Origin of the sequence: Nocardia tenerifensis NBRC 101015 (genome assembly GCF_000308715.1) — a bacterium.
GTDB lineage: Bacteria > Actinomycetota > Actinomycetes > Mycobacteriales > Mycobacteriaceae > Nocardia > Nocardia tenerifensis.
Map to the genome: position 1 here is coordinate 1 of NZ_BAGH01000309.1, position 57,671 is coordinate 57,671.

Below are 57,671 nucleotides of genomic sequence, written 5' to 3' on the forward strand. Positions count from 1 at the left end.
GCGTGGGCGCCGCAGCCGGTGCGGCCATCGGCGCCGGTATCGGCGCCGCGGCCGGTGCCGTGAACGGCCAGCAGCCTTCGGACGCACCCCAGCCCACGGACGCACCCCAGCCCACGGACGCACCCGAGTCCACGGACGCGACCCTCGGCATGGACGTGCCGCAGTCCTGAACGGTGGCCGGTATCCCCGGCGTACACACCCCGGCCCGCAGTAGCGGGCCGGGGTTTCGCCGTACCTGAACCCCGTCGTGGTGATCTCGCGGGAGCGGATTGCCGAGACTCAACCGAGGAATAACCGCAGTATGGCCGAGAATTTTCTAGCGGCGGCGCTGGTGGTGATCACCGCGGTGACCCTCGCCCGGACGTCGCTGTGGCGGTCGGAGCCGCAGACCCGGCTGCTGACCGTCGTCCTGGCGTTGTTCGCGGTGTCGGGCGCGGCGACGCATCCGTGGGTGCGCGATGCCGTCGATACCCACTTGAGACTGCCCGGCTGGGTCGGCATGGCCGACGACGTCGTGCTGCTGACCGCGGTCTGCCTGATGTGCGCCTACCTGGCGCGCATATGGGGCTTCGACACAGTCGCGCGGATCGCGGTCGCCGCCGCGCCCGCGCTCGCGTTGTCGCTCGCGGTCGCCTACACCTTGACGACGGACTCCGACCGGCGTCACCACTACATCGGCGAGTTGAGCGGCCCGGCGACGGTGTCCGGGTTGATCGTGTCGATCGGACTGTTGATCGCGACGCTGGCGATGTTCGCGACCGTTTTGGTGGCGCGACCCCTGAGCCTTACCCATTTATGGTTCGGCGTAGCCGCGGCGGCAGGCCTGGCGCTCGCCGCTCTGCGCGCCGCCGCCACCATCGACCCGGGGCGTTTCGCCGATCCGTACTGGAGCGTCCGATACACCCTGGCCACGCTCTTTCTGCTGGCGGTCTCCGCCGCCGGAATCACCAACCTGCGCAACAAGCGACGATCACGCGTGCGGAGTCGATGACCCGGGCGACGCGGAGCTGGCAGGATGGCGCGCAAAGTACGCGCCTCGAAAGGCCCTCTCGATGTCCGTCCGCTACCAGCTGGTGATCGACTGCGCCGACCCCGACGGACAGGCCCGCTTCTGGGCTGCCGCGCTGGGCTATGAATTCGCGCCGCCGCCAACGGGTTTCACCAGTTGGGACGACTACTATCGCGACCTGGGACTACCGGAGGAAGCGCTGACCGGCCGCGTGGACCGGATCAGCGACCCGAGGGGCGGTGGACCGGACATCTGGTTCCAGGTGGTCGGGGACGCGAAAATCGTGAAGAACCGGCTGCACATCGACGTCCACGCGAGCGGCGACCGGACCGACCCGATTCAGACGCGAAAAATGCGAGTGGACACCGAAGCCGAACGTCTGGTGGGCTTGGGCGCCACTCGCATCTGCGTCATGTACGAGGAAGGAATCGACCACTACGCGGTCGGGATGAAGGACCCGGAAGGGAATGAGTTCGATATCAACTGAGGGTCTACGGTGCTATCGGAGCGCGCCGATGTACTCGACGACGTCCTCCGCGCTGGTGAGTCGATCAGCGTCCTGGTCCGGGATATAGATGTCGAATTCTTCCTCGACATCGCAGAGAAAACCCGCGACGTCGTACTCGTTCATGTCGAGTTCTCGGAAATCGCCGGTAATCGGTTCGTCGCCGACGAGTTGGGCGAGAACCTCCAGGACGCGCACGCGAATTTGATCGAAGCGCGGCAGCACCGACAGTTCAGGGGCCTGTGCGGGCATTCCATCGAACCACGCCGGTGTATTCCGGAAATGCTTCTCGGATACGCCCGTCGTAGCGGCCGTGTCGGTGGTCTGCGGCTCCGCCAAGGCGGTGGAACCGATATCGGAGAAGGCGATTCCCGCGGCCGCGGCCGCGGCGCCCAGGGCATGACGAGTACGCACGATAATCAGCTCGATTCTCGTTGTCTGTGGGGGTGTTTCGCGAAGGGCTACGGTCAGTCGTGGTACGGCTCGACGGTGAAGGCGACCTCACCGGACTCCGGGAAATGCGCCGGCCCGATCGAGACCGTGCCGACGAACCGGCCGAAGCCCGGGTAGAAGATGTGCGACCGGCCGGGTGTCATCCACATGCCGGGACCGTTGGCGGTCTGGGTGAACGCACCGGTCTCGCCCGTGTCGATGTTGCGCCAGTTCAAGGTGACGTCGAGATGGCAGGCGTCGACGCCGAGCATGGTGGTTTCCACGGTGAATCCGGCGGCATTCGGGTAGGCCGGGCTGTGTACAGAAGACCGGACCTGTGCGGCGCAGGGACCGTCGGTGAGCGAGTAGATGGTCGCGAAGTTTCCGCCCGTGTCGGCGGTGGCCGGCGCGGCGCTCGCGAATATCGCGCCGACGGCGACGACGGGAGCGGCGAGCAGTATTTTGGTCGGGTACATTACGAACCTCCTGTTAGGTGTAATGACGCGCGTAGTCGAAATCTACGCGAGCCTCGTCACTTTTCTTTCCTTGCGGACAAAACCCAGATGGCCGACGCCGTAATAACCACGGCGGCCACGCTGACGATCGTGGCGATATGCATGCCGCTGACGAAAGCGTTTCGAGCCGAATCGATGGTGGTCGGGTCGCCGTGCGCCCCGGCGACGGTGTCCTCCAATGTGGAGGCGAAGTGGCCGCCCGAGCGAAATAGCGTCATGGTCAACGATCCGAGCAGGGAAATGCCGAGCCCGCTCCCGAGTTCGAGGCTCGTCTCCGAAATGCCGGCCGCCGCGCCCGTCTCCGCCGCCGGGACGGCCGACACCGCCGCGTCCGAGGCGAACGTGAACAAGACTCCGTAGCCCAGACCCGCTGTGGTCGAACCTGCCACATACCAGGGCAGCCCCGCCTGCGCGCCCACCGCGACCAACACCAGGTTTCCCGCCGCCGCCGCGCCGAGCGCGAGCAGGATCGTGCGCGCCGCGCCCCACCGCGAGCCGATGCGGACACCGACCACGGCGGCGGCGAAAACCGCTGCGGCCATGGGTATTCCGAGCAGCGCGGCGTCGAGCACGTCACACTCGAGCACCGACTGGCGGTAGATGCAGGTCAGGTAGGTCATGCCCGCCCACGACACGGCCCCGATCGAGGCCGCGGCGATCGCCATCGCGAACGCCGGACGGCGCAGCAGCGACAGATCCAACAGCGGCGCGGCCAACCGCCGCTGCCGATCGACGAACCACAGCAGCACGCCCAGTCCCACCAGCGCGGTGCCCGCGACGACCGGGTCCAGACCCTGCACGGCCGCGCGCTTGACCGCGTACACCAGCGGCAACACCGCGCCCGCGAAAAGCCCGACGCTCAGCACATCCAGGGGACCGCGATAGGCCTCGCGATACTCGGGCAGCACCAGCGGAGCCGCGACCAGCACGATCAAGACCACCGGCAGATTGATGAGAAAGACCGAGCCCCACCAGAATTCGTACAGCAGGGTCCCGCCGATCACCGAGCCCGCGGCCGCGCCGCCCGCGAAGAACGCCGTCCAGATGCCGACCGCGGCGCTGCGCGCCCGCCCACCGGCGGGGAACACGTTCGAGACGAGCGCGAGGCTCGCGGGGAGCAGCATGGCGCCGCCGATACCGAGCAACGCCCGCGCCGCGATCAGCACCCCGACGCTCGACGAGAACGCCGCCAACGCCGAGGCCGCGCCGAAGACCAGCGCGCCGAGCATGAGAATTCGGCGACGGCCGATGCGGTCGCCGATATTGCCCATGGTCACCAGCAACGCGGCGAGGCTGAAGCCGTAGATATCGATGATCCACATGTCCGCGGTCGCCGACGGGTGCAGCTCCATGGCCACACTCGGCATGCCGAGGTGCAGAACCGACATATCGAGCGCGACCAACAGCGCGGACAGCACCAGGACCGCCAAGCCGAGCCATGCTCGGAACGGGGCGTTCGCTGCGTCCGTGGTCGAGTCGGTCATCGATGCTCTCCGGGTCGAATGGTCGATGTAGGTGGGGGCCGAGGCTCCGCGCTGGTCGATCGGGGCGCGGATGCGTGCCGGTGCTCGCGGCTCGGCGGCGAGATGGAAGGTTCCGCACCTCGAGGCGGTCGCCACCACGTGGGCGATCAACAAGCCGCGTGGTCAGGGCTGAGGATCCGAAGGTGGACTGCGATCCTCACGCTGACTGTTTCGATTACGACTCATACTGTGTCAGTTTTGAGTCAATGCCGCAAGGTCATCTTGTCGCGATACTTCGGCGACTTCGTGAAGATTCCGACGGAAACAGACGCACTACCAGCGCCTTTTGGCAAAAGAGAGTTGTGGCTCACATTTTGTGAGAGTCGACCCAATATCGGTACAACACCAAGGTTAGAGATGGCTGCGAATCAGTTCGTCTCAGGGTCGCGGACGAGACACGATGGCACCGATCCGGTGCGTGCGCGTTCGAGAAACACTCGAAGAGGTTGGGAGACCGGCGGATTCAGCTGTTCAATGCCGCCTTGGATCGCCGCTTGCGCAGCAGATTGTCGATTCCGGCGGCGGATACCGCCAGCAGGACCACGGTGTCGAGCGGGTAGCGCAGGTCCCAGAAGGCATCGGAGAAGCGTCCCGGGTCGATGATCGCGCTGATCCGCAGGGTCGCGACGATCAGACCCGCCAGGGCGGCCAGGCCGAACCACAACTGCGTGCGCGTCGGCGGCCGCGCGGCGACGACCGTGGCGGCCATGACCACGTTCGCCAGCAGCAGCGCTCCCGACACGAGCAGCCCGTGCACGGTCGCGGTCGAGCTGAGTTCCTCGCCGATGTAATGGCGGTGTTGACCATTGTGCTCGGCGAGCGCGTAGGTGATGGTCAGCAGCGCGGCGAGGGCGGGCGCGGCGAGTTCGGCGGCCCTGGCCAGGCGCGTGTGGCCCCAGATCTGGGCGAGGTAGGCGCACAGCAGGCAGACCGCGGTGAGCAGCAGCACGTCGTACCCGATGCCGGACCAGCCGGGATCATCGAAGTACGCGTCGAGCCGGTCGCTGATCTGGGTCTGCGCGAACGCCGCGGAGGCGGCCAGGAGCGCGAGCACCGCGGTGAGCAGGCGGGTCTGCGGCGCGGTGCGCCAGACGGAGAGGCGGGCGACGGCCGTGAGGGCCGCCACCACGATCGCGAAGCCGAAAAGGGCGTCGGTCATTCCTCGCGTAGTCCTTTGCTGAGCCGCTCGCGGCGGCTCCGGGGTGGTGTGTTCGGTGTGGTCTCGGCGACGAGGCGCCGCCCGACCTCCTCGGCGAGTTCGGCGCCGGTGGCCTCCTGCAGCGCCTCACGGACCGCGGCCCGCTGAACCTCGGCTCGAGTGAGAAACCCGGCCGCGATCAAGCCCTCCACCGGGCTGACGCCATACGTGCGGCTGAACGCGATGACGGTCTCCGCGACGGGCGTATCGCTGAGGTGGCGCGCCACGCGCATCTGGTTGGTGCCCATCCGCGCGGCGATGGCACGGTCGCTGTCGCCGTGCGAAACGGCCTGTTTCCAATCCCGGAAGCCCACACCCCCGAGTGTGTCCCGTAATTGTGTCATTGTGCAAGACACTCTATCGGGTGCGTGACAGGGACGACCCCGACTCGCCGCAACGCATCGAGGCGGCTCCGGTGGCGGACCTTCGTCCGTTCAACTCCGCGGCGCGGTGACCGAGCCGACGGCCGTGGCGCTCTCGAGTTCGGCGAGGGACTTCTCCAGGTAATCGACGATCAGGTCCAGGTCGGGCACGCTGTCCCGGCAGGCGACGATGCCGAAGTCTATGGCGTCGATATTGCTGGAGATGGTGAAGTTCAGTGCCAGTCCGTCCAGCACGATGGACATCGGATAGTTCGCCGCGAGCTTCGCGCCTTCCCAGTACAGCGCTCGGGCGGGCCCTGGCACGTTGGAGATGACGATGTTCACCGGCGCGGTCGAGACCGCCGGCGCCGAGATGGGCAGCACCGTCAAGGCCAGCGGGCTGAGCATCAGCGCGGAGAAGGTCATCGACTGTGTCGCCGTCAGCGCCGAGTGAAGTTCCTTGGCGCGCCGCATCGATGCCGCGATTCCCGCCAGCCGTTCGGCCGGATCCGCCACGTCGGTGCCGATACCGCACAGTGCCGCCGCCACCCGGTTGCCGCCCGTGTCGGTGCCTTTTCTGTCTCGAAGCGAGATGGGGACCATGGCGATCAACGGGCGGTCCGGCAGGGCATCACGGCCGATCAGGTAGTGATGGAGCGCCCCGCCGATCATGGCGACCAAGATGTCGTTCACGGTGCAGCCGGTCGCCTGCCGGATCGGTGTCATGCGCGCCAACGGCCACGAGCGGGCGGCACACTGGCGCGCGCCGTGCACCGGCACGTTGAACATGGTGTGCGGAGCCGAGAACGGCAGCGGCGTCGTATTCTTCCACAGTGCCTCGGCGACGACGGCGGTCAGTGACGGCGCGAATTGTAATGCGGCGGAAAGCTTTTGGCGCAGTGAGGCGGAGGTTCTGCCGGCCGAGGCGGTCTTCCCTCGTCGCTCGTCGCGCGGGTGCCACCAACCATGCACGTCCGGGCAGGCCGGATCCGGGCTGAGCGTTCGCGTAATGCTGCGCTGCGCGGAGATTCCGTCGAAGGCGGCATGGTGCCACTTGGTGTATACCGCGAAGCGGCCGTCGTCGAGCCCGTCGATCAGGTACATCCGCCACAGCGGCCGAGACCTGTCGAGCAGTACGCTCTGGAGGTCAGAGACCAATTCGAGCAGTTCGTAGTTGTCGCCGGGCCCGGACAGGGTGCGGCGGCGTACGTGGTAGGCCAGCTCGATCTCCGCGGCCGTGACCCAACCGACCTTGTCGGCGAGGAACGCGTGCACTGGGTGTCTCCGGAACGTCCGGTGAATCTCGGTGTCGTCGAGCAGCTTTCGATGCAGTCGCGTCACGAAATCCGGACCGGCGTCTCTCGGCGGCTCGAACAGTTCGAGCGTGGCGAAATGCATGGGCCTCGTGTTCGCCTCGCCGAGCAGGAATATCGAATCGATCGGTGACATGAGTTCCATAGGCTGACAACCTTTGATCGCAGGCGGTTCAGGACTGTTTCGGGTATTCGCACAGCGTGAGATAGCAGGGCCGGCGAGGGTGAATCTGGATCGTCTGGGTTCCGAGGCTCCGTCGCATACCGAGAGGCAAGGCGTGGCGTGGGAAACTCGCGCATTGGATGGAGAGCCGCAGCCGGTCGCCGGTGTCGATGACCGCTTCGGTGGCGTTGAGTCCGATGTCGATTCGGTGTATCTCGCCGGGACGGACCTCCTGCAAAGACTCCGCGGTGAGCGGGTGTTGCGGTTCGATGAGTTCACCGTCGGCGTACCGGCTGTTCGCCTCGTCGAGCTCCCGTAATGCGGACCGCAGTGTGCCGCGTGCCATGGCGATCGAGGTGCCGTCGCGAGCGACGCGCGACAGCGTCACCACCCACACGGCTTCGTGCCCGGTCGTTTCGACGAACAGGTGAACGTTCATGGGGCCCGAGAGCACGGTGTCGGTCGCGAAAGGGATGGTGGTGAAGGTTGCCGCGGACTTTTCGGCACGGCGTTCGTCGGCGTTGTACCTGCCGAACAGGGTGCTCAGTCCTCCTGTGGCGATAGCCGTGTTGTCGGACGACAGTTGCACTCCGCTGTGCGGGAGGGCGATCGATTGGTCCGCGGGCGGACTGGACAGGGCCAGCGTGCCGTCGTAACCGGCGTGGCCTGCACTGCCGCTGTTGTCGGCGGACAGGTAAAGACGAACCGGCTGCGCCGCCGGATGCGGGAACTCCGTGCGTGCTACCCACGGCCCGTTGAGTTGGTGGAGAACGATCGGGCCGTAGCCGTCTATCCCGTTGCTTTCATTGTTGACCCAGCGGTTGAGCCAGGCGCACTGCAGCTCGTCGAGTGCGGGCGGGTTTCCGTTCGTGCCGAAGCCGAAGCCCGGCGTGAAATGAAAAGAATTGTCGACCAGAACTTGCTTACGCCCGGGCGGCACATCGATTTGCTCGTATATCCGCAGCGGCGAGCGGTTGAAGATGTCGCGCCATCCGCCGACCAGAAACGTGGGCACCTCGATCGATTCGAGTCGCGGTCTTCGTTCCTCCCATTTCTCGTTCCGATACAGGTCGGGGTCGTCTCTGCTCAAATACATGGAGATCGTCCGATCGAACCAGGGCAGCGGAGCGGCGAGACGATCACGTACGTACGAGATCAGCGTGGAGTCGCGCAACAGCGTGTGCACCGGCGGAATGAATTTGACCGCATTGACGGCGGCCGACCACGCGATGACGAATGGCGACAAGAGACCGCCGGTGAACGCGATCTCGCGATCGGCGCTCTCCGCTCCCTCGATCGCGAACACCGCCTTCAGGCCCTCCGGGCGAAGCCCGGCGGCGGCCAGTGCGGCCATGGCGTGATAGGAGATGCCCGCGAGCGCGAACTCGCCGCGGCACCATGACTGATCGCGGAGCCAGCCGAACACCTCCAGATAGTCCCGTCGCTCCTGCGTTCCGATGAAATTCCAACCCCCCAGCGACGACCCCGTACCGCGCGAGTCGACCAGCACATACACGTACCCGCGACGTATCAGCGTCTCATTGGGGGAGATCGCGTCCGGCGCGCCGTGTGCCAGCGTTTGGAGAAATACCGACACTCCGAGAACGTCCGCGGTGTCGACGGGGCGGCGACTCATCCATCGGGCCGCTCGGCTGACCGCACGAACCCCGCGTGAACCGGCGAGCTGTATCAGCCGCTTGTTGTACGCGGTGAAGGTGACCACGACAGGCAACGGCTCACCGACCGGCCCGGCGCCGTCCCCGGGGCGACCGATATCCGCATAGAGCACCGTGCCGTCGCTCATCCGGATAGGGATGTCCCGGTATCGGTGAATATGCGAGTACCGCTCGTCGCCGATATCGAATCTGGTGCCGGGCGGCAAGGTGCCTACACCGTCGCCGTGCTCTCGTACGTCATCGGTATCGTCGGCCACGGTCTTCTCCTGAAGAATATCGGTCGAGTCGCCGAGTCCGGCCGACACAGGCCCGGGTCGGCGGCGCACCCACTCAATTCAGGTGACACAAGCGGCCGAGTCCTGACCGGGAAATCGATTTACACCGAGCCCGAGCAGGAAAGGCAACGAGTAGAGATTTCAGAGCCGCAATGCCAGCCTGCAAATCTTATCTAGATATACTCATCGTACGGGCAACACTTCCACTCGGCAACAATAAGATCGCCGATCTCGGTCTTTGCAAGAACGTCAACAATGAGCAATTTCCGCGCGGTCGGTTTTTTATCCGAAATATCGGACCGTTGCGCTTGTCCCCTTCGACGCCGCGCGGCCGCAGGACCGGTGAGCCGAGCGATACACCGAGGACGGCGTTCCCTGTGTTGCGACAAATTCAGTGAAACTGAATTACGCCCTGCCGTATGCGTTTTCGGTGAACACGTCGAGAGAATACGACCGGTCGGACTGCGTCACCCGGCGTCGCCGGGGGCAGGTGAGGAGGGGGACGGCTCGAGCAACTCGGCCAGCACGATGGTGTCGCGCAGATAGCGCTCATACGGAAAATCAGCCGCGAGCAGGGCGGTGCGCAACTCGTCGACGAGCGGTTTACCGGTGGCGTGGAAAGCGTCGCGGCCCGCCTCGGTCGTGCGGACCAGTCGTCGCCGTTTGTGCTCCGGATCGGTCTCGATCCGCACGAGTCCGGCTTCTTCCAGCGGACGTAGCGCCCGGCTGATGGCCGGATCGGAGACCGCCAGCGCTTGCGCCAGCTGATGCTGGGTCACCGGCTCGATGTCCTCCAGCGTTCCCAGCAGGCGTATCTGGCTGTAGCTCAGCCCACGAGAGTTGTCCACCCGCCGCCGCGCCGCCTCGCCGAGCAGGAACACCACGCGATGCAGCAAGTCTCCGAGTCCATCGTCCACACGTCGAGCATAGTCCAGTCTTACCCGGTTAAGATTAATCGTCGCCCTCCTGCCGAACGGCGCGGACCCGGTTGATCAAGCGACCGCCGAAGGTGGCGACGAGCGGAGCGAACAGCCACACCACCCATACATAAGGGGTGAGCCAGGCCAGTACGGCGGTGACCGCGAAAACCGTTGCCACGGCATAGGATCCACCGGCATTCGAGCGGAGCGCGGCGGGCGAGACCCGCTCGGCCAGCACGGATCGCCGGGACGCGATCTCCTTGACCACCGCCTCACTGGCGAAAAGCGCCGCGGCCACCCCCGCGAACAAGCAGACGGCGAGCGAGTTGCCGAACGCATTGCCGAACAGCGCGGTGACGAACGGCAATACCGCGGCGAACAACAGCATCGGCGCGTGGGCGGCCAGCGTGTACCGATCCACCAGCTCCACCTGATAGATCAGCACATGGTGGCGCCGCCACACCGACCACAGCAGGAAGAACGCGAGCACCAGCGCCACGAACGACGACCGTTCGTGCCAGAGGAATTCGGCCAGTGCGCGAGCATCGGCCGCGTCCTCGCCCTTGGGCCGTTCCAGCTCGATAACCAAAAGCGTTATCGCGATGGCCAAGACGGCATCGACGAAGGCGCCGATCCGATGCGGCGGCCACCCGTCCGCGATAACTGTGTCATTGCGCGTTTCCATGATCGCCTCCGTTCGGCCGCCGAGAATCGGCGGCCACGTCTTCGATACCCACTTGCTGAGATCAATCGCCTCGGCACAGACCGGGCGAACCTCACCTGGCCGCGTGCGGTGCGACGACCATTCCGCTGGGCACACGCTGCTCGGTACCGGCCAACCGCTGCGAGCGCAGCGCGAGAACGATCATGACGGCGGGGAACAGCAGGTCGCACACCAGGACTCCGCCGGTGTTACCGGGCGAGTGGTCGCCGTTGGCGAACCACTGGTAGACGTGGCCGATCAACGCGCCCCACAGAAACATGCCGGCCCCGAGCCCGACGGTGACGCGCTCCCGGACCGTGGCCGAAGAAGAAGCGGCACGAAACGCCATCACGGCGAGCGCGAGATTCGCGAACGCGATCTCGAACTGGAACGGACTCCGGGCAAAGCCGATCACCGTGGCCATCTCGTCCGGAACCGTGAGAAACGCGACCGTCATCCACAGGCTGCCGCAGCCGAGCGCGACCACGGCCCACCACCGCTGCCAGGTCTCCAGCGCGGCTTGCCGAGACGGGCTGCGCCGGGTGCGGACCAGTGCGCCGACGACCGCGATGAGCGGCCAGATCAGGGGGAAGGAGGTCTGAGCGAGGAAGGAAGCTGTGTTCATACGTTGAGTGTTGCATGGTTAATATTAACTGCGCAAGACTTGATTGGAACTGACGGCACGACGAGCCGACCGCCGGCCTGATGGAGGATCGCCCCATGGCGGGCCCCCGTCCGTTGGTTGTCAGACCCGGGAATGGCAGGCGGGGGCGGTTGCGGCAGAGTGTCGGTGTGAGCGAATCGCGTTCGAACTACACCCCGCGGCCCATGTCCAGCAAGACCACCTACGCGTTGGGCGCCGTCGCCGTCGTGTTGATCGCGGTGATCGTTGTCCTGGCGACCCGCGGGGGACACGAGGAGGCGAGCGCCCGCAACGACGGTTACGGGTCCGCGCACGACCCCGGTGTGCACGTGGTGCTGGAACCGGACGGTTCGATCCTGCTCGGTAAGCCGGACGCACCGAAGACGATCGACATTTTCGAGGATCCGATCTGCCCCGGCTGCGGCAATATGGAGCGCATTTACGGTCAGGAGATCGCGCAGAAAATCGACGAGGGCAAGCTGACCGTCCGCTACCGTCTGGTCAACTTCCTCGACGCCCGTTCGCGCAGCAAGGACTATTCGTCCCGCGCGGTCGCGGCGAATCAGTGTGTCGCAGAGGGTGGTTCGGGCCCGGTGTACTCGAAGTTCCATACCGAACTGTTCACCACCAAGCGCCCGAGCGAAGGCGGCGCCGATCTGGACAACAGCGAGCTCGCCGCGCTCGCCAGGGCCGCCGATGCGCCGGAGTCGGTGCTCCAGTGCATCTCCTCCGGTGCGAAAATCGATGCGGCCAAAGCCAGTGCCACTGCCATGACGGATGCGCTCGACGCGGCGCTGAACGGCTCCGCGGCAACCCCCGCCGTGTTCGACGGCAAGACCAAAATCGATGTGAACAAGCAGGACTGGGTGGACGTCCTCACCCGCTGATGCCGACTTGGCACTGATCGAGCAAATGTGCCGCGCGACATCGACTTGCGTGTCTACGCTTTTCACAGACGGTCAAGTGTCCGAGTTTGCGCGTATTAGGGATGAACGATGACGAATTCCGAGTCGGCGCCAGTCGAGTTCGACGTATCCAAGCCGAGTATCTCGCGAGTCTACGATGCGCTGCTCGGCGGCAAGGACTATTACCCGTCCGACGAACACGTGCTGGAGCATCTGCGTGAGACCATGCCAGAGGTCGATGAGCTGGCCAAACTGAACCGGGCCGTCCTCGGCCGCGGCGTGCGTTACCTAGCGGGCGTAGCGGGACTCAAGCAGTACCTCGACCTCGGCGCCGGGCTCCCCACGATGGAGAACACGCATCAGGTCGCACAGTCGTATCAACCGGACGCACAGGTCGTCTATGTCGACAACGATCCGATCGTGCTGGCCCACGGACGAGCGCTACTCGGTGAGAACGGACTGACCCGCGTCATCACCGCGGACCTGCGCGATCCCGCCGCGGTGCTCGCGCATCCCGACGTGCAGAAGATGATCGACTTCTCCCAGCCCGTGGCCATCATGCTCGTCGGCATGCTGCATCACCTGCACGATGACGAGGATCCCGAGGGCGTCGTCGACGGCTACCTGGATGCCGTGCCCGTCGGCAGTCATCTGTTCATCACCCATTTCCTGCATACCGGCGACGAATCGCGCGCGTTGGAGAGGTCGTTCCTCGACTTCCTCGGCACCGGCCGGTTCCGGACGCGCGAGGAGATCCTGCGCCTGTTCCGCGGCTGCGAGCTCGTCGAGCCCGGCCTGGTGCCGCTGTCGCATTGGCGGCCGGACGGCATCGTGCGCGACAAGCTGACCCTGGTCGAGGAGATCATCGTCGGCGGGATCGCCGTCAAGTCCTGAGTTCGGGTGGGGCCGGGCCGGACGCACCACCTGGTCGCGGCCCGGCCCCGCTCGACGGTGCGATCCGACTCCAGGAGTTCCCCGGGACCGCCGGCGCCGAGCATTCGGTTGGCTCAGGCCCTGTGTCGAAGTCCGGCCGGATGAAACTTCGACACGGAGCCTGGGGGCCGAGCCAGCGAACTCGTCGGCGACTCGGCCCACTCGGCGGGGCGGCCGGCGTCCCCAGTCAGCCGGTCCGCCGCCCGCCGAGCATTCGGTTGGTCGGAGGGCCGGGCCGCCGCATCCACCACCCGACGGCCCGGCCCGTTTCGACGGCGCGGCCGATATACCCCCTGACCGCGGCGCGTCGAGTCTGTTGGTTCGTCGGGCCGAGCCGCCGACTCCACCTGTCGGCGGCTCGGCCCGGTTCGACGGCGCGGTCCCGCTTCCCCAGTTGGCCGGTGCCGCTGCTCGTCGCGTTTTCAGTTGGTCGGTGAGAGGCGGGCATTCACTGCGGCGCAGAAGCTCTTGCGTCATAGGGTATTTCGTTGTCCGGCGCGATTCGGCACAGTTGGCGGTGGACCATGACGTGGCCGCGTAGTGGGTAGGCGATGTCGTCGGGCAGATCGCGCGGCACATCCGGTCGCGACGGGCCGTCTTCGGGCTTGGTCGGCACGTCGATGTCCTTGTGCGGGAATAGGTATCGGGCACCTTCGCGGGAAGTTGCGTGCACCTCGCCGGTCGGTGTCGTCCACTGCAACCGATCCGGGTCGGCCAGCCAGGTTTCCCAGGGCACTTTTCTGTTGTCCGCCAACGTTTTCAAGCGAAGGTGTCGCGCGCACAGTGTGATCGAGTCATCCAGTTCGGATTCGGCGGCCGGCATCGTGCATCCCGGAAACCGGCACATCCCGTCCAGCGCACGCACTTCCCGTTCCGTGTGCGTAACCTGTTCTGCGGCAAGCTCATCGGCGGATCGTTCCGGAATTACCTGGAACCGAGCATGTTCCGCGCGATCAGCCGGGCCAGCGCGGCGTCGATCGGCCCGTACCCGGCTAGAAACGCGGGCGCATCCCGCATCCCGAGCAACGTGTCAGCCGGAATTCCGATCTGAATCAGCGGCCGCCGCGGCGTCTCGCCCCCCGCACCTCCCTTCGGACATCGCACGCGCCCACACCCGCACCGCAACCGCCCGGACCCGTCGGCCAGCGCCACCAGCGCGTCGGCCCGCCGCTGCGGCATCGTCCGCGGATCCGACGCGCACACCTGCAGACTCATCTCCCGCAACCGCATCGCCACCGTCTGCGCTCCCGCGGCGGGCAGCAGTCCGTCGAACACCGCCATGCTGTCCTGCATCGCCCGAATCCGGACGTCCCGATCCTCCTGACGCCGCTCCCGCCGCCGCTGCGCCCCAACGGGATCCAGCCGCGCCACCCATCGCCGCGCCGCCTGCCGCAGCCGCACCGGCGTCGTCCGCGCCGCGGTCGCCAGCAGGCGCGGCTCCAACTCGTCGAGCACCTCCCGCGCCACCGCACGCGTGTTGTCGATGATCACCCGCACCCTCGCCAGATCGATCCGCCCCGCCGCGAACTCACCCGCCCGCACCTCCCCCACCTCCGCACTCGACGCAAGACGCCGGCGATACAACTCCCGCACCGCGAACACCTCCGCCGCCTGCGCCATCGCCGAAGCCCCATGCGCAGTCCGAAGGGCGTCCCTCAGCCCCTCATCGCTCATGGCCTGAAAATCCAGCACCGAGAGATCGCATCCTTCGAACATGCGTTCGATTCTACGACCGTCCGCCCCTCCCCGCTACCCCCGTTTCAAGCCGATTTGGTCGCCGCCACACCCGTGGTGTAACTTCGTTCAGGCAGTCAGGGAAACCTGAAAGCAACCCACTCGGGGCTATGGCGCAGCTGGTAGCGCACCACACTGGCAGTGTGGGGGTCAGGGGTTCGAGTCCCCTTAGCTCCACTTTCTAATCAGGTCAGGCCCGGCAATGCCGGGCCTGACCTGTTTTGTGGAATCGGACGATCCCCATTCTTCGATCCCCATTCGCCTATAGCGAAAGTTTGTGCAGGCCAATGGCTTACTTGGTCACCGTAGCAAGATCACGACAGGTGTCGTGTACCTGATCGCGGATTGCGTCCTCAACATCCGGGCGAACATCGGCCGTTGCTGGGTCGGCGCGACTGCGGAACGCACTCCGAGGGTGTCATCGTGAAAGGGCTGTCAGAGTCGAGGGTTCGAGTACACAGTGCCCCTTCGGAAGCAGCCGAGCGGATTCCCGTTTTGATGACGGGTCCTGGCCGTGGACCATGTTCAACTGCCGAAGCTGCTTCGGCCAGTCGCCCATAAAACGATGAGAGCGAGCACAAGTCGAACTGCTTGTGCTGCCCCGCTATTCGAATTTCGAGACATCGTTCAGCCGCAGCGGGCCGTGGTGGCGGGTTCGGTTTCGTAGGCGTGGGCGATGAGAGCGGACTGCAGATGCCATAGGCCGTCGGAGCGGGAGGGGTCCAGGCCGGTGTATTTGGCGATGCGTCGCAGTCGGTAGTCGAGGGTGTTGGCGTGGATATGCAGGGTGGCGGCGGTGCGGTGACGGTGATGGTTGTTGGCTATGTACAGCGCCAGGGTGTGCAGCAGTTCGGGCTGGGACCGCAGCGGGTCCAGCAGTGCGCTCAGGCGTTGACGGGCTGGGCCGGGGCGGGTGATCTGGTATTCCAGGGCCAGATCCGTGAATCGGTAGAGACCAGGGGGCCGATTCAGGCGCTGGACGAGGTCGAGCAGTTCGTGCGCGCGGTGCGCGGCGTCGGGGATTTCGTGGCGTGGGGAGTGGACCATGGCGGCCAGTAGCGGGGCACGGGCGGCGCTTCGCAGGCACTCGAACAACTCCACGGCGGCGGAATCGTCGAGTCGCTCCTCGGGAATCAGTACGGTGCCACCGGATTCGCTGAGTAGGCCCAGTGGCGCGTCCGGGTGGATGGCGAGCTCGGTGCGCAAACGGCGCAAACGACGGCGAGCTTCCAGGCGATCCGGCGAGGGTCCGGCGGGCTGCTCCGGCGAGCCGGGGACGGCGAGAGCGAGCACGAGGTAACCGGTCGCGTCCGGAAAGCCGCTCTCGCGTGCCATCGCGGCGGTGCTCGATCCCGCGATCAACGCGGCGGCCATGATCTCGGCGGCGGCGTGCCGCTGGGTGGCGTCGGCCCGGATCTCGCGCAGGTAGGCGCGGGTGAATGTGGTGATGACGCGGTCGAGGACCTCGGCGAGGCGTTGGCTGGCCACTACCATCGCCCGGCTGTCGGCGCTGGTGGCGCGCCGGGACAGCAGATCGAGCACGAACCGGAACCCGAGATGGGTGGCGTGCTGCACGGTCTCCAGCGCCACACCCTCCGCGGCCCAGTCCTCCATCTTTGTGCGCAGCGTCGATGGGATCTCGCCCGGCGGTCGGCCCTGCAAGGCTTGCGCGACCAGACCCAGACATCCCGCCACCACTTCAGCGGCTTCCCGCCGTACCACTCCGCACGGCAACTTTGGCGACGGGGCCACATCGTCGGCAACACCGGTCACATGGTCGAGTAACCGATGGGACAGCCGCGGATAGCGGCGCAGATGCAAGACCGCCGCGATCCCGGCGATCTCGAGTTCCTGGATTACACCAGGGGCGCTTGTCGACATTGACTTCAACCTCCGGACCACAACACTGATCGGAATCCGTGCGCCGACTCTTCCGGCACAGCTCGATCATGTCAGTGGACACTGTAACCGTAGGTGACACTTAACACAAACAGTGTCCAGTTTTCCCCGGCTCGCTCTTCTACTTGATCTTTACGGCCTGTCTCGACCAGCATCTGCTGAGACAGTTGAGTTACGATTCAGGAAATCACCGCGGCCGGGCGAGCGGGAGAAGGATGCGATGACGGGACTCACCCAGGAGTACCGGGTGGCGGAACTGGCCGAAGCGGCCGGTGTGGGGGTCCGCACGGTGCGCTACTACCAGGAGCGAGGTCTGCTCGCCCCACCACGCCGGCAGGGCCGCCACGCCCTCTACAACCACACCCATCTCGAGCGGTTGACCCTGATCGCGGATCTGCTGGGCCGCGGCCACAGCCTCGAAGGCATCGCCGACCTGCTGACCAGCGCCGAGCAAGGTGGCGGCGTCTCGGAACTGCTCGGCTTCGAAACCGTGGCCTCGGTGGCGTGGGGCGATGAAGAAGTCACCATCGACCTCGAGGAAATGCTGACCCGATTCGGTGAACAGGCCACCCCACAGGCCATCGCCGAAGCGGTCGAACTGGGATTCCTGCGGATCGAGGACGACCACTTCGTCTACTCCAGCGGCCGCCTGCTCGAGGCCGCCACCGCTTTCGTCGCCGCGGGTATCCCGTTGCGCACCGTGCTCGCGCTGAGCTGGGAACTGCAAGCATCCTTCGATCGGATGGCCTTCGCCTTCGTCCAGGAATTCCGGACCCACCTACTCGGACGCGTCCTCGAACACCCCTCGCCCGAGCAACTGCATCAACTCGCGACATCGCTCGCCGAACTTCGCCCGGTCGTGCACCAAGTCGCCGACGAACTGTTCGCCCGCGCGATGGACCGCCGCATCCACGCGGACCTACCCGAAGTATCCGAACAACTCAGCCGAGCAACCAACGCCAACCCGACCACAGGCCTCGAGAGCAGACCACCTAAGACATCCACAACCAACCACAGCCAACCAACCTTTACTGAACCTCCAAGTGGATAGACCCGTATGAACAACAAGATGATTCGTTGTCCATCTGCCCCGGCAAGAGCAGCGAGACCGGACGCCGCAGGATCATCCGCAATTGCCGCATACCGCGTGTTCGACAACTTTGCCCGAACGTCTTCGTAATCCCCGGATAATGGTCTGTTCTCCGGGGTAACCCCCGCAGTGGTGCCACGGGGATGCGCTGCGGCGCAACACGAACCGGCCCCGTTCTCCGGGGCAAGCCAGGCGAAGGCAGGGGCGTGGCGGCGAAGGTGACCCGGCTACCCACCCCGCCGGCGCGAACTCTGCGCTGCGCGGCCGAGCGTTCTGCGACACCATCGGATCGCCCAACACCCGCCGCGCCTACGGCATCGCGATCGTCAAGACCGTCGACGCCCTCGACCGGCCCGGACGGGCTGATCGGACGCTCGCGCGCCCTGGACTCGGTCACCGACGCCGAGATCGGCGCGGCGCTGGAATCACTGTGGGGCGCTTCGGCGGTGATCACCTGGAACTCCCGCCGCGCCGCAGTCGGCAAATGGCTGCACTGGTGCGCCGAACAGGGTTGGGACGCACCGAAACTGCCCGCCTCGGCCGCACGGTCGACCCCGCCGGACTCCGCGCTCGCGCACCGCGATCGACCGCCTCATCTGCCACCGCGAAGATCCACGTCCGGGAGAAGACGTTCTGGCGCATGCTCTACGAAACATACGCTCGCGCAGAAGAACTGCTCCAACTCAACATCGAGAACCTGGACCAGACGGTCCGATGCGCCCGAGTGAAGTCCAAGGGCACCAAACCCCGCCCGCCGGAGCCAGCCTGCTCGAACTCATGGCGAAATCCCGGCATCGCAAGGCCGAGAATCAGCTACTGACATTCATATGCGATGGAAGCAGTGGGCGCCGAGTGTGACATGACTCGGGCACAGCGCTGGGTTTCGAGACGAATACGATCACAGAAGGTGGTCGGCGTCCTGGCGCACTGATCAACGTGGCTGAACCTGGGAACCGCTGGCGTACAATATGTCCGGACACGGTGCTGCTGATCATTGTTGGCGCACAGCCGGTTTCAGATCGGCAATCGGTGGAGCAACTTTTGGGAACACGAAACACCGTCTGACACAAAATGTTTGGCGACGATCACTACGAATCCCAAGCGGCCTGGAGACGGCGGAATCGACACCTCGGTGCAGGCCTGGTGCTTATCATCAAGGGATCAGAGCGCCCGTCGCGGCGGCTCGCGGATTTCCGTCGTAAGGGGTTCGAGGGTGAGCGAAAACGTATTTCAATGTACCGAGAAGACTCTTGTCCTTTTGGAGGGATTCACCTCCCACGCCGGGACGCCGGTGGGAGTGGTCGAGTTGTCGCGAGAAGTCGGCTTGGCGAAGTCGACCACACATCGCATATTGAAGGTACTCGAGCGGTTCGAGTTGGTTGAACCGTGGAACGGGAAGTACGCCTTGTCCTCCCGGCTCGCCGTGCTCGGGGATTTCGCGTGTGCGCGAAAACCGGCGTCCCTCCGGACACACCTGCAGCCGTGGCTGCAGGATCTGCACACCGCCACGAATCTCATCGCCAGGGCAAGCGTGCTCTACGGGAGCGATGTCGTATGCATCGCCACCTCGCATGATCACCGCTCGCTCGATATGGCGCTCGGCCTCGACGACCGCGCTCGCTCCGACACCACGGCGGCGGGGCGGGTTCTGCTCGCCTATTCCTCCACGCGCTTGCAGGACCGGATCGCGCGGACCGTCCATAAGACCCCGGGCATCGTCGCGACCGGCAGCGTGGATTTCCACTATGAATTGGCCCGCATCCGCTCGCACGGCTGGGCCTGGAGCAGGGAGGGAATCCAGCGGGAGTTGCTGTCGGTGGGGTCAGCGGTAGTAGACGAGGACGGTCGGGCCGTCGCCGCGCTCACCGTAACGACGCGCTGGGAATCCCACACCCCGGAGGGCCTCGCCCCGGCTGTCGTCTCCGTCGCCGCCGCGGCATCCAAAGCGGGATATGCCGACCAGCGAGAAGCGATCCAGTCGGTCAGCGGTGGTTCGCCTCGGCGCGCGCGAGCACCGGGGCGAACCACCGGTCACCTGACGCCCCACGGCAGGTCGAGCGCGCCTGGGACCGGTCCGAGAACGTAGCCTCGTGGGCCATCGCCGGACAGGGCAACGCCGAGAGCGTCGGCGAAGACCTGGACCGTGCAGTCCACGCCGGTGCCGCGCGCGCTCACTCGGAACCGGCTCCCGATGCGTAACCCTTCGGCCAGCTCCTCGAGGTGGACCGTAGCCCCGGTGTCCGCCTCGCTGAGGGTGCCGTCGGATTCGCGTTCGAGTCGGCGGCGCGACCGCGACGTTGGCATGCGGCGCTTTACTCCTGCCCGGCGGGCTGCTCGGTGCGCGAGATCCGGTCGAGCCGGCGACTCATCTCCTGCAGGGTCTCGCGCAGTTCGTCCAGGTCTCTGTCGTCGTGGCGTGCCGTCCGTTCGGAATGGAAGCGCTTCTCCTCATCGTCGCGGTCCAGCAGATCATCGATGAATTCCTTGGTGTCGTCGACGAGGTCGCCGAAGTAGTCGGTGAAGCTCACGCGGCGGCGGCGTCTGTTCCTGGTCGTCATGATTTGGCCTCCTCAGGCTTGTCGTGGTCGGATTTGTGCGGTCGGAAAAGGGGTGGATCGCGCGCGCGGCGGCCGATGGGGGCTTCACCCGAGTGCGACATGGGCTCGGCGCGTGTCGAGGTCGTACTCGGCGGCGAAGGACAGAAACCACTTCGGCCAGGCGGCCGGTTTCAACTCATCGTCGGGGCTGCCAGGCCGGTGCCGCATCACCGCGACCGTTTGGCGGCCGCGGGCGACGAGTTTCTCGCCGTCCGGCGTGCGGCGGAGGTATTCGAATATCAGCTCCACGGTGTTGAAACGCACCGGACCGAAGGTCATCCGGATCAGTACCTGATCCAGCAGCCGGAGGTCGTCGAGATATTCGCACGCGCAAGACGCGGTCACCATCAGGAGGCCGCGGCGCATATCGTCCTGCAGTTGCGGCCCGTATCCTGCCAGGCACCGCTCGCGGCATTCGCCCTGCCAGAACACATACGAGGCGAAGTAGACGTTGCCGATCGCGTTGGTGTCCGCCAGCGTGATGATTTTTTCCAGCTCATACGGTTTGGACGACGTCATGGGCGTGAGTCTCCTTGGAGTGTGGCGTGGGGGGCGGGCTCGACTCAGCTGTCAGCACCGACAACGGCACCTCGGCCACGACCGAGCCGGTGACGTGATGGAGTTCGGCGACCACCTGTCCGTCCGGGGCGATGGCCAGGCACACGTCGTGCTCGGCGAAATAGACGAGTTCGAGTCCCAGGGGGTAGCGGCGCATCAGCTCGACGTCGTTGCCGCGGATCGGCTGATATACCGCGCCGATCCGGCGCGGCACCTTGATCGGCACGTGGCCATCCGTGGTGAGCTCGAGCGCGCTCAACTGCCCCATGGCGTCGATGAGCGTCACTGTGTCCGAGACGACGCCGAACAGTTCGGCCGGGTCGGTCCGCGAGATCCATCGGCCGGTATTGGCGGCCGAGTGCAACCGGATATCGAACAGCGTGTCGAGCACACCGGTGATCTGCACCGGTGATTCGGCCGCCGCGTACGGGTTCTGGATCAGTCGCACCGCCGAGCTCAGATCCGGCGTAGCCCACGGCCGCAGCACGGTCCGCTCCTCACCCGCGCGGGTGACTATCGTGACGGATCCGTGGTGCCGATCCTTGCGTAGCACCCGTCCCCTGGCGTCCATCAGATCGGACGTGATCGACACCCGTACGCGGTGCTCGTCCTGAGGCGCGAGGTGCAGGGCGAACACGGGCTCCGCGCGGGCGAGGTCGGCGAACATGAACTCGGAGAGCTCCATGTCCTCCGCTTTCGTCGTGCTCCCCGGTGCTTCCCGGAACCGCTCGGTGAGGGCGGTGGCCAATGCCGAGAACAGGGCCGCCGGGACGATGCTGTGCCCTCGGTACACATGCTCGAGCAGGTGCTGGTCACGCCGGGGATCGGGCCGGTAGCTCCATCTCGTGGGATCGTCACCGTGTTCGACCGGGGGCGGTGCTCCCGCCCGGAGCACGTCCGGAGGGGCTGTCGCGGTGGAGAGCAGCCCGGACAGCAGGGTGCGCTCGGCGGTGCCGACGTAGACCGACACGGCCTCTGGATGCGCCCCCGCGGTGAGTTCGGCGGCGAAGTGCCGGACTCCTTCCGCTGTGGACATCCCGCTCAGCGCCCCGCGCCGCGTGATCGCCTTGCGCAGTGCGGGTTCGGCGCCCATGCCGACGTCGCGCCAGAGGCTCCAGCACACCGCCGTCTCGTCCCGGCCACCCACTGTTCGGGCGCGTCGCGCTGACGACACCAGGAACTCGTTCGCGGGTGCGTAATCCACCTCCCCGTCCCCGCCGAGCAGCGCCGCCAGGGAGCCGAAGCTGTGCCAGCGCCGGGGCGGGTCGTCGGCCATGGCGCGCTTCAGATTGGTATAGCCGAGGACCTTTACGTCACGGACCTCGCGGAACTGCGCCAACGTCTTCGACGAAAGTCGGCCTGCGTGATTGCGGCCGGCGCCGTGCACCACGACATCGATCCGGCCGTCCTCGGTACGGATCCGGGCCACCAGGGCCGCCACATCGACGTCGTTGCGGAGATCGCAGGAGACGTACCGGATCCGATCGGGTCCGGCCAGTCGCCGCATCCGCCGCAGGTTCGCCAGGGCCTCCCTGCTGTGCCATAGGTCGTCGAATCGCCGCATCAGCACCGGGATGCGCGTCGTGGTGTCGGTCATTCGCCACATCGACAGATACTTGGCCCGCAGTAACATCTCCTGCTCGTTCGTCGCGGTCGTGATGTCCTCGGGCACCTCGTCGAGTTCGACGCTGCCGACCAACCACAGCTTCGCCTTGGTCCGTTCGGCAAGTAGGCACATCGACTCCGCCGTGACCCCGCGCGCCCCGCCGGTCGCCAGCACGACACGGTGGTCGTCGGACAGCAGATCCCGGGCCGGGGTGGGTAGAGGAGCTGCCCGCAGGCACTCGACATGCCGTCGGCCGGACCGGTAGCGCACGACGGTGCGGGTACGGCTGGTCCGCGACTCGCGCGCCCACTCGTCCAAGGCCGTGTCCAAGCCGCCGTCGGACACCACGGCCAGCACCGGCGCGCCACCGAGTTCCCAGGCCAGCGAACGGGCCATTCCGGTGAACAGCGCGAGGTTCGGATGGATGTCGAAGTTCAGCAGGCGATCGAGCAGGACCATGCCGACCGAGCCCTGCGTGGCCCGTTCACCGACTCTGGCGAGGAGGAGGAAAGCCAAGTCCTGCAAGCGAAGCAACGCCGGTGCGGGCGCGGAGTCCGTCTCGGCAGGGTCGGGGGCTCGGGTCACGACCCGCACGTGCGGCTGGGCCGCAGCCAAGTCGTCGAGCAGGTCACCGATCGAGTCGGCGTCGACGAGTTCAGGCACGCGCCGGACACTTTCCGGCACCCGCACGCCCTCGGTCGACACCAGGATTCCGCCTGCCCGGTCGACGGGGTCGGCCAGCTCGCGGGCCAGCTCGTCGGAGTCGGTCAGGACGATGCCGTTGGGCGGGAGCGCCGGGAGTCCGGCGTTCGCGGCGGGCTCGTCCTCGCGACGGATCTTCACCACATGCCGGACCGCGACGTCGGTGCAGGCCGGGACTTCTTCCTCGACCCGCCGCATGACGACCGTGGGGTGGATCGCGCCGCCGGGCAAGCGCAGGGCTGGCATTCCGGTGCACAACCCGCTAACCAGCGCGACGGCGCCGTCCGCACCGACATACGTCGGCTCGTCACCCGCAGAACCCCACTGTGCGGCCGGGATGGCTGTGTCCTCGTCGCGGAGGCCGGTATCGATTCGAGCCAGCACCGGCCAACCGCGTTCGCGGGCGGTGGCGGCGCGACTCAGCATGAGCAGGAACGCGCCCTCGGCGACGTTGCCCGCCGGTCGGCCCGCGGCGTCCGCTCCCGACCACGTGCTGTTGCCATTGATGCCCAGCACGAGCGCCACGTCGAGTTCACCGAAACGCAGGTACTGCGCGGCGATATGCAGGCCGGCATTGGTCGAAGCGCGGCCCGCGCTCGTGGTGAGGCAGGCACCGTGCAGGTCGAAGCGGTTGGCGACGCGGGACGGAATGACATTGGTGAGCAGGCCCGGCATGGTCTCGTCGTTCGCTGGGGGGATGCGCTCGCGCAGGTCGGCCAGCGCGCCGTCGAACGTCCGCCAGGCATCGGCCGCCACCGGGTCACCGGAGCCGCGCAGCACGCGTTCCACCGAACTGGCGGTCACCCGCAGGGTGTAGTCGACCAGCGATCGGGGCGGCCCGCTGTGTGCCGCGATCACTCCGGTGCGCTCACGCAGCTCGGCCCACAATTCGCCGTGCTCGGCGATGAACGCGTGCGTCGCGCTGACCGCCATGAGCTGGCACCGGTCGATCGTCCGGGCCGTGACCGGCGGCAGCGGCAACTCCCGCAACGGCGGTGCTGGATAAAGCGATCCGAACGAGCGCTCCGGCGCCGGGCCGGTGCCGGTCAGCCAGTTCCGGACGTCGTCGTGGGTGAAGCCGCCCGGCAGATGACTGCTCCAGCCGACGAGCACGATCTCCTCGGCGCTCGGCTCCGGGGCGGATCGGATCGGGTTCTCCGGCGCGGGTGTCGTGTCGCGGACGAGCAGGTGCGCGTTGGTGCCGCCGAACCCGAACCCGGAGACGGCGGCCGTGCGCGGTCTCGATCCGGCGGGCCACTCGTGCCGTTCACGGGGGACTCGGACGCGGGTGGAGTCGATGCCGGGCGGCAGGGCGGTGAAGTAGGGCTGTCCCGGAATCTCATTGTGCCGCATTGCATTCAGCGTATGGATCAGCGAGAGCGCACCTGCGGCCCAGCCGCCGTGCCCGACGACCGCCTTGTTCGACGTGCAGAGCACACCGTCGCCGGAGGCGAGTTCGGCGATCGTCGACAGCTCGACCTGGTCGCCGACCGGCGTCCCGGTGCCGTGCCCGACGATCCAGTCGACCTGTCCGGAATCGACCGCGTTGACCGCGCGGGCCCGGGTGAGCGCCAGTCGCTGCCCACCCGCGTCGGGCGCCGCGATCGCCTTGCCGCGCCCGTCGGATGAGCTGCCGAAACCGGTGAGCAGCCCGAAAATCGGGTCACCGTCCCGTTGGGCCTGCCGGAGCCGTTTGAGCACCACGACGCCCGCGCACTCGCAGAACAGCACGCCGTCCGCGGCCACGTCGAAGGCGCGCACCTGTCCGCTGGTCGACAGTCCGCGCAGCTTGGCGAACAGGACCAGGTCCCGTCGTGCGCCGGAGTTGACCCCACCGCAGTAGGCGATGTCGCAGTCACCGGTCAGCAGGTCCTTCACCCCGAGATCCACCGCGTAGACCGATGAGGCGCAGGCCGTGTCCAGGATCAGCCGCACGGTGTCGTCCGGGAGGATACCGGCGACGGCCCGCCGCAGTACGTCCTCCGGCAGCGTCGCCGCGAGGGTGCTGTTCGCGGCGGGAAAGTGCTTGTCCAGCAACGGTTCGAGTCGATCGGCGCACCCGGCTCCGGCAAGCACCGCCGACTTGATCACGGTCTCCTCGAGGGCGCGGATGCCGCCGGGCCAGGCGCCCAGATAACAAGCCTGCCGATAGCCCGGCCGCTCGCGGACGTTCTCCCGCGCCTGGAGGATGCTGTGCCGCAACCAGGGCACCGCGCCGTCGCTCTCGCAGATCGAACCCGCGGCGATTTCGGCCGCGAGCCGGGGATGCGGGACGAAGTCATTGATGCTCCCATAGACCTTGCAATAGCCGCGGTCCTCGGCTCGTAGGTCGGGCGAGTAGATGCCCTCCACGTCGAACGATGAGGGTTCGGCGAACTGGTGCTCGCCGCGCAGCAGCAGGTCGTGAAATTCTTCCGGGTCATTGGCCCCGGGGACCGCCAGCCCCATGCCCACGACCGCGACGATCCCGTCGGGGTCGCCCCAGGCGTCCTCGTCGAGCTCCGGTTTCCCGGCGGCTTCGGCTACCGGTCCGGCGTGGTGGCCGTTCGCCTCCGGCCCGGCGAGCGGACGCAGTCCGACCCGCACGCCCGGCGTGCGCTCCGTCCACGCGGGCGGACGACCGTCGGGGATGGTGAGCACCCGCTGCCCGAGGGTGATCCCGCCGTCCACCACCAGCGTCTGCCCGGTGATCGACGCCGCGCGCGGCGAGGCCAGGAAGACGACCGCGTCGGCGAGGTCCTGCTCCGATGGGCGCCGCAACGGGGTGGCCGCCTCGCACATGCGCTGGACCTCACGAGCTTGCGGAAACGCGTCGGCCACAGGGTTGTCCAGCAGCGACCCGGACGCGGTGTTCACCCGGATGCCGGCAAGGCCGAGTTCCGCGGCGAAGTAGCGCGTGAGGGCCTCGACGGCGGCCTTGGACGACCCGACCACAGCGTAGGCGCCGACGGCGTACATCGACCCGATCGACGACAGATTGACGATGGCCTTGCCGTTCCCGGCCTCCAGCAGCGGCACGGCGTACTCCGTGCACCAGCGCACGCCGTGCACATTGGTGCGGTAGGTCTTCTCCCACTCCAGATCGGTGAGTTCGTCCAGGTTCCGCAACACGCCCTGTGCGGCGTTATTGACGAGGACGTCGAGACGTCCGTGCCGCTCCCTGATCACGGCGAACATCTCCCGCACGGCCTCACGTTTGGCGACCGAGGCGCGAACGGCCTCGGCTGACCCGCCCGCGGCGCGGATCATGTCCACGGTCTCGGCCGCGGCCTCGGCGGAGTGGAAGTAGTCGATGATGACGTGTGCGCCGCGCCGCGCGAACTCCAAGGCCGTCACCCTGCCCATGTTGCGGCCGCCGCCGGTGATGAGAACGATGCGATCGGCGAACTCCTGGTCCATGTCGCTCCGTTCGTTCACGCGGCTGCGACGGCGTCGTCGTGCAGCTTGCGCAGGTAGGCGGCCAGGTCTGGCAGCGTGGGGAACAGGCCAGGCCGGATGTCCGAGTCCGGAGTGGGCAGGTCGTAGCGGTCCAGGACCGTGGTTAGCAGCTCTATCTGCTTGACCGAGGAAATGCCAAGGTCCGCTTCCAGATCGACCTCATCGGTCAGCACGTCCAGCGGATAACCGAGCGTTTCGGCGAAGATCTGCCGCAGTTCGTCGGTGAGGACCTCGATCTCGGGTAGCGTGCCGTTCGTCGTGATCACCGCCTCCGTCTGGTCCGCTTCGGCGGGCGCGGGTGCGGGCGTAGACGCGAGGGCAGACGGAGCCGCAGGGGCGGGTGCGACAGCGGGCGAGGTCGAGAGGCTGGGAGCGGTCGCGGGTGCGGGCACGCCCTTGGGGAATGCGGCAACGGGTAGCGGCTCGGATGCGGCCGCGGAACCGTCGAAGAACGCGCGCAGTCCGGCCCGGTCCACCCGGCGGGCGAGCGGTGCGATGAACTCGACGGAGTCGGGGACGGACAACCGGCTCAGATCGATCAGCGTCGATTTGGCCCCGCACTCGACGAACCGCTCCACCCCCTCGGCCAGGACCTCCGACACCGCCGCACGGAATCGCACCGGCCGCACGAGGTGATCGCGCAACACAGCCCGTGCGTCGGCGGTGGACTCGACCGCCCGGCCCAGGATCGGGGAGAACACCGCAGTGTGCCCGATCAGCGGATCCGTCCCGTCGACCGCCGGGCGCAGCAGTTCGGTGACGCCCGCGAGCAGCGGCCCATGGAACGGGTAGGGCGCACGCAGCCGCACCGCGTCGATATCCATCGCGGCGAGGATCTTCTGCACGGTCGCCAGCCCGTCTTCGGCGGCGGACAGCACGGTCTGTCCCGGCGCATTGTCGGCCGCCAGCGCGGCCGAGCCGTCGCCCAGCACGGCGACCAGCCCCGTCGCGCGACGCACACCGAGTCGTGTCGCAAGCAGTCCCCCTGGCGGCGAACTCTCCCGGAGATGGGTCTCGCGCTCGCAGAGCAGACGAAAACCGTCCTCGAAGGACAGCCACCCACCGGCCACCAGCGCTGCGATCTCCCCTTGGCTGTGCCCGACCAGCACGTCGGGCCGCTGTCTTTCGGCACGCAGCAGCCGGTGCAGCGCCACGGAGGTGGTGAAGATCGCCAGCGCCACCGTCGGCGGTGGAGGCGATTGCCCTTCCCGCCGCAGTCCGTCCCCGTCGATGAGCGCGGACCGGATACCGCGGTGGCCGTAGCCGGAGGCGATCGCGTCGGCTTCACGCAGCGTCTCGGACACCGAACTCTCGTCCGCGAGGTGGCGCAGGATACCCGGCACGAACGAACCCTGGCCTGGAAAGAGAAAAGCGGTCTTCACCATAGTCGACAGAACCTTCTCGATAGGCGGGAAAAGGCGATGAACTCATTTGATACCGTCGCGCCGATAATCCCGTCGTGTCAATGCGCGTCCCGCCGGATGGACCGCGCGCCCGAACGTTCCACTGCATGGAACCCCGGTTGACCGGCGTTTCGTCGTGCGGTTAGCTTCGATAAAGGTCGATTCCGCGGATCGAGGGAAGCCGAATGAGCGCCAAAGAGCAGCATTTGCGTTTCGTCGAGGAAATATGGCTCGAGCACAATTTCGATATCGTGCACGAGGTTGTCCACGACAATTTCTCGGCACACGATCCGATCGCCGGTGAAGTACACGGCCCGGCCGAATTCAAGCTGTTCCTGCAATTGATGCTGACCTCGTTCCCGGATCAGAGCATGGAAGTTCGCGCGGTCATTCAGGAGGGAGATCGGACGGCATTGCGCTGGTTCAGCGCCGGAACCCACACCGAGAACGAGCTGTTCGGCATCGAGCCCGCCGGCAAGCGATTCTCCATCGACGGTCTGACCTTCATCGATTGGCGGCACGACCGGATGGCCGAACTGTGGTTCGCCTACGACCTCCACCACGTGATCCAGCAGCTCGGATGAGCGCTTCCGCGGCCCAATCCGACTCCCGGACCGGACGCTGACAACCGTGGGGGAACACAGGGCGCGCCGATTGGCCGCCACCCTCGCGCGGCTGGCCGTCCGCGAGGCACGCCACTCGGTGACCAGCGACGCCGACCAGCGGGCATTGCTGCGCGCCCGGGAAATCCGCGCGGCGTTCGAACAGCTCGGCCCCCTCTACATCAAGGTCGGCCAGATGCTGTCCACCAGACCAGATTTCGTCTCGCCCACCACCATGGACGAACTGGGCAAACTCCATGACCAGGTGCCGCCGACCCCGTTCACGGAGTTCGAGCCCGTCCTCGAGGCGGAGATGGGCCGGCGCTGGCGGCACTACTTCCGCCACATCGACGTCGACCGCCCGCTCGGCTCGGCCTCACTGGCTCAGGTGTACCGGGTGTGGCTCACCGACGGCCGGCCCGCCGCCCTCAAGATCCAGCGTCCCGGCATCCGGCCGCTGATCCGGTCCGATATGGCGCTGCTGCGCCGAGCCGCGCGCCTGGTGGCCGCGGCACGTCCGCAGTTCAATGCCGTGGCCGATCTGGGCGCGATGATGGGTCTGATCTTCGAATCCGTCGTCGATGAGCTGGATTTCACCGTCGAGGCCAGCAACATGGATGTCGGCCGCGCGCAAGCGCGAGAGTTCGGCCTGTTGCACGTGCCCGAGGTCCTACTGGCCACACCGGGAGTGTTGTTGCAGGACATGGCCGCCGGGGGCTCGATCCGCGATGTCCCCGCAGCCGAGTTCGACGAGGAGGAACGCGCCGCCATCGCCCACGACCTCTTGGCCTTCATGTACCACAGCTACTTCGTAGGGCGAACGTTCCACGCCGACCCGCACCCGGGCAACATCTTCATCGAACCCGGCCTGGGCGCCTACCTGCTCGACTGGGGAATGGTCGGCAGGCTGGACCGCCCGACGAGCCTGAAGCTGGCCCTCGCGCTGATCAACGTCGCGCAGAACGACGGCGAGGGCGCGGCCAAGGCGTGGGTGGAGATGGGCATGCTCACGGAGTGGGCCGACGTCGGCGGCTTCATCGGCGACGTATCCACCCTGGTCCCCAAGGTGGCGACGGCCTCGCTGGAGCACCTCAACTTCGGCATCGTCCTGACCACACTGCTCCGGCACTCCACCAATCGCGGCATCAAGATCAGCCCGGTGATCCCGATGCTGGGCAAGTCCTTCGCCAACATGGAGGGTTCCATCCGCTGCCTGGCCCCCGAACTCGGCGCCGCCGGGGTACTACGCGCCGAACTGTCCGACATCGTGGTCGACCTGACCTGCGAGGTGCTGTCCAACACCTACCTCGCCCGCAACATGGTCGAACTGCTGCTCACCGCGAACAGCAGCTACAGCCAGACCCGGACGATCCTGGGCCAGCTGAGCACCCGGGAGCTCCAGTTCCCGATAGAGACGACCAAACGTCGCACTCCCCATGTCCCCGGTGCCCAGGCCGTCCCCGCACTGCTGGCCGGACTGGGCGGCGGATGGCTGTGGCACCGCTGGCGCCGCGGGGATCGGAGGTGAGCAAGCCGGTCGCGGAATCACCGTGCTCGATTGCATTCAGCGGCAGGGCAGCCCGATCTCCGACAACCGGAGCCTTCGCACCCCTGAACCTACGCGAATCCGACCCCCGGCCGTCGCCGACCCACGCGGCACAAATCCACGGCGATCAGCGAATCCATCCCGACTCCGGCGGTCACGTTCGACACGCTGTGCGATCGCGCCTCTCGAAGTGATCGTATAGGTCTGAAAGCTGCACTCGTAGGCACGGTATGCCCCGGCGATTGCCGCAGGCATCCCGGCAGGGTCTCCGCGCGCACCGTTGGCCTCAGCTTTCCGAAGCGCCATCAACGCACACAGTCGCGGTCCCTCTCCTGAGCGCTGCTCGCGACGCCGCCTGAGCATATGCACGGCCAATGGTCCCCCGCCGTGTCGATCCCGGCCGATTCACTTTGCGGTGACTGGCATTTCGTATGCCGTGCGGGCCGCTTCCACTTCGTCCATATGTTGTTCGGCCCAGTCCTTGATCGCCCGCATGACGGGGAGTAGCGAACGCCCGAGTGGGGTGAGTTCGTAGTCGACTCGCTGGGGCACGGTCGGCCAGACCGTGCGGGTGACCAGGCCGTCGCGTTCCAGGCTGCGCAGGGTCTGGGTGAGCATTTTCTGACTGACGCTGGCGAGTCGCCGCTGGAGGTCGCTGTAGCGCTGTGGCCCATCGGCGAGGGCGTTGACCGCGAGACTGACCCACTTGTCGGAGATTCGGTCCAATAGTTTGCGGGCAGGGCATTCGGCGAGGTAGGCGTCGTATGCGGCGCTGTGTTCGGCGCGGCGTTGCGCCGCGGTCCGGGTGGACATATGGGAACCTCCGGGTGCGGTGGGCACTTGCGAGTGCCTACTTCCCATTGAAGAGTAGCTCTCTAATAGTTGTGTACATGAGCAAGCGAGAGTTGATGCGAGCGGTGGTGGCTCGCGGCTACGGCGGACCCGAGGTCTTGCAGGTCGTCGACGTGGCTATCCCGGAGCCGAGTGTGGGTGAGATCCGGATCAAGGTGCAGGCCGCGACCGTCAACCCGGTCGATGTGGCGACTCGGTCGGGCGCGCTGGTCGAAGCCGGATTGATGGCGCCGCGCGAGATCACCGGTATCGGTTGGGATGTCGCCGGTGAGGTCGACCAGCTCGGTCCGGATGTCGACGGATTTACAGTGGGGCAGAAGGTGATCGGCCTGCGTGACCTGCTCGATGTGTCGCTCGGCGCGTACGCGGATTATGTAGTGCTCGACGCCGCCGCCGTTGCCGCGGCGCCGACGGGGTTGTCGCCGGTCGAGGCGGCTACCTTGCCGCTCAACGGCCTCACCGCCGCCCAGTCGCTCGATCTGCTCGACCTCTCCGAGGACGACACCCTCCTGGTGACCGGTGCGACCGGCGCCGTCGGCGGTTTCGCCGTCCAGCTCGCGGCGCAACAAGGCGTGCGGGTGCTCGTCCAGGGCGGCGACACGGATTTCCTCCAATCCGTCGGCGCGCGGTGGACACTTCCACGCGACGCCGACCTCGCGGCCGAGACGCGCCGGCGTGTGCCCGGCGGCGCGCACGCGGCGCTGGACACCTCCGGTGCCGGCATCCGTGCTCTCGCCGCGGTCCGCAACCGCGGCCGTTTCGTCACTGTCGTCGGCGGACCGGACCCGAAACCGCTGCGCGGCATCACCGTTCACCACGAATGGATTCACGCCGACGGGAACACCCTGGCCCGTCTCGCCGGACAGAAGCTCACCGCCCGCGTCGCCGACATCCTCCCATTGCACGCAGCCGCCGAAGCGCACACCCGCCTCGCCACCGGTCGTTTCTCAGGACGCCTCGTTCTGACACCGTGAACTTCACCGTCCGGTCCGCCCGGGCCGGCCACTGGTGTCCACGCAGCTCGAACTGGCCCGAGCCTATGGACCGGGCGGCAACGGCTGGAAAATCGTTCGAGCAAAGGGCGAGCCGAGCAGCTCTGCCGCTGCATGCGCCATGTGTTGAACGCGGCGGTGCGCGGACAGGAACACAGCCACGATGCTGAGGGGTTACCGCCGAGCGCTGGTGCGGCGTGATTGCTCCGGCCCGGCTCGGGCTATGGCCGGCCCCGGCTACCGACACCCAGCCACGAACCGAGTCGATGACCGCCACCGCGGCTCACCAAAGCTCCCGGACGCTCGGCCGCGTCGGTCGAGAGCAGCTGAATTGCGGGCTGCCACAGGCGAATCAGTGTCTGCAGGTCTGGGACATCGGATCTACTGACGGTCGGTTCGTATGCCGGTTCGCCACCGTTTCTCGCGAGCTGCCCGGCCGCGATAGCTAGTTCGGCGACCAATCGCAGGTGTTCTTGATCCGTCTCGGCGACGGTGCTCTCGATCAGGTCGTCGATGGCGGCCGGCAGGGGAAGCACATATCTGGCGACTATCTGTGCCGCATCATGGATTTCGATCCGCCGCCGATGTAGACGCTCCAGCGATGACGCGTTCCAATCGTCGGCCCACTTCGGCCGGAAGACGACCTGGGGTACGGCGACGGTCAGATCCCGCCAGAGCGGATACAGCCGTCGCGCGGTGCGCGAGTCGCGATCCAGCCGCAGCAGCTGCGCGACGGCCTGTGCGGTGGACCGGGCCGTCACCGCGACCAGCGCGGTGAAGAGGAACAGTCCTGGCTCACCGGAGGCGAGTCCATCGGAGACGAGGTTGTACATGCGCTGGGTCAGTTCGCTGCTGACCCCCGTCGCGTCCAAAGCGGCGGAGACAACGATCGAGCAGACGGGCAGAAAGTTGGCGATGCCGAAACACACCGTGGCGACCACCATGATCACTTCCCACCGGGTGGTCGCCCGCCAGGCGATAGCTCGATATCTCAGTGCGCACAAGTAGCAGGAAACTACTAGCGGCAGAATCGAATACAGCCCGATGTAGGCGCCGTATCGCCAACCGCCGTAATCCGCGATGGACGCCATTCCGTGCGCCCGCACCGGACTGCTCAACGCCAGGAATACGACGCCGACAACCACCGACAGCACGATCACGATCTTGAACCGGATTCGGAAATGCACCCGGCCGTATTCGCGGAACATCACCATTCCGAGCCCGCACGCCCAGGCCGTCACGGTCAGCCAGTGCCAGATATCGAAAACCGTGGGAAGGCCACCGGGGACGACTCCGGCCACCCGGCGGGCGATGACCGGCTCACGCAGGATGGCCGCTGCCGCATCGAATCCGAGCACGGTGTTGATCAGGCTGCCGAACATGGTCGTGCGCGGGGTGAGGGCGGGCCGGAGGATCGCGATGGCGACGATGAACAGCGTCGCAGGCAGGGTGGCCCAGATCGGCAGGTGGTCGTCCGGCCACATGCACTACAGCTCTTTCACCATCGGGTCGCGGCGTGGTCCGATGCTTCGCGCACGGGAGCTGATCAGGTTCGCGAACAGCTCCGCTTCGTACTCTTCGCTCGAGGCGTAGCTGGACAGTCCACGGGCCGCGCGGACGGTGCCGGGGTCGATCTCGTGGTCCAGCGCCAAATCACCGGCCAGTCTCGTCAATTCATCGGTGGGGATCGACGTGTCCTGCCCGTGGCCGAGCAGCATATGACCGACCTCGTGCAGCGCTACGTGCAGGTCTATCGCGGGATCGGAGGACTGCCGAAGCAGGATGACGTCGCAGTCCATGCACACCAGCCACAGCCCGCACAGCCCTACCGGGGCGGCGGGCGGGAGCAGCAATCGCACGATCCGGCGCCCGCGTGTGTGCTCGACCGACCCGATGAACTCCTCGACCGTCCAGTCCACCGGCAGCTCCAGACGGTCGACAACCGAATGCAGCCGGGCACGCGTAGAAATCTGACCTCGAAGGAGTTTCCGCCCGGAGGCGGAGACTTCGCGCGGAAACCATTTCATGCCACTCGCCTCGCGTGCTGGAGCGACGGTGGTGGCGACGTCAGCGATTTCTGGCTCGTCGGCGCAACCGCCGGCTCGGGCTGCTGCATCGAGTGGGTGAATGTAGATCGGGGTCCAATCACGATTTCCCCCTTACCCTTGCAAATCGGGTCTTACTGACCGCGCCTCAACAACGGCGTCATTGCCGCTGGCACAGCGCTTATCGTTGAAAGGTCCATTCGACCGAACTCGGCATCATTCCTTGTCCCCGAACTCAGGCTAGCATGTCGGCACCGGACGTGGTCTGCGATCTTGCGTCTGGTGCAACGGCTGTTCAGCTGGTGGCCAATGAGGTCGGTGGTGTTGCAGCAGTGCGGGTTTCGGCGCGCATGTGCAGGCGTCGGGGATGCATCGTCATCGCGCAAGCGGGTCTCAGATCGTTGCCGAGAAGTGCACGCAGGTGCCAGCGGGCGACGACAGCGGCCTCGTAGAGGGGGGTCGGCGGGCGTTGCTTACCGCAGGGTATGACGACGCTGGAACCGCTTGTCGGGCAAGCCCGTCAGGCGACGGCGGCAGGACCGCCGCCCGACGGATCCATCCGCGAACCTAGCTCGGCGAGCTATAACCGGCGAGGCGCTCCGGATTCTCGACGAATTTGCGCATCTCCGTGAACATCTGCGCCGCGCCGCCGAGCGACCACCCACCGTCGACCGGAATGAGCGCTCCGGTGACGTAACTCGCCATCGGCGAACTCAACCAGAGGCAGCAGTCGGCGATCTCCTGCGCGGTCCCGAATCGGGCCAGCGGCACCGACTCGGTGACGACCTGCTCGATCTGTGGAGTCGGCGCCAGCCGCGCCATCCCCTCGGTGCCGGTGATCGGCCCGGGGACGACCGCGTTCACGCGGACACCGGCCGCGCCCCACTCGATCGCGCACACCCGGGTCAGCATGTCGACCCCGGCCTTCGCCGAGCACGCGTGCACCTGCAACGGCATGGGGATCGATGATTGCGGCGCGGAGATGGTGATCACCGACGCGCCGGGTTTGCGGAGGTGCTCGTACCCCGCCCGCAGCACGTTGTACGTGCCGGCCAGGTCGATGCCGATGACGGCGTTGAACGCGTTCGACGATATGGCGGTGATCGGCGCGGGGAAATTGCCCGCCGCACCGGAGACGAGCACGTCCAGTTCACCGAATCGGTCCCGCGCTGAGCTCAACGCCGCGGCGACAGCGTCGAATTCACGCACGTCGGCAGCGAATCCGAGCACCGAGCCGCCGTGCTCGCGCAGTTCGGCGACGGCCGCGTCGACCTTCGCCTGTTTACGGGACAGCACGGCGACACTGGCTCCCGCCTTCGCGTAGGCGTGTGCGATGCCGAGATTGATACCGCTCGTACCGCCCGCTACGAAAACGCTGCGGCCCGAGTAGTCGAACGGCTGACTCACAGTCATGGGGTTCCTCTTGCTACGAAGTCGGCACCGGCAGGACTTGGATCGTGCACGTCGCCGTCGCCACCAGCTTGTCGGATCCGTTGTGTGCTTCGGCGGCGAGGAACATGGCCGTTCGTCCGCCTTTGCGCACCATGGTGTGCAACCTGAGCCGTTCGCCGGCGAACACCGGGCGCAGGTAATTCGTCGTCATGTCCAAACTCGTCGTCGGACCGCCCGCGGTCAGGTAGCTGAGCGCCCCGAAGAGGTCATCGATCATCGCCGAGAGAAATCCGCCCTGCAGCAGGCCGACCGCGTTCGCGTACTGCTGCGGCACCGCGATTGTCGCGGTCAACGACCGACCGGGAACGTATTCTTCGAACTGCATGTCCAGGGTCTTCGTCGACGGCGGAGGAAGCATGAGCTCGACTCCGGGCGGGATCGGAAAGCTGCGGAGCATGGCGAATGTGTGCTCGAGGATCTGGTCGTGCCCGTGAATCGCGTCATCGCTCATGAGTGCGTCCTTCGTTGTCGCGGCTGCGTTGCGCCGTTGTCAGAAATGATTCCAATATCGTGTTGAACCCCGGTGCACGCGCGACGGCGTGCCCGGCGCCGGGTACCTTGGCCCGCTGCGCACCGAGCCGGGCGGCGATGGCATCGCACACGCGCTCGAGCCCGGCGTTGTGCTCGCCCGAGACCACCAGCGCCGGCACGTGTGCCTCGACGATCGCGTCGAACCGAGGCTTCGCCTCCCGCGGCGAGCGAAGGTTGCGCCACAGTCGCATCGCCTGGCGAATGTCTTCTTCCTCCTCGGCAGGCATCTTCCGTCCCACGCCGGCCATGGCATAGAAATCACGCTCGGCCTGCGCGTCGTCCGCGTCCGCGGCGAATCGGTCGGCCAAAGCCGCCAGTTCCCGCACGGATTCGTCGTTCTCGGCGGCGACGAATATCGGCACCTCGATCAGGGTCAGCGACCGAACCAGGTGTGGCAGTCGTCCGGCCGCGACACTCGCGCCCAAACCCCCGTACGAGAAGCCGACGAGATGCACGCCGCCAGGGCTTTCCGACATGAGCTCCGCCAGGTCGTCTGCGTCGGCGAGGAAGTCCTGCCGTGGCGTCGGGGGGTTGGGCGCATAGCCTCGACGACTCGGCATGATCAGCGACCAACGGGCCTCGAGTTCTTGTTGACGGGCCCACGTCACGCGCGCGGGCAGCCCGCCGTGCACCAGTACGACCGGCGGCCCGGTCCCCGACCTCTGGACGAACAGGGGCGGCGCGGTGGATTCCCCGGTCATAGCCCCTCCTCACCCCGAACGATGGCTGCGTGACGCTCTGGCATGAGCTCTCGGCTCCCCTTCCCGCGGCCCGAAACTCACGCTCCGCCAGCATGATCAGTTTAAGCGTCAGTGTCGTTTCCAGTGCGAAACATCGACGAATGGACTCGAGGCGGTTCTCCACGCCGCCGCTGGCTTCCGGCCTGCCGTTATCGGACGGCGGCCGGGGTCGACTCCGGCTGGGCGACGTCGTATTTCTTGGCGAGTTCTCGCTCGAACGACCCCGCCCACGATTCCAACCGGTCGACGTTGCGCCGCATGTCGCGGAAGCACTGGTCGGCGGTCTTGTCGGTGATCAGGTCCAAGTGCAGCTGGGTGCAGATGGGTTCCTTGCTGTACTCGAGGAACATGTACTCGTCCGTCGGACGCGTTTGCGTCGCGAAGGCCCGCAGGTTCGCTTGCATGCGCCGCTGGATGCCGTGGAATCGCTGTGCGATGGGATGGAATTCGGCGGCCGCGTCTGCGTCGGCGATCAGTCCGCGGAAGAGCAACTGGGCGGGCAGTGCCCAGTAGAACGAGGTGTCCCAGATGACCTTGGTGAACATGGCGGGCGCGTGCCCGAAGATCGGGTAGTTGTTGAGGTAAACCGGAAAGTAGCTCTGCCAGAGATCTTCCAGCAGCAATTGGTTGTATGTGTCGGCGACAGCCTCGGTCAGTCGGCCCTTGCGGTCGAGTTCGATCATCCGCGTGGTGATGGTGTTGGTGTAGGCGATCCAGTCGGAGCCCGGGCTGTAGAAGGCGTCGAGGAATACGGCCGCCTCGCCGACGCAGGACCATCGATGGTGCGAAAACGCTTGCTTGGAAAAGTAACTCGCGTTGCGCACCTTGCGGAAGTCGATGATCTCGGCCTTCTCGATGAACCCGGCGAGCGTCGGTTCGTATTCGTCGAGCCAGCGGCGGGCCTTGGTCTCCGTCGAGTAGGCGCTGAAGGGGTGGACGTTCTCGTCGGTCACGATGCCGACGCTGGTGTTTCCCGACGACAGCGGGATCATCCACACCCAGTAGCCGGTGCCCATCAGGTGATTGGTGGAAAACCACCGGCGCTCTTGGGTTTTCGGCGTCCAGGTCGGGCTGGTGGCCGCCGCCATCTTCTCGACGTCGTATTCACCGCGGAAGCGCCACCAGGCCGCGTTGATCTTGTGCGCGCTCGGCCTGCCCAGGCCGAGTTTGCGTTGGATCAGCCGGTGGCGACCCGAGGCGTCGACGAGGAAGCGCGCCCGGGCCGTGCGTTCGGTGCTGTCGCCCTCCAGTTCGTAGTGGACGACGTGATCCTCGTCGTCGGCGGCCAGGTCGACATCGGTCACCTTGGCCAGTTCTACGAGATCGACACCGAGTTCGCGAACGCCGCGCCGCAGCTCTCGTTCGAAGATGCCGCGGTCGATCTGATACGAGTGCACGCGCGGGAACCGCCGCGAACCGAGTTCGGGCCGGGCCTCGAAGGGGCCGTGGGCATCGCCGAAGAACAAGCGCAGCCCGAGCTTGGGCAGCTGCTGCCGGTTGAAATGGCCGCTGAGGCCGAGCTGTTCGGCGAAGTAGTGCGAACCGGCTTCGACCGCCGATTCACCCACCTTGTAGGCGGCGTCGGGGATGTCGCCGGAGCTGCGTTCCAGCGCCAGCACGGTGCAGTCGGGCATGGCCCGCCTGATCTGCCTCGCCGCGGTCAGGCCGGCCAAACCCCCGCCACACACCACGACGTCGTAACGTTCGACTTGATTCATGATTCTCCGTTCACGCTGTTCATGGAGCTAGTCGGCGCCGACCACGAGACCCGTGAAACTCGGGAAGGCGTTCTCGGCGGACAGCTCCTCGGCGATCGTCTCCATCACCTGCGGGCTCGCGTTCTGGATGAACAGGTGACCACCGGGAACGGTCGTGAGCGAGAACTCGCCGATCGTCAGCTGCTCCCAGCCGCGCAGCTGGGCCGGCTCGAACAGCGGGTCGTCGGCACCGCGCAGGACCGTGATCGGAGCACGCAGCGTGACACCGTCGTCGAAGCGATAGTCGCCGAGCATCTTGAGGTCCGCCCGCACCGCCGGTATCAGCGGCTTGACCGCCGATTCGTCGTCGAAGTGTTCGGCGAAAAGACCGTTGTCGCGCAACACTTCGAGAATCCGGCTATCCGATTCGCGGTCCAGATCGAAGCCGTCGCGGATGTGTTTCAGGTTCCGCACGTACCCCTCGACCAGCTCGGGCGAGGGCCATCCCCCGATGATGAGTTTCATCGGGACCTCGGCGAATTGCTGCTCGAGATACTTGGTGAGTTCGTAGGCGATCAGTCCGCCCATGCTGTGCCCGTAGATGACGAAGGACCGGTCGAGGTACGGCAGCATGGCGTCGGCCAGTTCCGCGATGAAGGCGGGCATCGAGTCGATCGGCACCTCGTCGATGCGGTTGTCCCGGCCCGGGTACTGGATCGCCACCACGTCGACCGTGTCGGGCAGGCTGTTCGCCCACGAGGTGAAGGCGGACGCGCTGCCGCCGACGAAGGGCAGGGTGAACACGCGCAGCGTCGCGGTGTCGGATCGGCCCTTCGTCGCGCGGATCCAGCGCTCCGGGCCCGCGGGTTCCGCCCCGGACGCGGGGAGCGCCACCGACCCGGTGTCGAAGACGTGGGCGAGGACATCGGTGGCGAGCTCGACCAGGGTGGGCCCGCGCATCAGGCCCATGGTCGGGAAGTCGATGTCGAGTTGCTTGGCCAGCACGTTGCGGATCTGGCCTGCCATGAGCGAGTCCATGCCGAGGTCGGTCAGGGAAACGTCGTGGGCCAGGCGCTCGACCGGCATGTCGAAGATCCGCGCGACCTGCTCGGACAGCGCAGTGACCAGTCGCGATTCGCGCGCGTCGGGCGCGAGCTCGACGAGTTCGGCGCGCAGGCTCTCGGTACCGAACGTGGTGGCCGAGCCCGAGGCGCCGTCGACGGCCAGGTGTGCGAGCCGTAGCGAGCTGCGGAACGACGGCATCACCTGACTCATCATCACGAAGTCCACGCCGAATACGCTTGCGCGGCTGACACCTTGGGTCAGGCACCGCCCGACGAAGCCGCACGCTGTATCCGGTGAGATCGCCTTCCATCCCATCCGGGCGAGCGTGTCGAGCTTGTTGCGCACGATGAACCCGACCTCGCCGATGGCGCCCCAGTTGATCGTCAGGGCAGGCAGTCCGAGGTCGCGGCGGTGTGCGGCAAGCGCTTCCAGGAACCCGTTCGCCGCGGCGTAGTTGGCCTGACCGGGCGTGCCGATGTACCAGCTCATCGACGAGTACATGACGAAGGCGTCCAATTCCAGCGTGCGCGTGTGGTTGTGCAGATGCCACGTGCCGTCGATCTTCGGCCGCACGGCTCGCAGGAACTGCTCCTCTGTCATCTGGGTCAGCGCCACGTCGTCGAGCACCATCGCGGCGTGGAAGACGCCCCGCAGCGGCGGCAGCTCCGACAGCCGCTCCAACAGCCCGACGACCTCGGCCTCGCTGGACACGTCGGCCCGTTCGAGCACCACCTCGGCGCCGGACTCCCGCATCGCCGCGATCACCGACTCGTTCTCGGCATCGATCTGGGCCCGGCGCCCGACCAGCACCACGGTGCCCGCGCCCCGGTCGACCAGCCATTGGGCGGTCCACAGACCGAATCCGGTGTATCCGCCCGTCACCAGGTAGGTGCCGTCGGCAACGAACGCCTGGTCCGCACTCGTGGCCGGATAGACGAGAAGCTCTGTCTCCGGCTCGAATTCGACGACGACCTTACCGATCTGCTTGGCGCCCGCCATGTATCGGAACGCGGCGACCACGTCGTCGGCGCCGAAGTCCGTGTGGGGCAGCGCGGGCAGCGCGCCCGCCGCGACACCGTCGAGCACCTTCGTCATGGACTCGCGGCACAACGCCGGATCCTCCAGCAGCAGCCGGTCGATATCGATCGCCGCGTAGATGAGGTTGTTGCCGAACGGCTTCAGACCCAGTTTGTAGTTGTCGTAGATGTCCTTCTTGCCGATTTCGATGAACCGCCCGCGGGGGCGGAGCAGTTCGAGGCTCTTCGGAATGGGCTCGCCCTGAAGGGAATTCAGCACCAGATCGACACCGTCGTAGCGCTGTCGGATCTCGTCGGCGAACGCCAGCGAACGGGAGTCGAAAACGTCCTCGACACCCAGCGTTCGAAGGTATTCCCGCTTCTCTTCGCTACCGGCGGTGGCGAGGACCGTGGCGCCGAGCAGGTGTGCGATGTGCACCGCGGCCAGCCCGACACCGCCGGCGGCGGCGTGGATGAGCACCCGCTCGCCGCGGCGCAGCCTGCCCACTTCCACCATGCCGTACCAGGCGGTCAGGTATGCCATCGGCAGCGTCGCGGCGTCCGCGGCCGAGAGGTCCGCCGGTGCCGGGAAGACCCGCCGGGCATCGGCGACCACCATCGAACCGAAGCACCCGCGAGCGAAGGCGACGACACGATCCCCCGGGGCGACGCCCTCGATCTCGGATCCGACCTGCGTGACCACTCCGGCGCATTCGACACCGAGGTTGTTCTCGTAGAACCCGCCGAAGGTCGCGCCCTCCGACAGCACCCCGAGCGACAGCATGACGTCCCGGAAGTTCAGGCCGGTGGCGAGCGGCCGAATGGCGATGTCGCCCGGACCGATCACCGGCTCGGCCTGCTTCTCGAACCGAAGCTGCTCGACCCCGGGCTCGGCGGGCGCGGCCAGCGCGAAGGAGGTCTCGTCCGACACGCGGGCGAGCGTCGCCACCGACGCCTCGAACTCGGCGAGCGAGACGTGGTCGAGGCGGTCGATGAAGCGCCTGTCCGCGCGGAAGGCGACCTCCTCGTCCGCGGCTTGCACATGAAGCAGCTCATCGAGGAGCTGGGACGCGCGCTGCCCGGCGTCCGGCGTCGCCGGATCGAAGTCGATGATCTTCGCGGGCAGGGTGACCTGCTCGTTCAACAGCACCCGGAGAATTCCCCAGCTCGGCAGCTGTGCGGGCGCGACGCGGTCGGCCTCCTCGATGATCTGTGCCCCCGCCGTCGCCACCCAGAACCGCGGCGCCTTGGTCCACTCCAGCTCCTGAACCGCCTGCGCCAGCGCGATCACGCTGTAAGCGCCGTGCAGTTCCAGCTCGGGCAGCAGTTCGGTGCTGAGCTCCGAACCCGCGAAATCCAGGTTCCACAGATGCAGCACGCCGGCCACGCCTCCGGTGTGTTCCCGCACGTGCTCCACCACGCGCCGCATGTCCGCGCTGCTCGTCGGGTGCACTCGGAAACTCCGGGCGTCCACCTGCTCGAAGCCCGCGCCGCGCGTGACGACGACACTGGCGGCGCCCGCCTCCCCGAGCAGGGTGAGGTAGCGTTCGGCGACACCGTCCGCGTCCGCGAGGACGACCCAGGCACCCGGCTCGACGCGCGGCTGATACGGCTCGAGGTCCAGCTCCTGCCCGCGCGCCAGGATCACCGAGTTGCCGGATTGCTCCGCGGTGGCCCGCTCGGAGAAGACCTGGACGTGCTCAAAGCCCGCGGTCGGCAGGAAGTCGCGCCAGGCCGCGTCGGACAACAGCGGGTAGTCCGGCCGCAGATCGTGGTCGGCGAACTTCCACCACCCTTCGGTCATACCGAAGGTCAGGTCGACCCAGTGCGGCGACACCGCTCCCTCGACGATCAGCAGCTGCCCCTGCGACGTCAGCAGCCGTTTCACGTTGTCGAGCGTCGCCCGCAGACTCGCGGTGGCGTGCAACACATTCGACGCCACGACGAGGTCGAAGTAGTGCGGATCGAAGCCTTGCGCTTCGATGTCGGACTCGATGTCGAGGATTCGATAGTCCAGGAAATCGCTGTCGGCGAACCGCTGGCGCGCCTTGGCGAGGAACAGCTCAGAGATATCCGAGTACACGTATTCCGCACGCTCGGTAGGCAATTCGGCGAGCACATGGCCGGTCGTGCCGCCCGTGCCGGCACCGATCTCGAGCACGCGCACCGGTCGGTCGCTCGGCAGAGCCCGCAGCAACTCCGCGACGATGCGGCGGACGATGCGATTGGTCTTCTCGAACGAGAACGAGGTCCCGTAGAGATCGGCGACCGATTCGAACTCGTCCTCCGGGAAGATGAGTTCGACCGGATTGACCTCGTCGCGAAGGACGGCGGCCAGCTTCGTGCCACAGCGCTCCAGCACCGCGAACTCGCTCGTGCATTCCGGATGCTCCGCGCGGAGCCGAGCGAGTATCGGTGCGGGATCGACCCTGGTGGGCGTGATCAGTACCCGCCACGTTCCGGCGTCGTAGTCTTCGATGATCCCCGCCAGCGACAGCAGTTCGAGCACGCGACCGAGGTACCGATGATGTTTCTCGTGAACGCCGAGTTCCCGCGCGACCTCGTCCAGGGTGAAGCGCCGGTCGATCGAGAAGTCCATGCCCAGTTGGTAAAAGGCCTCGGTCACATAATCGATGCACAGCCGGTCCATATCCACTTCCGTCACCGCGTGGTAGTGGTTGTTGACCGACCAGTCCCGCAGTTCGGCGATCAACGGATCGACGGCCGCGTGCAAATCTTCTTCCGACGGAAGGAAATCGGCGGGGATGCGGGTCTTCGCGTGCACCGGCGCCGGGTACCAATGGAAGTCGTAGAACGACTGCAGGAGGTCGTCGCCCGCATCGGTACTTTGGGTGATGGATTTGAGCCGCAAGCCTTCGAACTCGGCCACGATCGTGCCGTCGTCGGCGACGATCCAGAAATCGCCCTCGCGATACATCGGATCCCCGTGCAGGCGTGCGTTTCCGTAGCAGTACACGGTGCCGCTGGGCTTGCGGTAATAGCTGAGCCGTTTGACCTCGACCGGAAGGAAGAGCGTTTTGGCTTCGCTGTCGGGGCGATTACTCAGCAGGACATCGTCGTAGACCATGGCGAGCGAGGTGATGCACGAGTCGAGCAGCCCCGGATGGAACGCGTGACGCGGCGCCTCGTCCGCGGCCGCCGACGGCGTCTCGAGCAGCGCCAGAGATTGGCCGGGGGCATGCGTGAACTTGATGGCCGCCTTGAACGTTTCGCCCAAGGACAGGCCATTGCGTTGGAGGTCGGCGTAGAAACCCGCGGGATCGACCTCAGCGGTGCACTCGGCCTGAAGTTCCGCGAGCGGTTTGGGAAGCGCGGGGGTGGGCGCCTCGCGACGAAGGGTCCCGAGTGAATGCAGACTCCAATCCTTGTCGCCGTCCTGACGGCTGTACACGGAGAACTGCAGCGCCGCGGTCAGCACCACCTGGACCGAGGGTGCCGGGCGGTTGTCGAAAACGAAAAGGGCGCGCCGGAATTCAACATTCTCGAGCGAGTACGAGCCCGCACCGAACGCGTCTTCCGCGCAGCCGATCACCATGTCCAGGTGTCCCGCCGCCGGAAAGACGATGGGCCCTTGGACCCGGTGATCGTCGAGCCACGGGAATCGGACCGGGTCGAGCTTCAGTTCCCATACGTGTTTGCCCGGCTCGTCGGCGACCGCGACGCGGCTTCCATCCCCGACGAGCGGATGCCCCAGCGACGGGAATCGGTGGTTGCGTGAGGTCGGCTCCTCCAGCCAATAGCTTTCGTGCTGCCACGGGTAGAAGGGCACCGGCACACGTTCGGAGATGCCGCGGAACAGAGTGTCCCAATCCGGGTCGAAACCCGCAACATACAGGGAGGCAAGCGAGTTCAACAGGGTGACGCGATCGCTGTGCTTGCGATTCAGCGATCCGACGACAGTTCCCTTGACTTGCCGCTTGTCGAGCAACTCCGCAATGGCGGTCGCGTGAATGGGGTGCGGGCCCAATTCGATGAAGGTCAGGTGCTCGTCTTCGATCAGGCGATCGATGGTCGGCGCGAATCGCACGGGCTCGCGCACGTTTCGCCACCAGTACTCGGCATCGAGCGCGCCGGTGGGTGCGATGGCGCCGGTGACCGTCGAGTACATCGGAATCGTCGCCGGACCGGACGCCAGTCCCGCGAGCGAGGAGATCAGTTCGTCCCGCAGCGGATCCATGTGGTGGCTGTGGAACGCCACACTGACCTGGAGCATGCGGCAGAAGATCTTGTCGTTGTTCAGCTTACGCTCGATCTCCTCGAGCGCGTCGGGGTCGCCGGCGAGGGCGGTCGACTCCGGGCCGTTGAGCGCCGCGACGGCCACCCGCCCGCGATACGCGGCGATTCGGTCCTCCGCCGCGTCTCGGGGCAGACCCACCGCGAGCATCTTCCCTTTCCCGGATGCTTTCTGCTGCACCCGGCTCCGATGGAAGATGACCCGTACCGCGTCCTCGAACGAGAGCGCCCCCGACACGCAGGCGGCGGCGACCTCGCCGATGCTGTGCCCGACGACGGCCGCGGGGACGATACCCCCAGCTCTGCCACAACGCCGCCAAGCCGAGCTGCAATGCGAACACCGCGGGCTGGGCGATGAAGGTCTCGCCGATGCGGCTGTCCGCCTCATCGCGGCGCAGCTCCTCGGTCACGGTCCAGTCGGCGTACTTGCTCAGCTCGGCATCGACTCGCTCGATCGTCTGCCGGAACACTGGACTCTGCTCCAGCAGCTCACGCGCCATGCCCCACCACTGCGGGCCTTGACCCGAGAACACAAAGGCCACACTCGAAGCGGCGTGGCCTTTGACACCGGTGCGCACCGACTCCGGCGACGAGCCCGCCGCCACGTCGTGCAGGGCGGTGCGCAACTCGTCCACGGACGAGCACACCATGGCGAGGCGATGGTCATAATGCGAACGCGTCTGTGCCTGCGTGGCCGCGATGCCGGGCAGCACCGCGGCCGTCGCGGGGTCGTCGAGGAAGTCCGCGTAACTGTCGGCGTACGCGCGCAGCGCGTCCTTCGACTTGGCGCTGAGACCGAACAGCACAGGCTCGTGCGCGGCACGCTCAATTACTCTGTCCGCCTTGGGCGCTCGATCCGGCGGCCCCTCGAGAATCACATGGGCATTCGATCCGCCGAACCCGAACGAGTTCACACCCGCCAGGCGCGGTCTATTCTCGGGCCACGGTTGGCGGGCGGTAGCAAGCCGCAGGTTCAACTCGTCGAACGGGATCGCCGGGTTCGGCTCCGCCGCATGAATATTCGCGGGGATCTCACCTTTGCTGACAACCAGGCACGCCTTGATCATTCCGGCGATCCCGGCCGCGGGCTCGAGGTGCCCCAAATTCGATTTCACCGCGCCGACGATGCACGGCCCGTTCCCGTTACGCCCGGCCGACAGCGCGTTTCCGAGCGCGCGCGCCTCGATCGGGTCGCCGACCGGCGTCCCCGTTCCGTGCGCTTCGACATAACCGATGTCGGACGGAGCGATACCCGCGTCACGGCAGGCATCCATGATCATCTGAGTCTGAGATTCCTCGCCGGGCACGGTCATCCCATTCGTGCGACCATCCGAATTGGTCGCGGTACCGCGGATCACCGCGTAGATGCGGTCGTCGTCGGCAATGGCCGCCGACAGCGGTTTCAGGATGACCGTGCCCGACCCCTCGCTGCGCACATAACCATCGGCCGACCGACTGAACGACTTGGATCGGCCGTCGGGCGACAGAAATGTCCCCTGACTGAACGCAATGGTGGTCTCCGGCAAGATGTTCGCGCCCACGCCACCCACGATCGCCATCGACGCCTCGCCGGAGCGAATACTCCGGCACGCGAGGTGAATGGCGACCAACGAGGACGAGCACGCCGTGTCCACGATCATGCTCGGACCGCGAAGATCGAGCAGATACGAGACGCGGTTGGCCACAATACAATTGGTGATACCGGCCATGGTGTGGCCGCCGAGCAGGTAACGATTCTCGGGATTGAGCTGAATGATCCCGTAGTCATGGCCGGAGACGCCCGCGTAGACGGCGGTCCTACTGCCGGCGAGGCTTTCGGGAACGATACCGGCATCCTGCAACGCTTCCCAGGTCGTCTCCAGGAACAGACGCTGCTGCGGGTCGATCCGCTGCGCCTCGAGCGGGGTGATGCCGAAGAAGTGCGCGTCGAACGCCGTGATGTCGTCCAGGTATCCGCCCGCACGGGTCCGAAGATGCCCCGGACGGGACGCATCGCGGTCGTAGAAGGCGGCCTTCGTCCACCGGTCCGCCGGGACATCGCGAATGGCATCCCGCTCCTCGAGCAAGAGTTGCCAGAAGTCGTCGGCACTGGCGATTTGTCCTGGGAATCGGCAACCGATCCCCACCACGGCAATGCCCTCGTGTGCGGTCGATACGTCCTCGGTGGAACTCTGAATAGAACTCATCGCGTTACCTTCGTTCATAATCCATGCATCAATGCGCCACAAGGTATGGCCGATTTGCCGCCATTGACGGACGACGCCGTCCCCAACACGTTGTAGAAATCGATGCCCCTCGCGAAACGTCCATCCATTTCGGGAGGGGAAATTTTTGTCGATTGGCTCGAAATATCGGACACGACAGGCTTGTGCGAGCAGCGACACCGATTCGGGAAGCGGACTTCCCTCGTCGATTCGCACTGTTCGGGCGCCGAGGCCAGGGCGACCGGCCGATCCGGCTGACCAGCGCAGGCAAACGTAGTCGCATCGGGAATCTGCTGAATCGTGCCGAACGTCCACATAGGCGGTCTCTACCTCTGGTGCCAAGTCCTGCGCTCGTAGACGAACGTAACGATCCGGGGTGTCCATGTCAACGCATCAGTGTGCATTGCTGTGCATGATGCCCGGTTCGCTGCACCGTACCGTAGTTGATCTTCTGGCCAAAAATACTGCATGACTAGGCTCTATAGCCTGTCTCCATAGGTTTGAAGCAACGCCCTCTATGGTTGGCAATTTTGCACGTATGCCGTGCACTCGCGGCCGAAATCGGCCAGGGCTTGGCGGTGTTCGTGTGCACGATGACGCGATACGAGTGTGCACGATGGGTAGCTCTGCACAGCCAGGTGGTATGGTGTTCACCATGGGCGCCGATGAGACCGCGAAGCGTCATAGCGTCGAGTCGGACGGACAACGGTTCGGCCGGCAGCTGAAGGCGTTCCGGCAGCGCAATCTCCCCGATGAGCTGATAACCCACCAGCGAATCCACGACCTCGGTGGCCCCACCCGAAATGTCCAGTCTCGCATCGAGAGCGGCCAAGTCGACACCATCAGCTCCACCACCGCGGCCAAATACGACCGAGCGCTCGAGGCCCTCGGCCTGCCCCCCGGCAGCGCAACCGCGGCCCTATACCACGCCGCCCCCCTAAAATCCCCCACCGGCGAACAACCCACCCCCGCACCATCCGACGACGACGTCGAGACCGGCGTAACCGCACTACAAAACCTAGCCCGCAAACACAGACCCGTCGTAGATCTCGTCACCGAATTCGACCGCCTCGGCATCGAATTGAAAAAAGCCCGCAGCCACACAGAGGGCTACCAACTCGTCTTCCCCAAAGCCGCAATCGAACAGCTACTCCAAACCCTCCAACACGTCGCCAAACCGGCACACACCAAACTCGAATCGCCCCCAGAAGACACCCACCCACCCGACGACCGCATCGAATGACGACCGCCAGTCAGCCGACCTCAGCGGCAACCGTTCGCCGCGAATCGAAAAGCGCTACAGCACAGCAAATCCGACGAGTCCACACACCGACAATTCGACGTGTCCCAGGTCATGGTTCGGAGTGCCTGTTGGGAACGCCCGCTCAGTCGTCGTTTTCGAGGAGTCGTGCGGCTTCTTTCGGGTCCATCAGGTTCGACCAGACTTGTTCGGCGGGCATGAGTTCGCGTTCGGGAAGGGAGGATTCGGGGAACCATGCTTCGGGTGCGCCGCCGGGTACGCGGTGCAGGATCACGGCAGTGATGTTGGGTGGCACTGAGCCGGTGATGCGGATGGCGACATAGGTTTCGTGGCCGTCGTCAGCGCGGACCTGCACACCGAGCCGGAAGCCGGCCATGTCCAGGGCGTGTTCGTGGCCGTCGCGCAGTGATCCGAGGACGAGGTCGACGATCGCCTTGTTCAACCGCAGAGCGAACCGCGTAGCGAATTCCACGCGGTAGCGCTCGTGATCGTCGGTGTCCGGGAGCAAGTGTTGGCTGTGGGTGTCAGTGGTGAGTGGGCGGTCATGGGACGCGTTGTAGCGCTGGCGTGCCGTTCGGCACTGCTGCTCCAGCGCGGCATAGAAGTCGTCGGCGGAGCCGTCTTCACGGATACCAGCGCTGACCAGCCATACGGGGACGTCGGCCTCTGCAGCGTCACAGTGGACGGCGCCGCGCCAGCGCCTGACCTTGACTTTGAACAGGATCACGTCATCGATGGCGCGGATCCGCTCGTGCGGGGTATCGGGATCGGCGAACTGCTCGCTCGCCTTCGCGAGTAGTGGATGCTCGACCTGATCCAGCGGTAGTGCGGCGGAGGGAACCGGCAGGCGCAGATCGTCGCGAAGGCAGCGCAGTGTCGGCCCAACCGTCATGGTGCTATTCCTCCCAGTCGCCCACTACGCCAAGCTCTTCGATCCGTTCGGGAGACAAGCCGGTCAGCATCGCGACGCTGGCAGTCAAAGATCCGTCGAGCACTTTCATGGATTCGACCATCCCGCGCCGGACCTCCTCCCTGCGCTGCTCTAGGTATACGCGAACGGCCTCGGTCACGAAGTCCTTTTTGGTCATGCCAAGGAAGTGCGCTGCCTGCGAGATCAACTCATCGGTCGCGGGGTCGACCTTCAGTGGCGCCTGCCGTTTGGGTGTGCCAGCGGCTGGTTTGGTCATCCGTCACCTCCTCCAGCCATGGTACCTAAGTACCTCGGGACACATGCGCGGGCTTTCATCCCGGAGGGCCACGCTGTTCACAGCCAGCGGCGGAGAGTCGATCCGGGAGTGCTTCGAGATGGGCCCACCCCGATGATCGACGCCGGTCCGATGCGCTTCCACGACGGCGGTCGCGAACTGCTACCCAAGCCTCTTCGGCGACCAGCGTCCGGTAGATCTCGGCCATACCGGCCGGATCGCGTCGCCGTCGCAGGTAGGTTTGTGATCGCTGATGGATTTGTCGGGCCAGCCAATCCTTCGGTTTCCGGCCGTCGCCCTCAGCCCGAATTGCGGGCAACCGCCGCACCGAACGATCGCGGTATGGCGGTGCGGCGCAGACTATCTCGCGACCGTGTCTCGCGCTGTGCGGCCGGAATCCACGTCCCCCGCATCGGAATCGTTCCGCGACGGATGATCGTGTTCCGGCGAAACTCGCGGCGCCTTGTCCCGTACCGCAGCGTCCTCAGCCACCACATGCGAATCCTCCGGCGCCACAGCACTATCCGCCACGGGCGCCCCGGCGGCATCGTTCACCGCATGCTCGACCAACTGGTGGTCGGCTCCGTCCGCACCGCAGAGGTGGTCGCATTCGGCACGCGAGTCCTCCACCTTCCGCAACGCCTCCTCCCGCTTACGCAGAGGCTCCGGCACCACCGCCCACCCCACCGCGGCGACCGCGAGCAGCGCGCCGGTCACCGCGAGCGCTAGACCGTAGGAGGCCTGTTGGGCGAGGGCGCCTACTGCTACCGGGCCGAGTACGGTGCCGAGGTCAGCGGCCATTTGGAAGCCGGCGAGTACTGGTCCGCCGCGGGCGTTGGGGCCGATGATGTCGGCGACGGCGGCCTGCTGGGTGGGGGTGAACATGCCTGCGCCGAGGCCGGCCACGAATGAGGTCGCTAGTAGCCAGGGGAGGGTGTCGGCGATGCCGAGGGCGGCGGTGCCGAGGGCGCAGATGAGGGAGCCGGTGATGAGGAACGGTTTGCGGCCCAAGCGGTCAGAGTAGCGTCCGGCCAGGAAGAGGACGGCGATGTTGCCCGCGGCGAAGACGGTGAGCGCGACGCCGGCCATGCCGGGCGTCTGGTGCAGCACCTCGACGACGAGCAGCGGTACGAGCGCCATGCGCACGCCGAAGATGGCGGCGCCGTTGGCGAAGTTGGACCAGAGCACCGCTCGGTACTCGGAGCGGGCCCAGGCTTCCCGGAACGACATCATGCGCAGGCCGCCAACGGGTTCCGGCGCGGCGAGCTGCGAGTTGCGCAGGGCCAAATAGACTGCGACGGTCACCAGGAGCAATGCGACGGCGTAGATGACGAAGGGCATGCGCAGGCCGAGCCCGGACAGCGCGCCGCCGACGAGCGGCCCACTGACGGACCCGATGAGGAAACCGGTCGACCACAGCCCGGATACCCGGCCGCGCGCGGCGGGCGGCGACATCCGGATGACGAGCGCGAGCGACGACACGGTGAACATGGTCGACCCGATCCCGCCGAGCGACCGCAGAACCATGAGCTGCCAATAGCTTTGGGCGAGCGCGCTGGCGCCGGTGGATACCGCGACGATCAACAGTCCGCCGAGATAGACCGACCGCTCCCCCAGCCGCTGCACGAGCCGTCCGCTCAGCGGCGCGAACAGCAACCGCATCAACGCGAACGCACTCACGATCGCCGAGGCCGCCGCGACGCCGACGCCGAAGCTGCGGGCGAACTGCGGCAGAACCGGTGCGACGAGACCGAATCCGATGGCGATGACGAACGCGCCCCCGACGAGCACCCAGATCTCGATGGGCAGCGGCTCCACCCGGGATCGTGCCGGGCGGAGCGCGGGCCATCTACTCACCGGCTAGCGCCTGTCCCACCACTTCCTCGGCGGCGGCCTGCACCTGCGCGAGGTGCTCGGGGCCGTGGAACGACTCCGCGTAGATCTTGTATTTGTCCTCGGTGCCGGACGGCCGGGCGGCGAACCACGCGTTCTCGGTGGTCACCTTGAGTCCGCCCAGCGGCGCGCCGTTGCCCTTCGCTCGGGTGAGCACGGACGTGATGGGCTCACCGGCGATCTCCTTGGTGGTGATCATGTCCGGAGTCAACTTCGCGAGTAGCGCTTTCTGTTCCGTGGTCGCGGCGGCGTCGATGCGCGCGTAGGCGGGGCTGCCGTAGCGGCGTTCGAGCTCGACGTAGCGGGCCGACGGGCTCTGACCGGTGACCGCGGCGATCTCGGCGGCGAGCAGCGCGAGCAGGATGCCGTCCTTGTCGGTGGTCCACACGGTGCCGTCCATCCGCAGGAACGACGCGCCCGCGCTCTCCTCACCACCGAAAGCGAGACTGCCGCTGAACAATCCGGGCACGAAGAACTTGAACCCGACGGGCACCTCGTGCACGTCGCGCCCGAGCACGCTGACCACGCGATCGATCATGGACGACGTCACCACCGTCTTGCCGATCTTGGTGAGCGCGTCCCAGCCCATCCGGTTCGCGACCAGATACTCGATCGCCACCGCGAGGAAGTGGTTCGGGTTCATCAGCCCGCCGTCGGGCGTGACGATGCCGTGCCGGTCGGCGTCGGCGTCGTTGCCGGTGGACAGGTCGTAGTCGTCCTTGATGGCAATCAGCGAGGCCATGGCGTAGCGCGAGGACGGGTCCATGCGGATCTTGCCGTCGCTGTCGAGGGTCATGAACCGCCAGGTCGGGTCCACGAACGGGTTGACGACCTCCAGCTCGAGGTCGTAGCGCTGGCCGATCTCCTCCCAGTAGTCGACGCTCGCGCCGCCCATCGGGTCGGCGCCGAGCCGGATGCCCGCGCCGCGAATCGCGTCCAGGTTCAACACGTTCGGCAGGTCGGCGATGTAGTGGTCGAGGTAGTCGTAGCGCTGGACGTTGGTCTCCAGCGCGTGCTGCAGCGTGGTCCGCTTGATTCCGGCGAGCCCGCTGCGCAGCAGTTCGTTGGCGCGCGCGGCGATGGCGTCGGTGGCCGTGTTGTCGGCCGGGCCGCCGTGCGGCGGGTTGTATTTGAAGCCGCCGTCGCGGGGCGGGTTGTGCGACGGGGTGATCACGATGCCGTCGGCCTGGTCGCGGGTGCCGCCCCGATTGTGGCGCAGCACAGCGTGACTCAGCGCCGGCGTCGGCGTGTACCTGTCGCGCGCGTCGATCATCGCGGTCACGTCGTTGGCGGCGAGCACCTCGAGCGCGGTGACCATGGCCGGCTCGGACAGCGCGTGTGTGTCCCTGGCCAGGTACACCGGGCCGGTGATCCCCCTGGTCGCACGGTATTCCACGATCGCCTGGGTGATCGCGAGAATGTGCGCCTCGTTGAACGCGGTGTCCAGACTGGAGCCGCGGTGTCCCGACGTGCCGAAGACCACCTGCTGCGCCGGGTCCGACGGATCGGGGATGCGGCTGTAGTACGCCGTCACCAGGTGCGCGATGTCCTCCAGGTCGGTGGGGCGCGCGAGTCGCCCCGCTCGATCATGGGCCACGCTCGGGTCTCCCTTCCGTATCGGCTGTGCCCTGCTCGTCATCAGGATCATGTCCACAACCACTGTGTCGTCGACGCGGCGACGAAGACCGCGATCAGGCCGGCCGCGACGCTGAGCACGACGTTGCCAACGGCGTAGGCGTAAGCGCCGTCCGTCACCAGCCGGATCGTCGCGTAGCTGAACGTGGTCAGCGCGCCGCAGAAACCCGTACCGGCGGCGGCCAGCAGCCCGTTGCCCGCACCCGCGCCGATCAATCCACCGAGCAGCGCCGAACCGACAATGTTAACGGTCAACGTGCCCAGCGGCAGCGGAGCAGCGAAACGCGCTGGTACAGCACGGTCTACGAGGTACCGGACGGACGCTACGGGCACGCCGCCGAGCGGCACGGTCATCGGGCGGCCCACTGCCACAGCTCCCACTGTCCTGCTTCTCCCACTGCCTGGCCCCCTTTTCGTCGTGTTCCCGTCGACCGCCGAGCGATTTCTCCTCGTCCACCGTGTCACGCCCATGGCGAGCACCACCGCCCCCGGCGACGCCACCACCGTTCCCCCGAGATAGCCGAGCGCCTGGACCGCGGCGCCCGATCCGAGCAGTCTACGAACCTCGAGGCAGTAGGTGGAAAAAGTGGTGAAGCCGCCGAGCGCTCCGATACCGGGGAAGGGACGCAGCAGTCTCTGGGCTACCCATATCGCGGTGATCGGAACCATCTAAATCCCGATGGCAAAGCATCCCATGACATTTACCGTTGCCCACTCTCCGACCTCACACACCGAACGCCATCCACGCAATGTTATCGGCCCGACCGAACGGTACGTTCAGCCGGACCCGGCGCGTCGAGACCCCACGAACAGCGTTGTTCGTTGACATCAGGAGGAGTTCCGCGTACGAATGCCCTGAAGGTTTGGCCGAAGTCGCCTCCACCCCCACTCACTCAGGTCGGAGCAACGATGGCGGCACAGCGGGCACAACCGAACGCGCACCCCGGTACGGCGGAAGCAAGCCGACCGGAGGATCAGCAAACCTCAGGCAGACGGGAGCGGACCGTCGGGCGCGCCCTGCGCCGACTCTCGATCTTGGCACTCGCCACCGCCGCGGCCGGCCTCGGACACGCGGCGCCCGCGACGGCCGACGCCGTCTACCCGATACCCGACGGCGACGGGTTCTACAGCGCGCCACCGGATATCGAGAACTTCCAGCCCGGCGACGTGATGCGCAGCAGGCAGGTGCCCGCGGCCGGCTTCCCCGGCGCGACGGCCTGGCAGCTGCTGTACCGGTCGACGAACTCGACCGACGCGCCGATCGGCGCGGTCACCACGCTGCTGCTGCCGCCGGGCGGCGGCATGAACCGCCCGGTCGTGTCGTATCAACCGGCCGTCAACTCGCTCGGCCTGCAGTGCGCTCCCTCGCACACCATCTTCAACGGCACCATGCGGGAGGCGCCCGCGCTGAACGTGATGCTGGCCAGGGGCTGGGCAATCGCGGTCCCCGATCATCTCGGCCCGACCAGTGCCTACGGCGCCGCGCGCCTCGGCGGCAGGCTGACCCTCGACGGCATCCGGGCTGTAAAACGTTTCGGCCCAGCCGATCTCGGCGCCAGCCCGGTCGGCATGGCCGGTTACTCGGGCGGCGGCATGGCGACCGGCTTCGCCGCGGCCCTCGCGCCGGAGTACGCGCCGGAGCTGCCGATCGTGGGCGTGGCGCAGGGTGGCGTCCCGATGAACATCGGCAAGCTGGCCCTGGACGTCGGGTTGCGACGCAGCCCGATGTTCGGCCTCGGCTTCGCGGCCGCCATGGGTCTGGAGCGTGAGTACCCCGACGAGCTGCACATGGATCGGATCCTGAACCCGGAGGGCTTCGCGCTGCGCGACCAGATCACCAACGCCTGCACCGACGAGATCATCCGCGCGGGCGCGAACAAGGACTTCAGCGACGTGTTCTACGGGGCGATGGAGGCCGACGAGACGGTGATCCGCATCGCGCACGAGAACAGCATCGAGATCTACCCCGGCGTCCCGCGCGCGCCGATTTACGAGTGGCACGGCGCGAACGACGTGGTGTCGCCGCAACTGGTCCGCGACGTCCTCGGCCGATACTGTTCCCAGGGCGCCCGAGTCCAGTTCGACCTCATTCCCGACGCCGACCACGGCTCCGCGATCGCGCCGGGCTCGGTCAACGCGTTCAACTACCTCAGCGACCGCTTCGCGGGCATCGCGCCGCCCAGTAACTGCTGACAGAGACGACAGCGCCCGCGTTCGACATGGAACGCGGGCGCTGCCCATTTCTCACCACCCCAACGGAGCGAGTCTTACGAGCGACCCGTTCGCGGCGGCCAAAAAACTCAGTGCACGATCACCGGTTCACCTTCCGACGGTGCAGGCACCGTGTTCGGCATCAGCACCGCGGTGATCACCGCGCCGGCGACGAAAATGGCCGTCGCCCACCAGAAGCTGGTGGTGTAGCTCTGCACCGCGGACTGCGCGATGGTCAGCGGATCCGGCGTGCGGGTGGACAGGTAGTTCGTCGCGGCCGAGGCGGCGATGGTGCTGAGCAGCGCCGTGCCGATCGAGCCGCCGACCTGCTGGCTGGTGTTGATCATCGCCGACGCGACGCCCGCGTCCTCGTGATGCACCCCGGCGGTCGCGCCCTGGAACGCGGTCGACATCGCGCCACCGAGACCCAGACCCATGAGGATCAGCGCGGGCAGGATGTGCGAGGCGTACCCGGTGTCCAGGCCGATCTGGGTCAGCCACGCCATGCCGGCCGCGGCGATCAGGAAGCCGCCGGCCACCACGATCTTCGGCCCGACCTTCGGCAGCAGGAGCGACGGCACGGTGGTGGACGAGGCGATCATCGCCGCCACCATCGGCAGGAACGCCAGGCCGGTCTTGATCGGCGAGTAGCCCATGCTCAGCTGCATGTAGTAGGTCAGGAACAGGAAGATCGCGAACATCCCGATGCCCATGACGAACACGGTCAGGAACGAGCCGCCGCGGGTGCGGTCGAGCACGATGCGCAGCGGCAGCAGCGGGTGCGCGACCCGGGTCTCCAGCCACGCGAACACCGCGAGCAGCACCGCGCCGCCGATCAGGAAGCCCAGGGTGACCGGGTTGGTCCAGCTGGTCGACTCGGCGTGTGAGAAGCCGTACACGATGCCGAACAGCGCCGCGGTCACCACGATGGTGCCGGGGATGTCGAGCTTGGGCCGCTCGGTCGTCACGTGCTTGGCCAGCAGCAGCACCGCGCCGACCAGCGCGACCGCGGCGAACGCCAGGTTGACGAACATCACCCAGCGCCAGTTCGCCCACTCGGTGAGCATGCCGCCGAGCAGCAGGCCGATCGCGCCGCCCGCACCGGCGACCGCACCGAAGATGCCGAACGCCTTGGCCCGCTCACCCGGTTCGGTGAACGTGACGGTGAGCAGCGACAGCGCGGCAGGCGCCAGCAGCGCGCCGAACACGCCCTGGCCGACGCGCGCCCCGACCAGCATCTCGAAGCTGGTGGCCGCGCCGCCGACCGCGGAGGCGCCCGCGAAGCCGATCAGGCCGATGATGAAGGTGTTGCGGCGACCGAAGAGGTCGCTGAGCCGCCCGCCGAGCAGGAGTAGGCTGCCGAACGCGAGCGCGTAGCCGGTGACCACCCACTGCCGGTCACCGTCGCTGAAGCCGAGGTCGCGCTGCGCCGCGGGCAGTGCGATGTTCACCACGGTCGCGTCGAGCACGACCATGAGCTGCGCCACGCCGAGGACGGCGAGCACCCACCAGCGCAGGGCGTGCGAGCCGCGCCGCCCCTGATCCATTTTCGCGGGGGCGGGTGCCCCACGGTCGTACGTGGTAGTCATTTGTCCCCTTTGTCTCAAGGATTGATGCGGAGTTGACGCCTCCGGTTAACTGATAGAAAGCTACCACCATAACGGAGAGAACGCCTCCGCTTAATCCCGATGCTTGATAGGATGTGGGTGTGAATCACGCCACGGCCCTTTCTCCGCCCCGGCGCCTGCGTGCCGACGCCGCTCGAAATCAGCAGCGCATCATTGCCGCGGCGCGCGAACTCTTCGCCGACCACGGACTCGAGATCACCCTCGACGACGTCGCCGAACGCGCGGGCGTCGGCGTCGGCACGGTCTACCGCCGGTTCGCCAACAAAAAGGAACTGATCACCGAGGTCTTCGAGCAGAGCATCAGCGAGTTCGCCGAGGCGGCCGACGCGGCCTACTCGCACGCCGATCCGTGGTTCGGGCTCGTCGAGTTCTTCGAGTACGCCTGCCGGCACATGGCGATGAATCGCGGCTTCAGCGAGGTGATGCTCGAGCTGGAGGACGACATGGAGCGGTTCGTGGTGGTGCGCGACCGGATCAAGCCGACCGTCATGGCGATCGTGGAGCGGGCCAGGCAGGCCGGGGTGCTCGCGCCCGGCATCGAACCCTCCGACTTCTTCGCGCTGATTCATATGGTCGACGGCATCGCCGAGTTCGCCCGGCCGGTCAATCCCGATGTGTGGCAGCGGTATATGGCGATCGTCCTCAACGGCGTGCGGGCCGAGGGCACGCCGCCGCAGCAACTGCTGGTGCCGCCGCTGAACGACACCGAGGTGGAGCAGGCGAAGGGCGCGTGCGCGGGC

General features: G+C 66.7%; 44 protein-coding genes, 1 tRNA gene and 1 pseudogene (1 of these 46 running past the window's edge). 13 read left to right on the top strand and 33 right to left on the bottom strand.

What is annotated here, in order from left to right:
- The first annotated feature begins 301 nt into the window (after window positions 1-301).
- Window positions 302-991, top strand: coding sequence for a hypothetical protein (locus tag ON39_RS24465; RefSeq protein ID WP_040737855.1), 690 nt, complete (start codon window positions 302-304; stop codon window positions 989-991).
- An 82-nt stretch (window positions 992-1,073) separates the two neighbouring features.
- Window positions 1,074-1,496, top strand: a complete 423-nt coding sequence (locus ON39_RS24470; protein ID WP_218006179.1) for a VOC family protein — start codon at window positions 1,074-1,076, stop codon at window positions 1,494-1,496.
- A gap of 12 nt (window positions 1,497-1,508) precedes the next feature.
- On the opposite strand, the gene ON39_RS24475 is transcribed toward ON39_RS24470, so the two are convergent.
- The 10 genes from ON39_RS24475 to ON39_RS24525 all read right to left on the bottom strand — a co-directional run bounded on the left by ON39_RS24475 (window position 1,509) and on the right by ON39_RS24525 (window position 11,219).
- On the bottom strand, window positions 1,509-1,928 hold the full coding sequence (locus ON39_RS24475; RefSeq protein WP_040737857.1) for an acyl carrier protein: 420 nt from the start codon (window positions 1,926-1,928) through the stop codon (window positions 1,509-1,511).
- 53 nt (window positions 1,929-1,981) lie between these two features.
- A complete protein-coding gene (locus ON39_RS24480; protein WP_040737859.1) occupies window positions 1,982-2,422 on the bottom strand; it encodes a hypothetical protein in 441 nt (146 codons plus the stop codon).
- 56 nt (window positions 2,423-2,478) lie between these two features.
- The gene (locus tag ON39_RS24485; protein ID WP_040737899.1) at window positions 2,479-3,945 is read right to left on the bottom strand and encodes an MFS transporter; all 1,467 of its coding nucleotides are present in this window, start codon (window positions 3,943-3,945) and stop codon (window positions 2,479-2,481) included.
- A 502-nt stretch (window positions 3,946-4,447) separates the two neighbouring features.
- Window positions 4,448-5,143 (bottom strand): hypothetical protein, encoded by a 696-nt coding sequence (locus tag ON39_RS24490; protein ID WP_040737860.1) that lies wholly within the window; start codon window positions 5,141-5,143, stop codon window positions 4,448-4,450.
- On the bottom strand, window positions 5,140-5,496 hold the full coding sequence (locus ON39_RS24495) for a hypothetical protein (RefSeq protein WP_040737862.1): 357 nt from the start codon (window positions 5,494-5,496) through the stop codon (window positions 5,140-5,142). Before ON39_RS24495 ends, ON39_RS24490 begins: the two co-directional genes overlap by 4 nt.
- A gap of 120 nt (window positions 5,497-5,616) precedes the next feature.
- The gene (locus tag ON39_RS24500) at window positions 5,617-7,002 is read right to left on the bottom strand and encodes a WS/DGAT/MGAT family O-acyltransferase (protein WP_040737863.1); all 1,386 of its coding nucleotides are present in this window, start codon (window positions 7,000-7,002) and stop codon (window positions 5,617-5,619) included.
- Between the two features lie 28 nt (window positions 7,003-7,030).
- On the bottom strand, window positions 7,031-8,953 hold the full coding sequence (locus tag ON39_RS24505) for a CocE/NonD family hydrolase (protein WP_146251056.1): 1,923 nt from the start codon (window positions 8,951-8,953) through the stop codon (window positions 7,031-7,033).
- 485 nt (window positions 8,954-9,438) lie between these two features.
- Window positions 9,439-9,888, bottom strand: a complete 450-nt coding sequence (locus tag ON39_RS24510) for a MarR family winged helix-turn-helix transcriptional regulator (RefSeq protein WP_051186999.1) — start codon at window positions 9,886-9,888, stop codon at window positions 9,439-9,441.
- Window positions 9,889-9,922: 34 nt separating this feature from the next.
- A complete protein-coding gene (locus ON39_RS47535) occupies window positions 9,923-10,576 on the bottom strand; it encodes a TMEM175 family protein (RefSeq protein WP_051187000.1) in 654 nt (217 codons plus the stop codon).
- Window positions 10,577-10,667: 91 nt separating this feature from the next.
- Window positions 10,668-11,219 (bottom strand): DUF6790 family protein, encoded by a 552-nt coding sequence (locus tag ON39_RS24525; protein WP_040737865.1) that lies wholly within the window; start codon window positions 11,217-11,219, stop codon window positions 10,668-10,670.
- Between the two features lie 167 nt (window positions 11,220-11,386).
- Here ON39_RS24525 and ON39_RS24530 point away from each other — a divergent pair, with 167 nt between their 5' ends.
- Window positions 11,387-12,124, top strand: coding sequence for a thioredoxin domain-containing protein (locus tag ON39_RS24530; protein ID WP_040737866.1), 738 nt, complete (start codon window positions 11,387-11,389; stop codon window positions 12,122-12,124).
- 108 nt (window positions 12,125-12,232) lie between these two features.
- Window positions 12,233-13,036 (top strand): SAM-dependent methyltransferase, encoded by an 804-nt coding sequence (locus ON39_RS24535; RefSeq protein ID WP_040737867.1) that lies wholly within the window; start codon window positions 12,233-12,235, stop codon window positions 13,034-13,036.
- Between the two features lie 487 nt (window positions 13,037-13,523).
- Here the strand turns inward: ON39_RS24535 and ON39_RS24540 are convergent, their stop codons facing one another.
- Both ON39_RS24540 and ON39_RS24545 read right to left on the bottom strand, forming a co-directional pair.
- Window positions 13,524-13,811 carry a hypothetical protein gene (locus ON39_RS24540; protein ID WP_169335917.1) on the bottom strand — a complete coding sequence of 96 codons (288 nt, stop codon included), beginning with the start codon at window positions 13,809-13,811 and terminating at the stop codon, window positions 13,524-13,526.
- 188 nt (window positions 13,812-13,999) lie between these two features.
- The gene (locus ON39_RS24545) at window positions 14,000-14,791 is read right to left on the bottom strand and encodes a DUF222 domain-containing protein (protein WP_051187001.1); all 792 of its coding nucleotides are present in this window, start codon (window positions 14,789-14,791) and stop codon (window positions 14,000-14,002) included.
- A gap of 122 nt (window positions 14,792-14,913) precedes the next feature.
- Between ON39_RS24545 and ON39_RS24550 the strand changes: the two genes are divergently transcribed.
- A tRNA-Ala gene (locus ON39_RS24550) sits at window positions 14,914-14,986 on the top strand.
- Window positions 14,987-15,436: 450 nt separating this feature from the next.
- On the opposite strand, the gene ON39_RS24555 is transcribed toward ON39_RS24550, so the two are convergent.
- A complete protein-coding gene (locus tag ON39_RS24555; RefSeq protein ID WP_040737871.1) occupies window positions 15,437-16,690 on the bottom strand; it encodes a PucR family transcriptional regulator in 1,254 nt (417 codons plus the stop codon).
- Between the two features lie 238 nt (window positions 16,691-16,928).
- Between ON39_RS24555 and ON39_RS24560 the strand changes: the two genes are divergently transcribed.
- Window positions 16,929-17,759 (top strand): MerR family transcriptional regulator, encoded by an 831-nt coding sequence (locus ON39_RS24560; RefSeq protein ID WP_063713392.1) that lies wholly within the window; start codon window positions 16,929-16,931, stop codon window positions 17,757-17,759.
- 1,252 nt (window positions 17,760-19,011) lie between these two features.
- Entirely contained in the window at window positions 19,012-19,884 is an 873-nt protein-coding gene (locus tag ON39_RS46110; protein ID WP_051187003.1) for an IclR family transcriptional regulator, read from the top strand.
- Here ON39_RS46110 and ON39_RS48990 read toward each other — a convergent pair.
- The 5 genes from ON39_RS48990 to ON39_RS24585 all read right to left on the bottom strand — a co-directional run bounded on the left by ON39_RS48990 (window position 19,830) and on the right by ON39_RS24585 (window position 28,084).
- The gene (locus ON39_RS48990) at window positions 19,830-20,102 is read right to left on the bottom strand and encodes a hypothetical protein (RefSeq protein WP_110293442.1); all 273 of its coding nucleotides are present in this window, start codon (window positions 20,100-20,102) and stop codon (window positions 19,830-19,832) included. The two genes, ON39_RS46110 and ON39_RS48990, sit on opposite strands and share 55 nt — an antisense overlap.
- An 8-nt stretch (window positions 20,103-20,110) precedes the next feature.
- Window positions 20,111-20,356, bottom strand: a complete 246-nt coding sequence (locus ON39_RS24570; RefSeq protein WP_146251054.1) for a hypothetical protein — start codon at window positions 20,354-20,356, stop codon at window positions 20,111-20,113.
- 84 nt (window positions 20,357-20,440) lie between these two features.
- A complete protein-coding gene (locus ON39_RS24575; protein ID WP_051187004.1) occupies window positions 20,441-20,914 on the bottom strand; it encodes an acyl-CoA thioesterase in 474 nt (157 codons plus the stop codon).
- The gene (locus ON39_RS46115; RefSeq protein ID WP_051187005.1) at window positions 20,892-26,660 is read right to left on the bottom strand and encodes an SDR family oxidoreductase; all 5,769 of its coding nucleotides are present in this window, start codon (window positions 26,658-26,660) and stop codon (window positions 20,892-20,894) included. Before ON39_RS46115 ends, ON39_RS24575 begins: the two co-directional genes overlap by 23 nt.
- 14 nt (window positions 26,661-26,674) lie before the next feature.
- Window positions 26,675-28,084: an acyltransferase domain-containing protein gene (locus tag ON39_RS24585; protein ID WP_051187006.1), complete on the bottom strand. Its 1,410-nt coding sequence runs from the start codon at window positions 28,082-28,084 to the stop codon at window positions 26,675-26,677.
- 203 nt (window positions 28,085-28,287) lie between these two features.
- On the opposite strand from ON39_RS24585, the gene ON39_RS24590 reads away from it, so the two are divergent.
- Window positions 28,288-28,686, top strand: a complete 399-nt coding sequence (locus tag ON39_RS24590; RefSeq protein ID WP_040737873.1) for an ester cyclase — start codon at window positions 28,288-28,290, stop codon at window positions 28,684-28,686.
- 46 nt (window positions 28,687-28,732) lie between these two features.
- Window positions 28,733-30,232, top strand: a complete 1,500-nt coding sequence (locus tag ON39_RS24595; RefSeq protein WP_146251053.1) for an ABC1 kinase family protein — start codon at window positions 28,733-28,735, stop codon at window positions 30,230-30,232.
- Between the two features lie 423 nt (window positions 30,233-30,655).
- Here ON39_RS24595 and ON39_RS24600 read toward each other — a convergent pair whose 3' ends face one another.
- Window positions 30,656-31,063, bottom strand: a complete 408-nt coding sequence (locus ON39_RS24600; protein WP_040737877.1) for a winged helix-turn-helix transcriptional regulator — start codon at window positions 31,061-31,063, stop codon at window positions 30,656-30,658.
- 77 nt (window positions 31,064-31,140) lie between these two features.
- Between ON39_RS24600 and ON39_RS24605 the strand changes: the two genes are divergently transcribed.
- A complete protein-coding gene (locus ON39_RS24605; RefSeq protein WP_040737915.1) occupies window positions 31,141-32,076 on the top strand; it encodes an NADP-dependent oxidoreductase in 936 nt (311 codons plus the stop codon).
- A 239-nt stretch (window positions 32,077-32,315) separates the two neighbouring features.
- On the opposite strand, the gene ON39_RS24610 is transcribed toward ON39_RS24605, so the two are convergent.
- The 8 genes and pseudogenes from ON39_RS24610 to ON39_RS50800 form a co-directional block, all read right to left on the bottom strand.
- Window positions 32,316-33,578: a DUF6545 domain-containing protein gene (locus ON39_RS24610; protein WP_040737879.1), complete on the bottom strand. Its 1,263-nt coding sequence runs from the start codon at window positions 33,576-33,578 to the stop codon at window positions 32,316-32,318.
- A 3-nt stretch (window positions 33,579-33,581) separates the two neighbouring features.
- The gene (locus ON39_RS24615; protein ID WP_051187007.1) at window positions 33,582-34,013 is read right to left on the bottom strand and encodes a hypothetical protein; all 432 of its coding nucleotides are present in this window, start codon (window positions 34,011-34,013) and stop codon (window positions 33,582-33,584) included.
- Between the two features lie 693 nt (window positions 34,014-34,706).
- The gene (locus tag ON39_RS24620; protein ID WP_063713393.1) at window positions 34,707-35,552 is read right to left on the bottom strand and encodes an SDR family oxidoreductase; all 846 of its coding nucleotides are present in this window, start codon (window positions 35,550-35,552) and stop codon (window positions 34,707-34,709) included.
- Window positions 35,553-35,565: 13 nt separating this feature from the next.
- Entirely contained in the window at window positions 35,566-36,042 is a 477-nt protein-coding gene (locus ON39_RS24625) for a PaaI family thioesterase (RefSeq protein WP_040737881.1), read from the bottom strand.
- On the bottom strand, window positions 36,032-36,823 hold the full coding sequence (locus ON39_RS24630) for an alpha/beta fold hydrolase (protein ID WP_051187008.1): 792 nt from the start codon (window positions 36,821-36,823) through the stop codon (window positions 36,032-36,034). The genes ON39_RS24625 and ON39_RS24630 overlap by 11 nt, the downstream gene beginning before the upstream one ends.
- 188 nt (window positions 36,824-37,011) lie before the next feature.
- Window positions 37,012-38,580: an NAD(P)/FAD-dependent oxidoreductase gene (locus ON39_RS24635; RefSeq protein ID WP_051187009.1), complete on the bottom strand. Its 1,569-nt coding sequence runs from the start codon at window positions 38,578-38,580 to the stop codon at window positions 37,012-37,014.
- 27 nt (window positions 38,581-38,607) lie between these two features.
- Window positions 38,608-45,282, bottom strand: coding sequence for an SDR family NAD(P)-dependent oxidoreductase (locus ON39_RS46120; RefSeq protein WP_083894665.1), 6,675 nt, complete (start codon window positions 45,280-45,282; stop codon window positions 38,608-38,610).
- A pseudogene (locus ON39_RS50800) lies at window positions 45,191-47,482 on the bottom strand (type I polyketide synthase); the annotation flags it as partial. The pseudogene ON39_RS50800 and the gene ON39_RS46120, both read right to left, overlap by 92 nt.
- Before the next feature lie 202 nt (window positions 47,483-47,684).
- On the opposite strand from ON39_RS50800, the gene ON39_RS24650 reads away from it, so the two are divergent.
- Window positions 47,685-48,341: a hypothetical protein gene (locus ON39_RS24650; protein WP_146251052.1), complete on the top strand. Its 657-nt coding sequence runs from the start codon at window positions 47,685-47,687 to the stop codon at window positions 48,339-48,341.
- 142 nt (window positions 48,342-48,483) lie between these two features.
- Here ON39_RS24650 and ON39_RS24655 read toward each other — a convergent pair whose 3' ends face one another.
- The 5 genes from ON39_RS24655 to ON39_RS51300 form a co-directional block, all read right to left on the bottom strand.
- Window positions 48,484-49,251, bottom strand: a complete 768-nt coding sequence (locus ON39_RS24655; protein WP_040737883.1) for a hypothetical protein — start codon at window positions 49,249-49,251, stop codon at window positions 48,484-48,486.
- 4 nt (window positions 49,252-49,255) lie between these two features.
- Entirely contained in the window at window positions 49,256-49,546 is a 291-nt protein-coding gene (locus ON39_RS24660; RefSeq protein ID WP_040737884.1) for a hypothetical protein, read from the bottom strand.
- Window positions 49,547-49,924: 378 nt separating this feature from the next.
- Window positions 49,925-51,421, bottom strand: coding sequence for an MFS transporter (locus tag ON39_RS24665; RefSeq protein WP_373283727.1), 1,497 nt, complete (start codon window positions 51,419-51,421; stop codon window positions 49,925-49,927).
- A complete protein-coding gene (gene pgm, locus ON39_RS24670; protein ID WP_040737929.1) occupies window positions 51,414-53,054 on the bottom strand; it encodes a phosphoglucomutase (alpha-D-glucose-1,6-bisphosphate-dependent) in 1,641 nt (546 codons plus the stop codon). Before pgm ends, ON39_RS24665 begins: the two co-directional genes overlap by 8 nt.
- 47 nt (window positions 53,055-53,101) lie before the next feature.
- A complete protein-coding gene (locus tag ON39_RS51300) occupies window positions 53,102-53,761 on the bottom strand; it encodes a fluoride efflux transporter FluC (protein ID WP_306307553.1) in 660 nt (219 codons plus the stop codon).
- 348 nt (window positions 53,762-54,109) lie between these two features.
- On the opposite strand from ON39_RS51300, the gene ON39_RS24680 reads away from it, so the two are divergent.
- Window positions 54,110-55,285, top strand: coding sequence for a lipase family protein (locus tag ON39_RS24680; protein WP_040737930.1), 1,176 nt, complete (start codon window positions 54,110-54,112; stop codon window positions 55,283-55,285).
- Window positions 55,286-55,392: 107 nt separating this feature from the next.
- Here ON39_RS24680 and ON39_RS24685 read toward each other — a convergent pair whose 3' ends face one another.
- Window positions 55,393-56,892, bottom strand: a complete 1,500-nt coding sequence (locus tag ON39_RS24685) for an MFS transporter (protein ID WP_040737887.1) — start codon at window positions 56,890-56,892, stop codon at window positions 55,393-55,395.
- Between the two features lie 119 nt (window positions 56,893-57,011).
- Between ON39_RS24685 and ON39_RS24690 the strand changes: the two genes are divergently transcribed.
- On the top strand, window positions 57,012-57,671 hold the 5' portion of the coding sequence (locus ON39_RS24690; RefSeq protein WP_040737932.1) for a TetR/AcrR family transcriptional regulator. The gene runs 12 nt beyond the window's last position; only the first 660 of its 672 coding nucleotides appear in the window; it begins with the start codon at window positions 57,012-57,014; its stop codon lies off the right edge, out of view.

What these genes read in the sequence shown, in the direction of transcription:
- ON39_RS24480 (WP_040737859.1), bottom strand. Translation starts at nt 2,422, where the DNA reads ATGTACCCGACCAAAATACTGCTCGCCGCTCCCGTCGTCGCCGTCGGC.
- ON39_RS48990 (WP_110293442.1), bottom strand. Translation starts at nt 20,102, where the DNA reads ATGCCAACGTCGCGGTCGCGCCGCCGACTCGAACGCGAATCCGACGGC.
- ON39_RS24635 (WP_051187009.1), bottom strand. Translation starts at nt 38,580, where the DNA reads ATGAATCAAGTCGAACGTTACGACGTCGTGGTGTGTGGCGGGGGTTTG.
- ON39_RS24485 (WP_040737899.1), bottom strand. Translation starts at nt 3,945, where the DNA reads ATGACCGACTCGACCACGGACGCAGCGAACGCCCCGTTCCGAGCATGG.
- ON39_RS24610 (WP_040737879.1), bottom strand. Translation starts at nt 33,578, where the DNA reads ATGTGGCCGGACGACCACCTGCCGATCTGGGCCACCCTGCCTGCGACG.
- ON39_RS24525 (WP_040737865.1), bottom strand. Translation starts at nt 11,219, where the DNA reads ATGAACACAGCTTCCTTCCTCGCTCAGACCTCCTTCCCCCTGATCTGG.
- ON39_RS24490 (WP_040737860.1), bottom strand. Translation starts at nt 5,143, where the DNA reads ATGACCGACGCCCTTTTCGGCTTCGCGATCGTGGTGGCGGCCCTCACG.
- ON39_RS24570 (WP_146251054.1), bottom strand. Translation starts at nt 20,356, where the DNA reads ATGACGACCAGGAACAGACGCCGCCGCCGCGTGAGCTTCACCGACTAC.
- ON39_RS24465 (WP_040737855.1), top strand. Translation starts at nt 302, where the DNA reads ATGGCCGAGAATTTTCTAGCGGCGGCGCTGGTGGTGATCACCGCGGTG.
- ON39_RS24555 (WP_040737871.1), bottom strand. Translation starts at nt 16,690, where the DNA reads ATGTCGACAAGCGCCCCTGGTGTAATCCAGGAACTCGAGATCGCCGGG.
- ON39_RS24685 (WP_040737887.1), bottom strand. Translation starts at nt 56,892, where the DNA reads ATGACTACCACGTACGACCGTGGGGCACCCGCCCCCGCGAAAATGGAT.
- ON39_RS24500 (WP_040737863.1), bottom strand. Translation starts at nt 7,002, where the DNA reads ATGGAACTCATGTCACCGATCGATTCGATATTCCTGCTCGGCGAGGCG.
- ON39_RS24655 (WP_040737883.1), bottom strand. Translation starts at nt 49,251, where the DNA reads ATGACGGTTGGGCCGACACTGCGCTGCCTTCGCGACGATCTGCGCCTG.
- ON39_RS24625 (WP_040737881.1), bottom strand. Translation starts at nt 36,042, where the DNA reads ATGAGCGATGACGCGATTCACGGGCACGACCAGATCCTCGAGCACACA.
- ON39_RS46120 (WP_083894665.1), bottom strand. Translation starts at nt 45,282, where the DNA reads ATGAGGCGGACAGCCGCATCGGCGAGACCTTCATCGCCCAGCCCGCGG.
- ON39_RS46115 (WP_051187005.1), bottom strand. Translation starts at nt 26,660, where the DNA reads ATGGACCAGGAGTTCGCCGATCGCATCGTTCTCATCACCGGCGGCGGC.
- ON39_RS24590 (WP_040737873.1), top strand. Translation starts at nt 28,288, where the DNA reads ATGAGCGCCAAAGAGCAGCATTTGCGTTTCGTCGAGGAAATATGGCTC.
- ON39_RS24600 (WP_040737877.1), bottom strand. Translation starts at nt 31,063, where the DNA reads ATGTCCACCCGGACCGCGGCGCAACGCCGCGCCGAACACAGCGCCGCA.
- ON39_RS24630 (WP_051187008.1), bottom strand. Translation starts at nt 36,823, where the DNA reads ATGACCGGGGAATCCACCGCGCCGCCCCTGTTCGTCCAGAGGTCGGGG.
- ON39_RS24575 (WP_051187004.1), bottom strand. Translation starts at nt 20,914, where the DNA reads ATGACGTCGTCCAAACCGTATGAGCTGGAAAAAATCATCACGCTGGCG.
- ON39_RS24585 (WP_051187006.1), bottom strand. Translation starts at nt 28,084, where the DNA reads ATGGTGAAGACCGCTTTTCTCTTTCCAGGCCAGGGTTCGTTCGTGCCG.
- ON39_RS24620 (WP_063713393.1), bottom strand. Translation starts at nt 35,552, where the DNA reads ATGACTGTGAGTCAGCCGTTCGACTACTCGGGCCGCAGCGTTTTCGTA.
- ON39_RS47535 (WP_051187000.1), bottom strand. Translation starts at nt 10,576, where the DNA reads ATGGAAACGCGCAATGACACAGTTATCGCGGACGGGTGGCCGCCGCAT.
- ON39_RS24560 (WP_063713392.1), top strand. Translation starts at nt 16,929, where the DNA reads ATGACGGGACTCACCCAGGAGTACCGGGTGGCGGAACTGGCCGAAGCG.
- ON39_RS24605 (WP_040737915.1), top strand. Translation starts at nt 31,141, where the DNA reads ATGAGCAAGCGAGAGTTGATGCGAGCGGTGGTGGCTCGCGGCTACGGC.
- ON39_RS51300 (WP_306307553.1), bottom strand. Translation starts at nt 53,761, where the DNA reads ATGGTTCCGATCACCGCGATATGGGTAGCCCAGAGACTGCTGCGTCCC.
- ON39_RS24545 (WP_051187001.1), bottom strand. Translation starts at nt 14,791, where the DNA reads ATGTTCGAAGGATGCGATCTCTCGGTGCTGGATTTTCAGGCCATGAGC.
- ON39_RS24535 (WP_040737867.1), top strand. Translation starts at nt 12,233, where the DNA reads ATGACGAATTCCGAGTCGGCGCCAGTCGAGTTCGACGTATCCAAGCCG.
- ON39_RS24660 (WP_040737884.1), bottom strand. Translation starts at nt 49,546, where the DNA reads ATGACCAAACCAGCCGCTGGCACACCCAAACGGCAGGCGCCACTGAAG.